The following is a 57,671-nucleotide window of genomic DNA, read 5'->3' as shown; positions in this document are numbered from 1 at the left end:
TTGCTTAAATGGAAGTTATTATGATTCATCACAAATTAAAAATAATATAAAGTGCTTTGAGTTAAAAGATAAAGTTTTAAGCAGTACATGGAATTTTAAAAAGACAGTGCAAAATAAAAAATACAGAATATATATTGAAGATCTTATAAATTATGCGCTTATAAGATATGAAAAGGAATTTGGAAGTAAATATTATGGAGTGCCTTTCTTTAATCTATATGAACAGTATCAAATGATAGATACAGCACTTTTATCAAATTATACGAAAACACACAGTTCTTTTAGAGGTAGTGGACTTATAACCAATGGAAAGGAATATTTTTTATTTATAGATCTGCATAAAGAAGAGAATATAAAGGAAAGTATAAATTATAAAGATAAATTCTTAGATAGACAGTATTTTCAGTGGCAAAGCCCTAATAGTACATCTCAGGGATCTGAAAGAGGAAAAAATATCATATTCAATAGGGATAGAGGGGTTAACTTACATATCTTTGTGAGAAAGTATAAACAAATAGATGGAATTGTTCAGCCTTATATTTATATAGGTAAGGGAGATGTTGAAGAGTATCATGGAGAAAAGCCTATAACGGTAAAAATGAAGCTTCAGAATATTGCACCAGTAAGTTTATATACAGAGTTTGTAGAAAAGGTATAGTGTTTTGCTAGGCCTTTTCTTCTGTGAGCTGCACATCACTAGGAATATTTGATTTTGGCATGTTTTGATATTATAAGGTTTTAGCTTATGCATACTTATATAAGTCGCTGAGGGAAGATTATAAAGTTATTGAGATAGATGAAATGACAAAAAGAATTTTTATAGATGAAAAAGATAAAGAAGAAATCAGAGAAGTGGCAAGAAAAGAAGAATTAATAAATACAGCAATAAAATTATTGACAAAGAAGTTTGGGACTTTGCCTGAAGCAATGAAGAAGGGAATAAAAAACGCAGATTTAGATTCTTTAGAAATAATAAGAGATAGCATATTTGATTTTAATGACTTAAAGGATGTTGAGAAATATTTATAAGATTAGATTATTTTCCATAATATAGCAAAAGTATGCACTGACATTAGAGTTCTGATGTCAGTGTTTTACTTTGGTGAAAAATAAAAAAAGATATAGCGGTTTTTGCTATATCTTTTCTTCTGTGAGCTGCATAACAGCAGGAACATCCGCAGGAGCCCATTTTAGAGAAAGTAAATTTTCTCTTTTAAGCCATATAAGTTTAGAATGTTCGTTAGCAGTAGGTTTGCCAGATACTAATTTACACTTCACGGTAATTAAGTTCACTATAAAAGTATCATATTCATGAGTATTATCATTAAAGACACCAGAATATTCAACATTACATCCTAACTCTTCTTTGATTTCTCTTTCGATAGCCTCTTTAAGATTTTCATCTTTTTCTACTTTTCCACCAGGAAATTCCCAGATGTTTGGAAGGGACATTTTTGGAGAACGAAGAGCGCATAGTATTTCATTATTTTCATTTTCTATAACAGCTCCAACGACTTTTATTAGTTTTTTCATTTTCGGTACACCTCTCTTCTAGACAAGTTTACCATATCTGGATGGGAGAGTGCAATTTTTGAGTTTTATTGCAAAGAGAAATTCTTTTGTCTTAGCTTATATTTTGATAAAAAAGTGAAAATAAGTTATAATGTGTATATATTACTCTAATTTGGGATTATTATTTAACATTTTATATTAGTAGGGGGATTTATAATTGAATAAGAGAATTATAACAAGTCTTTTAATAGGTTACTTATTAGTAGCTAATACCAGTGTATTAGCTAACTCAAGTAGTAAAGAGAGTACGCAATATAATAATGTCTTGGTCTATGTATCCGAGGATAATTCACAATTTACTGCTAATTTATATGAAGGAAAAAACTATGAGTTTGATAATAGTGATTCATTAAATTCAAAACAACTTTCAGCTGAATATGATATATATTCAACATTTGACTATGTTACATATGATAACAAAGGAAATGTTAAAGAATCTGCTTTAAATACTCAGCTTTATTATAAAACAATATTAATACCCTCAGGAGGAAAGGCAGTTGTAACTGTGAAAAAACTTTCATCTGGTAAAACCTCAATTAAGTTTAGTGGAGATAAAAGTATAAGTAGTAAAGAAATCAATGATGCAGCATTGTTCAACGTAAAGCTTATGGAAGGTGACAGCTATGAATTTGATAACAGTGATTTAAGCAACTCAAAGCAGCTAATGACTGGTTATGATATGAATTCAACCTTTGACTATGCTACTTATGATAGTAAGGGAAATCTTAAAGTAACGGGATTAAACGTACAGCTCTACATAAATAAGATAGTAGTTCCAGCAGGAGGAAAAGCGATAGTAACAGTAAAAAAAATATCTGGAAAAAACTATGAAGAGTTTGCAGGGGACAAGTGTATAAGTGGAAAAAAAGCTAGTGATACAGCATTGTTTAATGTAAAATTAATGGAAGGTGAAAGCTATGAATTTAATAATAGCGACTTAAGTAATTCAAAGCAGCTAATGACTGACTATGATATGAATTCAACCTTTGATTATGTTGCTTTTGACAGTAAAGGAAATATTAAAGATGAAGGATTAAACATACAGCTTTTTATCAATAAAATCACTGTACCAGCAGGAGGAAAAGCAGTAGTAACAGCAAAGAAGATTGCAAACAAAGACTCTGAGGAATTTGCAGGAGATAAAAGTATAACAGGAAAGCAAAGGAAAGATACAGCCCTTTTCAATGTAAAACTTATGGAGGGAGACAGCTATAAATTTGATAATGAGGATTCCCAAAATAATCTAACAGTATTAACCAATGCTGATTATTATTCAAGTTATAGTTTTGTAAGCTATAAAGAAGATGGAACAATATCTGTTCAGAAAGATAGCTGCTATGATAAATCAATAATAGTACCGCCAAAAGGGAAGGTCAATATAGTGGTAAATAAATTAGCATCAAACAGAGATAATATAGAATTTGCAGTATATAATAAAATAGTAGCAAGTAATGATGATGATTTTAGAAAAATTGATGATAAGATAGCAGATAAAAATAAAATGTGGACAGTAAATTTTACTTCGGAAGTTGGTTATGATGATACAACTAAGAAAAATGTTTTAGTAAAAGATAATAAAGGAAATTTAGTAGACGTGCCAATAGAGATTTCAGAAAATAGAAAAAGTATTTTAGTGTATCCACCACTGGGAGGATACATTGTAGGAGAAAAATATACTTTATATATATTGGATAATGCTCATTCAAAGAATAACAAAAATATTAAACGTAAAGTGAAGATGAATTTTACTATTAATAATTAATCAAAATAATTATGGAGATAAGTAGTTAATGTATAGATTTTTTGATATAGAAATCCATACTGTATACTAAATATCTCCATTTTTTTACTGTTAAAAATATCTATAATATTATACAATAGTGGTATAATTTGAAATTTTATGTCAAAGAAGTAATTAATATAAACATAATTAATATATTTTACAAGCAGGTGAAATTATGGAAGGCAGATCAGGTGGATGGATAGATATTAATGGAGAAAATATATTAGGCAGAAAGTTGGTAGATAAATCAACTTTTAAGTATGGCGTAACTATACCAAAGGGAGAAGCATACAAGTATTTAAATGCTATAGATAGACAGTATTTGGAAAGAGATGAAAGTGAAGTAGTTTCTATATATGTTGATGGAAAAGAGTTTAAAGCATTGTTTAGAAATGCAAAATCTGAAACAAGAGATGATACATATCAATTACTTTTTAGAAAAGAAATTAAGAATTATATAATAGAAAAACTACCGAAAAGTTATAAATACATATTTAAATACAACGAAGATTCGAATGTAGAAAAGCCACAAGAGTATATAGAATTTTATAGAACAGATAAATTAAATACTTTTAGGGTTGAGTTGATTATTGATGATAACTACGAATTTCATGAAGAAGAAAATGTAGTAAATGAACCCTTAGAAGAGAATAATAAGTCATTAAAAGAGGATTTTTTTGAATACATTGGAACTAGAGAAGAAAGTATAAATAGAAACTATCAAAAGTCTTATAAAATAGTTTTGCTAATAGCATTACTAGAACTTTCAGACTTTGAAGGCAAAGCTGTATATGAGGATGTTTGTTCTTATATAAAAGATATGTACATTAAAAGAAATAAACAAGGATTTCCAGTAGAAACTGATGATTCGGAAATTCAAAGGAATATAGATAGCTTAAGTTTAAAGATAATAAGAGATACAATGAATGGAAATTCTTATGAGGTTATAAGCAGAAATGGCTATATACTAAAAGAGTATGTAGAAGAAGTTGAATATTTAAGCTTTAACAAAGAGTTATGGAAGGAACTTACTGAGGAAGATAAAGAAGAGCTTATTGATATACTGAAATATAAGCTTAACAGATATTATTTAGAAAAAGGTCTTGGAGGAGATAAGAGTTCAAAACAACATTATCTTTATAATATCAGTCCTAAAAACCTAAAAGTATGGCAGTGTTGTTTAGAAAATGAATGTGCAGCTGTAAGTTATATACCTAATTTAGATAAGACAAATGTTATAAATCAAACCTTGAAGACAGCTAATGAAATTAAAATAGGTGACAAAATCTTAGCTTATGCTCCACCCAAACAAATAGTTGCAGTGGGAGAGGTAATTAAAGAATATTACATAGAAGAAGATAAAAATAAATTTGTTTATGATGGCGTGGATATAGATAAAGAAGATGGTACTAGAAGCTTTAGACAAAGGATAGGAGTTAACTGGACTAACATATTAAGCCATCCTCTATACATTGAAGACTTTGATACAAAAATAGAACAAAAATCTAATGTAGCAAAATCTATAAAAGCCTTTAGTGAGTTAACAGAAAAAGGTTTTAACAATGCAGAGGAGATTATTAAAAATATATTAGGATTCAGTTCTCCAAAATCTTCAGAGGTCATAGAAGAAATTGCAGCAGTAAAGACTGAGGAAACTGATATATTAGAAAGTGCAATATCAAATAAGCTTTCAAGACTAGAAGAAGCAGATTTTGAAAGCAAGGATATAGTTGACTATATTTATAAATACATAGTAGCAAAGGGATATGAATACAGTATTGATATGATAAAAAACTTATATTTATCTTTAAAAACTAAGCCCTTTGTTATTTTATATGGAATTTCTGGAACTGGAAAAAGTAAACTAGTGGAGTTGTTTGCAGAAGCTATAGGCGCTATTAGAGAAGATGGAACCTATAATTTAATACCAGTAAGACCGGATTGGTCTGATGCATCGGAGTTAATAGGATATAGAAATATAGAGAGTAAGTTTCAGCCTGGAATACTTACTAATATAATTAAAGAAGCTGTAAAGCACAAGGAAATACCTTATTTTGTTTGTCTGGATGAAATGAATTTAGCTAGAGTGGAATATTACTTTAGTGATATATTATCCATAATGGAAACAAGAGATAAAAAAGATGAAGAGGTAAAGACAGACAAGCTTATAAGAAGTGAGCTTTTTGGTGGAGACTTAGAAGCTATAAAAAGCTTTGGAGATTTATATATACCAGAAAATTTATATATAATTGGTACAGTAAATATGGATGAAACAACTTTTCCTTTTAGTAAGAAGGTATTGGACAGAGCAAATACCATAGAATTTAATGAAGTTAATTTAGACTATAACTTTGATGTAGAGGAAGAGGAATTACCTCCTAAGATTTATTCAAATATTCTTTTGCTTTCAGAATATACAAAAATGGCTCAGTGCAAAGAAAAGAAGAGCACAGCTAAATATGTAATAGAAGAACTTAAAGAAATAAATAAAATTTTAGGAAAATGTGATATGCAGTTTGCTTATAGAGTTAGAGATGAAGTGGTTTTCTATGCTATATATGCGGTACATGAAGAAATTATGGAATTAGATAATGCTTTAGATTATGCAATAAAACAAAAGATATTGCCTAGAATTGGAGGCAGCAGCGAAGAAATAGAAAAATCTTTGATACAACTATTTATATACTGCTCCAAAATAGATAAAAGTATCTTTGCTTCTGACTATATAGATGAAGATATTTTAAAGAAAATGGGCAGGTATTTAGAAGAAGATAAGAAAAAAACTGAAGAAGGTAGTGAAGAAAAGAGTAAATGCAAATATCCAATTTCCTCTGAAAAAATATTAAAGATGTTGTGGAGGTTTAATAAAGATGGATTTACAACCTTCTGGTAGAGGAAAAGAAGAGCTTTTATGTTTGGAAACGGATAAAATATACTTCACTATAAAGGGTAAAAACAGGAACTCAGAAATAAAAGATGAGGACACAGACAGCAAAGGCTTTAAAATAGCTTATGAAGAAGAAGATATTAATTTAATAATTGATACGGAAAAAGCCTATTTCTTTGAATATGAAAAATATGAATTAATCGTAGAGAAAAAAGATAAGGAAATAGAACTAGGCTTTTACCATGAAAACAAGGATATAAGAAATAAGATAACTAAAAACAGGAGCGGCAGCTTAAGCGGTATTGTAAGTTTTAAAGGAGACATAGGCTTATCAGATTTAGTAATAAAGGTTAATGGCAGAGAACACATTATTATAACAGTGGAAGTATTTCCTACAAAAATAGATTATAGAAAAGATTATATAAACCTTTTAAATGATGTAAATAAAGAGATTTATAATTTAGCCTTTGATTTTCTTAAAAGGACTTATTCCATAGGTGGACTAATCAAAAGTAATGGCACTACTTTAAGCGAATATTACAATATTTTAAGCTATATCTTTGAAAAACTTAAAAGAGCGTTAAATATTATAGTCGCAATGCCACACCATTCTCTTGTTAATGAAAGGCAGATAGCACCTTATCATAAGATAAAAAATGTAACTAACGAAACAATAAAGTGGCTGGAGAAAAAGCCGGAAAAGCTTATTAAAAAAGGAAACAAGCTGCTTCCTGTGGAAGCACTGCAGATTAACAAGAGAGCAACCGTTGATACTAATGAAAATAGGTTTTTAAAGTTCATTGTTAAAGGTATTTTATTTAAGCTGAAGGAGCTTAGAAAAAGATATTTGATGCTTGAAAGAGGTATAGATGACTTATTTGTAGTGCAGTTAGAAAGTTTTATAAAAGATATAAACAGATATCTAATATCTACCTTTCTAAAGGATGTAGGGGAATATGAGTTTAGGGAAAATTCATCTATGGTATTTAAAATGGCTTTAGGTTATAAGGATGTTTATAAATACTATTTGATGCTGCAAAAGGGGCTAACCTTAAAAGGAGAATTATTTAAGCTGAATATAAAGGATTTGCCTTTGTTGTATGAGTATTGGTGCTTTATAAAGATAAATGAGATACTTAGAAAAAATTACACCTTAATATCCAATGATACAGTAAAAGTAAAGAATAATGGGGTTTTTGTGGCTCTGAAAAAAGGTAAGGAATCCAGAGTCGTTTACGAAAATCCTGTAAATGGTGAAAGATTTGTGCTTTCTTATAATTTAAAGATGCATTCAGAAACTGTAGGACAAAAGCCTGATAACGTTTTAGCGATAGATAAGATTGGTGGAGAGGTGACTTATAATTACATATTTGATGCTAAGTATAAGATTGATAGACCTATAGAAGGCAGTGAGTATCAAAAGTATAAAACTCCAGGGCCTAAGGAAGAGGATATTAATACTATGCATAAGTATAGGGATGCTATTGTGTGTGAAAATAAGGAGAATGGAAGGTTTGACAGAAGTATACTGGGGGCTTTTGTGCTTTTTCCTTATGGGGATGAAGAGGAGTATTGTGAGCATCCGTTGTATAGGAGTATTGAGAAGGTGAGGATTGGGGGGATACCTTTTTTGCCGAGTGCTAGTAGGTTGATGGAGGAGTTTTTGGGGGAGATTATTGGGGAATCTTATTTGGATAGTTTTGAGAAAGTTTTGTAGTAGGTTGGAAGAAGAGATTATTCAATGTGTTAAAAAATATAACGCAATTCAATTTAAAGCCGAAGAAATGAACAGATATACATTTAGTTTAGGATTAGGTAAGTAATACATACAAAGATAAACATGATTTTAATGCAAAAAAATTTTGATTAATGACTGGAAGAAAATGAAAAGTTATAAAGTAAAAGAAGTTTACAATAGTAAAAATAAAATTAATAAAGAAAAACTTATAAATTGCATCTTAAATTTGAACATGCTAAAAGGAAAATAATTTTATCAAAAGAATAGTATTATGCTATTTTGAATAAATGATTTAATGTGTTTATACAGTAAAATTTTAAAATTAGTATGAAAGTAAATAAAAAAATATATTTTTTTATTTAGTAAAGTTATTATTGTTTAACTATAAGGTATTAGATAGGAGAGAAGTATGCTAGATTATACAATATTAAAAGACAAAAAATGTTGGATTATAACTACAGAGGATTATACATGTGGTTATAAGAAATATTTTGATGAAGGTAAAATTGTAATGGGATTAGGATCGGATTTTGATTTAAGTGAATATATAGATAGTAGAAAAGATATAAGCCATAAATTTAAATTAGATTTAGATAATTTTATTAAAATGTCTAAAAACGACTATGTTGCATGGAATTTAAATAGAGTTGCTGAAGAAGGAACTAAAATTTATCGAGAAAATAATTGTGTTATTGGACAGATTAAGGATGATTTGAAAAATATATATAAGTTTGAGCAGGGAAAAGGACATATATTACCAATTAATATTATAGAGCGAAGAACTAGATTATTTGAGAAATGTGATATAGTGGATTGTTATAAGATAAATAAGATTAATGATATGAAAGATTTTAAGTATTTAAAGGACTTTGAAAAGTTAAGTGATCAATATAACAACTTCTTTATTAGAATGAAGTACTTTGGTTTAGAAAATATTCAAGAAAATGATAGTAATGAAATAATAATTAATCTAAATAAATTAAAATATGGAAATAATGAGGTTCTCGAAGAAGTAAAGAATTTTTCAAAGGGAGATTTTTTACTTGGTGAGTTTATATCTAAAAGAGATAAATTTGAATGTAGAAGAGTAATATGTAAAGTAAAGGAGGTTTATCTGGATAATGACAAGAGGATAGTATTAGATTTAATATCTAGTAAATGTAATAACTATGAATATAGTGCACTCATAGATATATATGAGTATGAATATGGTGAAGATTTAATAAATAAGAACATAAGAACTCATAAAAATATAATATTTTATGGTCCACCAGGAACGGGAAAAACATATAATATAGACAATGAAGTTTTAAAAATTATTTCTATATCTAAATATGAAAAACTTAAAGAAAATAGAAAAGAATTACATAATGAATTAAGAAGGTTGCAAGTTGATAATAAAGTAAGATTTTGTACATTTCATCAATCTTATGGATATGAAGAATTTATTGAAGGTTTAAGACCAAATGATGAAGGGAATTTTACTTTAGAAGATGGTTTATTAAAGCAAATTGCTATAGATGCAATGTTTGAAGGTTTGACTTATGAATTGAAGGCGGATTTAATAGAAGAATTAAGTTGTGAAGCTAAAAATAATATATCTAATGAGCAGAAAAAGGAACTTGTATTAAGATATATTAATGATAGTAGTAAGTTTGATTTTTTAAATTGCGATCAATATGTTTTAGTTATAGATGAGATAAATAGAGGGAATATATCAAAAATATTTGGTGAGGCATTCACATTATTAGAGGAAGATAAGAGACTAGGAAGTGAAAATGAAGTTGTTTTAAAACTGCCATATTCTAAGGAAGATTTCACATTGCCTCCTAATTTACATTTTATTGGCACTATGAATTCTTCTGATAAATCAATAGCACCTATTGATATTGCTCTAAGGAGAAGGTTTAGGTTTAGAGAAATTATGCCAGATGAAAATATATTATCAGTAGTAGATGGGATAGATTTATGTGAACTACTTAAGAAAATTAATGATAGAATAGAGTATTTGTATGATAGAGACCATATGATAGGACATGCGTATTTTATAGGGTGTAGTTGTTTAGATGACATAGCTCGGGTTATTTTATATAAAATAATTCCATTGTTGCAGGAATATTTCTATGAGGAATGGGATAAAATTGGTTTAATCTTAGGTGGGGTAGGAAGTTCTAAAGATGGTGATTATATAATATACAAAGAGGAACTTAATCCCGAGTACTTATTTAAAAATAACGCTGAGTACGGATTTAATACACAGAATAGATATTATATTAAAGATGAAATAACAGCGGTAGAGTTGAGAAAAATCTATGAATAAATACATATGTGTAAAGGAAGCTTTTGAATATATTTATATCGGACATGGGCAAAAGAAGATAAGCTTAGATGAATTAAGAGATTTACAAGAATATTTAGAAAAAACTATACCTGCAAACAAAAATGCTTTAGATATAAAACATAACAAGTTTAGATTTATAAATTATGTAGGAATTATAAGTATAAACAACTTTACAATAGAAATTATACCTAAGATATCATTAAGTAATGATGAAAAGCAAGATAAAAAGATCTTATTAGATATGCTATCAAAATGCAGTGACATTGAACTAAGTATAGACAACTCTATAGACTCTAATATAGAAAAATGTAATTTAATAGAGTTAATAGCAAATAAATATCTAGATTCTTTAATTAAAGAACTCAATAAAGGAAATTTTCATGATTACATCAATAAAGAAGAAAACATAAAAGTAGTTAGAGGCAAGATAATGTTTAATAAGCATATTAAAAAAAATAACTTTAAAAAGGGAAAAATTTTCTGTAGCTATGATGAATACAGTGATGATAACTTATTGAATCAGACTTTTAAACTAGCTTGTATAAAGATATTAAATAAAGTTCAAGATATTAAGCTTAAAAATAAGACTAAGAAGTCATTAAGTATACTAGGTAATGTAAGTAATGAAAGTAAGAGTAATGAAATAATAAATAATATAAAGCTTAACAATCAGAATAAGAGATTTTCAAATGTGTTGCAATTAGCTAAGTTTATTTTATTAAATTTAGCTAATGAAAATAGTTCGGGAAGTAAAAATGGCTTTTCTATGCTATTTGAAATGAACGATTTGTTTGAGAAGTATATAGGAAAGATAGTACAAATGTTATGCTGTAAGAATAATAAGAAAGCCATAACTCAAGATAAAAGAAACTATTTATTGATAGACACAAAAAATAATAAAAAAAGCTTTAATTTAAAACCTGATATTGTTATAGAAGATAATAATATTCCTTTTATGATTATAGATACAAAATGGAAAGCAGTAGAATATAATTCAAAAAGTTCATACCAAGTTAGCGATATCTATCAGATGTATGCGTATGCTAATGCTTATAAACAAGTGAAGAAAGTCATATTATTATATCCTTCATTAGGAGAAGAAAAAGAGTATCCTAGTTGGAAGCTAATAAATGACGATAATAAATTTATTGAAGTAAAAACTGTAAGGTTGGACAGTTATAAAAATACTGTAAATGATTTGGAGAAAATTATTTATGATTAGTAAATTTTAAAAATTGTGTTTCATCGTCACTAAGATTCACAATATATGGGAAGTAAATTTAGAATAGCAAATTCGCTATGCTTATAAATATCCCCGGGGGACGCAAACAAATTGTTAACAATTTGTTTTGCTACAAATAAATATGAAATAATACACTAAAAATAGAAATAAATAATTGAAATTACATATTTTTCAAGTAGTGGATGATAAGTAATTTTTTGAAACACTTGAAATGTTAGGGGTTATCATATTTTGAGGCGATTTTGTTAAAATCAAAAATTATCGTAACTTATCATAAAATGGTGTAAATTTTTAAAGATTTGGTGTAGTAAATGGTGTAGTAGACAGGCGGGAACATAAACTAGATGAGAATATATGTTTACAAATTAAAGTTTAATATTTGTAAAATGATTAAAAATAGGACTTCCAACCGGAAGCCCTATTTTTGTATTAATCTTCTTTTGTGAGGTCATTGATTTTGCTTTGTAGCCAAGAAATGGCTGTGGTTTCATTCTGTTCAATAGCAATCTCAACAGCTTTTATAGCACATTTAAGAAGATGTTGTGATTTTTCTTTTAATGTAAAAGATTTATTTACGAGTTCTTCTATTGAACTCTGGACTGAATCTGAAATTACTGGAATTGGTATTTTGTCGATATCTTCACTATATATATTAATAATACCTGTGCTTCCAACTACATATCTATAAATGAGTTCTTGTCCTATTTTGGATTGGAGAAAAACTGCAAGTGTTTCAGGTTTTATGTTTGAATCAGGCTTTGCTCTAAAAATTTTTAGCGTAGAATCTGTTATGTACTTTTGGGTAGATTTATTCAAAAATATACATGTTCTACCTAGGGAACCAACTCCCATAGATGCAAACAAAACATCCCTGTTATTGATAGAGACTAGTGAATTATTATCTAAGTCTTTTTCATCAATATAACTTTCAACATCATCCGTTTGTATTCCTGTTACACGTAATTGCTTTGTTTTAATTACTCCAATTGTTCCGTCTTCTGAATAATTATTATAGGTATTATTTAGAATCCAAAAGTCGTTCGATATAGTTGTTGTATTTATGTCTTTAAAAATATTATTAATTTCTTCATACTTAGGTTGATAATACTCTGCATCAAGTCTGCCAGTATTTCCAAAGCTTTCGGAAAATGATTTAATAGTAATACCGCCGTTTGTGAGAATAGAACTATTTATTCCAATTTCTTTAATTAATAAATTTTCTGCATGTCTGTTCTTGGAGATTGAAAGTTCTGTAAGATTTTTTATTCCATAAATAGCATCCTGAAGTGTTTTTTGAAAGCTATTAGAAAAAGGCGGAATATATATCTGATCAAAATCTTCAAGTATCAGACCTGTTTGCGCTGCACCACGCTTAAACTTCTGAATCTGGTCTTGACCATATTTTGTTTTTATATATATCAATAAAGTTTCAGGCATTAATTTATCGGAATCACTTCGCATGATTGCTAATTTACAGCTACAAGTAGCACTTGCATTAGAACATACGATAGAACTATTGCCTACGATTGCGCCAACTATAGACATAAGTACATCGCCTTTTTTTAAATGAGAACGATGCATTAATGATTTATCAAAGGTATCTTTGTCTATGCATATAGGAGTAGCATTTTCGATAAAAAGATTATAAATATCTTGGCCTCTGTAATAAGGAATGCCTTCTTCAACAAAGTGCTCACTAATACTCATATGATTACCATCAGATATTTCCATATATTCTGTAATCGGCTTTGCAGAAAGATCACTTAAAATTTTAGAAATATCGAGAGACTTCTTTTTATAAAATTCTGCATCAAGCCTATTAGTTCGTTCTAATTTAGATAATAAAACTTCACTGCATTCGAGCCCATCCGTCAAAGCCTTATATTTAGCTTCATTGAAAGGTTCAGTGGATGGGCTTATTGAAAAAAACTTAAACCTTCCTTTTTAGCAAATTCAATAAAGGCCTCTGCAATACCATCCTGGCTGTATATATTGTTAGGATTAGAATTAACAAGGGCAGGATCGTGGTTAAACAGGTCATGTTTTACAAATATATGACCGTGAGTATCTTTGACACGTTCTGTCCTCTCTGATACTTCTTCTGCGACGAGATAATATTTCTGCACTGTCGTATCAAGAGCTTTATACTCGTCAAGAGAAATGAGGCTGTGAGGATTTGCTCCAAGAATATTAACTTCTTTGTAATGAGCTTGGTCACCTTCTGGTAGCTTGAGGTATTCTTCAATTGTTAGGGATTCATCGTAGGTACTAGAATCTTTCTTCTTGTTTTTTAGTACAAAGTAAACATTTTTTAGAATCCACTTTCTATGTGAATCTAAATCGCCATACTCGGTAATAAATAAATCCTTTACAAAATCAGCAGAACCATTTGCGGTATGATGCTCTTCAACTTCCTTTCGCGTACTTACTTTGACGCTATAATCTGATTTCTTTGCAGCATTATTGTATTCTTCTTCAGTAACTTCTTGCTTGTCGGCTTTTCTGACATAATGAGTTTCTGTAATATATCGATAACTGTTCCATGTGATATAATCTTCAGTTACATATATTTTGTCGCCAGAATTATCTTTGCTTGGCTCCTGCATAGTAGCAAAGAAGATTGGATAATCGATGTTTCCATTCTCATCAGGGGTAGGCTTAGGACAAATATTAGGGAAGCCACAGTTTTCATCGGTCCATTTCTGTACAAAAAGTACACTGGTCTTTGTTCCAGTATGAGGTTTAAAAACGTTCCCATGTAAACCAACAACTGCTAGAATACGGCATCTCTCCGCAATATAATCACGGATTAGTTTGTCTCCTGAATTGTTAAATCGTCCTTGTGGCAATACTACTGCCATACGTCCACCAGGTTTAAGAAATTTAAGATTTCGTTCAATAAATAGGATATCCCTTCCAATTTTATTTTGAAGTTTTCCTTTTGCATTATAGCCGAGGTCATAAATTTCAAGTTGTTCAGAATTATCAAGGTTACCTGCAAAAGGCGGATTTGCCATCAATATGTCAAAATTAAATGCCTCATATTTTTTCTTGTCTGAATGGGCTGATGGTGCAGCACTTAGGTTAGCGAGTTTTGCAAAACCATCATGATATTTTCCTTGCCATTTATCTACATTAAGAAAGTTCTTCTTCCAGTTAGGATAATCAAGAGAATTAAGGTATATAACATTAGTATGTCCATCCCCAGCGATAATATTGAGCATTCTTCCAACACGAACAGATTTTTCGCTAAAATCAATTCCAAACACATTATTTTTTACATAAGCAAGTTCTTCAGGCTTTCTTGCTCTTGTTGTGAAGAGATTGAAAGCTTCAGGATTAAGTTGTTTCCATACATGAAAAATGGCATGCATAGGGAAGCCACAGCTTCCGGCTGCGGTATCAATCATTTTTTCATTCGGCTTTGGGTTGAGCATTTTTACACACATATCGATGACATATCGAGGTGTAAAGTATTGTCCCATACCTTCTTTTTGATTCTGATTTACAAGATGCTCAAATGCATCATCTACTACTTCGAGATTTGAATTAAAAAGTTTTACATTTTGCAGTTCTTTAACGCAAGATTTTACTGTTGCTGCCTGCATATCTAAAACATCCTCAGCTACAAACACACCAGGCCACTTATTTTTGGCTTCATCGAATAAATCACTCATATTGCGGAATATATCATCCAAGGAGTCAGATTCTTTAATTCTGAATTTCATTACTCTAAACCCGGAATCATCTATATCTTTAAATGCTGTACCATGTTTCATTAAAATTGCAATTTCATCAGCATCCTGGCTTGATAAGACCTCATCATAAAGTTTTATAAAAATGAGCTTGAAGATTTCTTCAAAGGCCTTATCACTAGAATCATTTGCACTGAACCTCTGCTCAACATTAAGAATAATGTCTTTTAATGTTTCGGTTTGAAGTCTGTCCTCTTGAATTAGTTGCTTTAATGTAAATCTACGATTATTTTTCCATTCCTCAATATCTTCGCCATTACTAGGAAATTTATCAATAACAAGAGCTTCGTCAAAAGCTGGAGCTTCGTAAAATTTTAGAAGATTATCGCCATTTGCGATAACACCTATTTGAGGTTGCTTTAATCGACAGTAAGACTGCATCTGCTGAAATGGAGTAGATGATTCACCGTCAGCGGCATTATTCTCATCTTTAATTTCTGGACGTTTTACTTCGATGATCATATCAATTTTTGATTTATCATCTTTGTTAAAAACGGCAATATCTATACGTTTATCTTTTATAACTTCCTTGCCAGCATAGACAGCTGGAAGTTCAAAACCTATCTGTTCTTTAGAATATCCGTAGATTTCCATAAGCTTATATGCATAATACTGACGAACAATTTCTTCTGGTGTCAGCTTGAAATAGTCACCATCGTCATTTTTTCCACGTACAACACATTCAACTCCTGGTTCACCGTCAGCTCTATCATGAATGTGACTATTTATCCAGTCTTTATCTTCTTGAGTGAACTGTGCTATATGAGAAGCCTCTTCTGGTTTTAATATTTGGTCAATTTTCTTTGGCATTTCATTATTCTCCTTTATCGGTATCTTTCGCAGAACTGTCTAGTAACTGCTTATTTATTTCTCTTAACAAATCAGATTGCTTCCAGTCGTCCTTTTGTTCATCTGGATAGATAAGTTGCTGTGGCAAAGGAACGACAGTTTCAGATTCTGAAAAAGTATTTTCTTTATTGCTATCATAGAAATTCTTGATTTCTCTTTCTATCCATAGCTCGCGAACATCTTCAGGCATATAGCGGTCGCTTTTTGCCTTGGCAGTTCTGACAAGATAATCAAAATATACTTTGTCTATGCTAAGGACAGGATAATCAATATTTTCATTTCCGCTAGAATAATGAATATATTTCAGAAAAATATATTTTTCTAGCAATGCGAGAATAGAGTCGTTATCTTTTCCTGTGCAAATATAGTCATGCGACACATTGAAGTGTTCAGCAATACTACATTGATTTTCAAGAGTAAGCTGGGTTTCGCCTTTTTCTATTTTTGAAATAGAATTTTGTGAAAGACCGATTGCTTCTCCAAGCTTTTCTTGCGATTCACCCTTTTTTTCACGAAGATATTTTATTCGTTCCCCGACTGTTTTTGGCTCAAAATTGTTATCCATAGTACCCCCATTTCTAAAATACTTATTCATTAGTAATTATAATACTAATGAAAATAGCTATCAAGAATAATATTGGGTCGAAAACAGAAAAAACAGAAGCGATATTAGTAATTCTACTACTGAAAAGCTACTTAGACATTCCTGAAAATACTATATATACTATACTTAACGGAAGCGCAACCGAATAAAGCTGAAGCTGATATGGGCAGAAGCGGAAAGGAGCATTAGCAAGCTCAAGATAAATCTTTCGCAATGGGGTTAGACCCCCTTTGCAGAAACTGGAAGTTTTTGCGTGATAAATACTTAAAAACAAAATAAATATGTAAAATATTTACGAAATATGGTACAATTTGCTTATATCATACGTGAGGTGAGCAGTCGAATGGGCTTATTTAATAGAATGAAAGAACCGGTTTTTCTTAAGGAAGGCAGTGATGCAGAAGTACAATTAGAAAAGCTTAAAGCATTAGAACCATTACTTAATGCAGAAGGAAAAAATATAATAAAACAAGATATAAAATGTCTTGAATATGGAATTGCAGGAGAAAAGAGTATTACATTTGAATTAAAGAATAGTCATATGCCTATGTATATTTTGCATGATATCTATCTTAAGGATGGAGATTTGAGCGCCCAGATAGATTATCTTGTGTTTACAAAGAAGATTTGTTTTGTTATCGAATGTAAAAATCTTTATGGGGATATTGAAATTAATAGTATGGGTGACTTTATTCGTACCATAGAATTTGGTGGTAGGAAGAAGCAAGCTCAGACAGCAAGCATGTCCTCGCTAGGGTGTCAGGCACCACTCGAAATTTGTAAATATTTGGCGTAGCTTGAGCAGCAAATATTAATTATTATCTCAAGAGCGGTAACAGAAACTGATTGTAATTTGTATTTAATGCATTAAGTAAGGATAACAATTTTAAAAATGAATTGGAAATAAGGTTTTTAGAGTTTAAACCTTATTTCTATTTTTTTACTGTAAAAAATAATTTATGTGTAATAAAATGGTAGTATCATTTGAAATTTTATGTCAAATAAGTTATTAATATGAATAACATATAGAACGACAAAAATGAGAGGTAGTAATTTTGAATATTGAAAAGAACCTTATTCTTATAAAGAATGAAGATAAAACAGAAGAGGTTACATATTGTAAAAGGTCTAATCAAAAGTGTTGCATTACTTTTAAAAATAATAAAACTTATACATATAGCAATTACAATGTTGTATGGAGTACCAATTTTATAGAAATTGATACACAAGCAGTTATTGTCTACGAAGATAAAATTCCAATATTAGGGATAATTAAGATTATTAAATTCCAAGAGCATAATTATATTAGATTAATATTTAAAACTGGATATCATAAGTTATATCATATATCAGAGTTAACTATAGAAAAGAATGCTTTAAAAAATTCAACCTCTAAGAATTGTTTTACATACCTAAAGGAGCTTGCAAGTAATATCGATTTTGAAAACGATAATGATTTTATTAGCAAACAGTTTGAGGCTATGACTGCCATTAGTCCAAGTAGTGTTTTAGCTAACTATTTAAACCAAAAAACAATAAGACATTTAAAAAATAATAAACAAATAATATTTCCTTTCGGATTTAATATAAGTCAAAAGGAAGCTGCAGAAAAAGCTTTGAGTAATCAAATTAGTATTATTGAAGGGCCACCAGGAACTGGCAAAACTCAGACTATACTAAACATTATTGCAAATGCTATTATAGATAACAAAACTGTGGCAGTTGTTTCAAATAATAATTCTGCTACTTTGAATGTTTTTGAAAAACTTAAGAAATATAATGTTGACTTTATAGCAGCATATTTAGGTAATAATGAGAATAGAAAAAGTTTTTTTCAATCTCAAAATAATCAATATCCTAATATGGGCAATTATAGATTAGATAACGAAAATTTAGAAAAAATAAAAGCGGATTTGATGAATTCTCAAAAAATGTTGGAAGAAATGCTAGAGAAAAAGAATAAATTAGCTGCTTTAAAAATCGAAAAATCAAATTTAATTACTGAAGAAGAATATTTTAAAATCTACAGTAATGATGACAAAATTCAATTATCACGTTCGCTGCTAAGATTGAGTTCAGAAAAAATAATATCATTATTATTTCAATATAATATGATTTTAGAAAAGCATCAGTACATAAAACTCATATATAAGGTTAAATTTTTATTTACTCATAGGATTTGGAATTTTAGGTTTTATAATAATTCCCCAGAAATCATAGAAAAATATCTTAAAGAATTGTACTATAAATTAAAATTGGAAGAATTAAATAAAGAAATTCAAACCTTAGAAAGAGTCTTAGATAAATATAGTTTTGATGGTGAAATGAAAAAATTCAGTGAAAACTCTATGGCTTTGTTAAAGCATACATTATATAAAAGATTTAATAAAAGCAAAAATAGAACGATTTTTGATGAAAATGTATTGTGGAAGAATTTTGGTGATTTCATTAACGAATATCCTATAATACTTAGTACAACTCATTCTTTAAGAAAATGTGCAAGTAAGAATTATTTGTTTGACTATGTTATCATAGACGAAGCTTCTCAGGTTGATATAGTTACTGGAGCTTTGGCTTTTTCTTGTGCTAAAAATGTTGTTATTGTAGGAGATTTAAAACAATTACCTAATGTAGTTACTAAAGAGAATAAAGATATTAGTAACAGTATTTATGAGAGATATAAGTTAAATGAAGGCTATAAATATTCAGAGAATAGTCTGTTAGCTTCAATAAGCATGCTGTATAGTGAGGTACCAAAGACATTACTTAGGGAGCATTATAGGTGTCATCCTAAAATAATAGATTTTTGTAATAAAAAGTTTTATGATAATCAACTGATTATTTTAACGGATGAAAGTTCCTGTGATAAACCTTTAGAAGTGTATAAGACAGTAAAAGGTAATCATGAAAGAAACCATTATAATCAGAGGCAGATAGATGTAATATTAAAAGAAATAATCCCAAAATTAAAAGGAAATAAATCTGTAGGAATAGCGTCACCTTATAGAAATCAGATAAAGGAATTAAAAGATGTAATTAGTAATGAAAATATCGAAATTGATACAGTACATAAATATCAAGGAAGAGAAAAGAAAATTATTATCCTTTCAACGGTTTCAAATGAAGCAAATGATTTTATGGATAATGCTAATCTTTTAAATGTAGCTATATCAAGAGCGGAGAACAAATTAATTATCGTTGTTTCTGACAATGAAGAATTGCTGAATAGCAGTAATATTGGAGATTTAATCAGATATATACAATATAACAACCTGGAAATCATAAATAGCAGTATATATTCTATATTTGACTTGCTATATAGTTCATATTCTGAACAATTGCTGGAGTTTATTAAAAAGAATAAAAAAGTTTCTAAATATAATTCTGAAAATTTAATGAATTCGTTAATAGAAAAAGTATTAGCTTATGAAGAATTCAAGTCATTAGGTAAGGTTTTACATTACCAACTTAATATGCTTATTCGTGATACTTCGAAATTAGATGAAAAAGAATTAAAATATGTAACAAGTCCATTAACTCATACTGACTTTTTCATATTTCGAAAAATAGACAAAATGCCTGTTTTAGTAGTAGAAGTAGATGGATATGCCTTTCATTTAAATAATCCAGAGCAATTAGAACGAGATAAGATGAAAGATAGAATTTTAGCGAAATATAATATACCAATATTAAGATTACCCACTAATGGAAGTGAGGAAGAAAAGAAGCTTAAAGATAAATTGATTGAGGTATTGAATATTTAATTACAGCAGGTTCACATCAGTCTTTTCAGTATAAATATGATCTGAAGGGACTTTTATTTTCATCAGTGAAAATGTTGTAATGATTTGTAGTATTTATGAATAATATTATATTGATATCAATAATATTAGAGATGGTAAAAATAAGTAATAATTTAATTTCTATGGAGCCATATAAAGATATTTTCATTAGCATACTGACAAGGGATATCGATTTTAAAGATGCAATTTTAGATTTAGTGAATAATTCCATTGATGCTGCTAAGAAAAATAGAAAGACAAATGATTTAACAAATTTTGAAATTAAAATAACAATTGATAAAAGCAAATTTATAATAAGTGATAACTGTGGGGGCATTAGCATAGATACTGCTACTAAATCTGCATTTAGATTTGGCAATGATAAGACAAGCAGTTATGATGATGAGTCAGTAGGAAGATTCGGTATTGGTATGAAAAGAGCTATTTTTAAAATAGGGAATATGATAACAGTTGAGTCAGCGACAGAAAAGGAATATTTTAAGGTAATAATTGATGTGGTTGATTGGCAAAGACAGAGAGATTGGGATATTAAGTTTAAGCAGATAATAGAGAATAAAAACAAAACAGTTGGGACAACCATTAAAGTAACCAATCTTAAAGAAGATACAATAAGGAGATTTGCCCAAGGTACTTTTATAGTATCTCTTGAAGAAGTAATAAGTGAAAAGCATAGTGATGCATTAGAGAATGGTATAAGAATTATATTAAATAATTTTGTTATCGATCCATTACCTAAGGAAAAGCAGGTGAAAGTTATTGAACTACAAGTAAAAGAAAAAGGATTCAATGGTTCGGTTTCTGTATATAAAGCAGAATGTAATAAAAAATTGGCTGGATGGTATATAAAATTTAACAATCGTGTAATTATAAAAGCTGATAAGTCACAACTAACAGGTTGGGGGCTTTCGAAGATAAGAGATAAAATTAAGACTATAGAATTTGAAGAAAGGTTCTCTTCTTTTAGAGGCTATGTAGACTTAAAGGATACTAAGTTTAGAATGTTACCTTTTAATACAACAAAGAATTCAGTTAACACGGATTCTGAGGAGTATGAGAAAATACTAGGCTATATGGTTGAGGCTATGAATAAATCTATGCAGCATTTTGGTGATTTCGGATTAAAATGTATTTCATACAAGAGACCTATTGAGCAGGTTACAAAACTTATGAAATTATTAAATTTAAAATATGCTAAGGATGTTGGAGAGTATACTTACGATCAGTACATAAAAAACAATAATATCAAATAAGAACAAATGTTTGCATATTGTCTGGTAAAATAGACCATACTATATCTATAAGCATTGGAGGGATATAATATGGTCTATTCATGTGTTAAAGAAGAAGATCCTATAACTTTGATAAAAGAAGAAAAGCAAAGTTATGGAAGTAAAAAGAGAAAAAAACATATTCAGATGGATAAAATTTTAAAGAGGATATTTACTCTAAAAAACTCTAAACCAATAAATAGACTTTCTTAATTCAGCTTATAAAGACAACATATCTTATGAAGCAAAGTTATATTATGCTGATAGGGAAATCAATAACTTTGAAAAGAAAAGTAGCAGATATTTAAATTAAGAAAAAGAATGTATAAAATAAATATTAGCAATTTATCTTTTGAAGAAAAGAAAGATAAGATGATACATGTATATAATGATTTGAAAATAGTTATAAAAGATACTTTAAAAGCTATAGATTTATCGTATAATAATAGTAAGATAACATTGGAAGATTATGATGAAATGACATCTGTTATAGAAAACATTAATTCATATTTTTTAAGCATGTACGGAAAATATAAGGATTTTGATGAGGAGGTTAAAGATATGGTGAAGAGTTTTTACGATCCTAAGGTTGAAGAAAGAGGAATAGAAAAAGGAAAGATAGAAATAGCATCAGAAATGATAAAAGAAGGAGAGCCTATAGAAAAGATCAAGAAGTACACAAAACTAGATGAAAATAAGATTTTAGAATTAATGAAACAAATAGGAAGTGAAAAAGTTCAGTAAAATGTGGTGAGGTTTACCACATTTTTATTTTACAGAGAAATTACTAAAGGTAGCAAGTAAGGATTGTTAATAAATTGTTTTGTAAAATATAGAAAGAGGTTCTGCAAGTATACACTTCTTGGAGAATCTCTTTCTATAGGGAGGCGAGCTAAATGCAATTAAAGGATTTTACTGTTGATGGAATTGTATAAATATGTTATTATGCTTTTTTAAAGTGGAGTTTATACAACTAACTACGTTCAAATTATACAGGGAATACAACGCTTCCAAGAAAGATTGGTTGAGTACTAAGCATATAATAATCCCAGAGACTTGCCCTTATGATTTGATTATTCTCATAAGTTTTAAAATAATATTCGCATGTATTAGTGTTTATAAAAGCAATATATTTCGTATAATCAGCGGTTCCTTTATCAGTTAAGACAATACCCTTAGGAATAAAAACGCTGTTCATAATATGGAAGCATGTCATAATTGCTTCGGACCGGTTTTTCGGAACTGTCACATGTGTTTTTAGAAATGCTGTGCGAACGAAACGCTCAGGAGAGGTAAAGCCTCCTGGGAGATGTATGGTTCCTGCACCCTGACCAAAAGGGGTTAATGATACATTTCCCCAATAAACTTTCTTTTGTTGATTAATTGATACATCCATATAATTTCTTAGATTGGTCATATGCCAGTTAAAATCAGGACTATTGGCCATGACACCTATGGGATTATCAATTATTTCAAGACCTGTCTTAGTTTGTTCAATAACAACACATTTGCCACTTTTATCAGTAGCAATCCAATGTAAAGGAGCAGCTGTTTTGGTAACTGGATCTTGTATACCTACGATACGGATGTTTTCTAATAAAGACTTTAAATCATCCACAGAACCACAACGTCCTAAAATATAATGTAGAAAATCTAGTGAAGCAATCTGCTCCTTATCCTTTATAGGTAAATCATAATAAGCATAACCTGCAAAGTATAAGACTGCGGCAGCAAATCCTCGTTCATTTACACCATCGAAAAAACCTAACATGCCTTCGGTTTCTTGACCAATACAGATAAAGCTATAGTTATCAATGTATTTTTCCGTTGTTATAAGGCTATGCCATTTGTAATTTTTAGGTATTACATAAACCCCAGGTTCAATGGGATGGGAAAAGTCCATGGTTCTTCCAAAAAAGTTCTCACCTTGCATAGATTGTAATGTAATAGCTGTACACATACCATAAGACCTCCAATGTTATAAATGTCATTATTATAATGTATGCTTCCATAGTAAATAAGGTGCAACTTCCTCAATCAAGCCGCCAAAGTTTTTATAATTGGCGGCTTATTTCATTTTAGATGAATTAATAATCCCAGCAGATAGAAAATATAAAAGACCTATAGTTGACAATTGCTTAATTATGTTAACTAAAATGAAAGGTAAACTTCTTTATAACTTTTTTAAAAATTCTGCTTCCTACATTTCCTCGAACTGTATATATATTAAGTGAAGGGAGTTGATAAATATGGCTGCAACAGCAACAAAACTGCAAACTACATTAATTATCAAATATAAGGATGGTGTAGATGCCAAGGGTAAAGAGAAAATAAAATCTCAGAATTTCAAAAAGGTAAAGACTACAGCAGCAGAGCAGGATCTTTATGATGTATCTATTGAAATTGGTAAGCTTCTTGGAAAAACTTTAGATGAAGTTGTAAGAGAAGATCAAAGTGGAATAATGAATGCTTAAGGGGGTAGAGTAGATGAGTAAAACATTAGTTATGAATTTTTTAAATGAGTCAGGTAAAAAGACAGCTGTAAGAGTGAGTAATGTTAAGGAAGACATTACTGAAGCAGAGGTAAAGAATGCTATGGATGTGATACTAGCTAAAAACATATTCACAACCAGCGGTGGAGATTTAAAATCGAAAGATTCTGCAGAACTTACTGATAAAAGTAGCTCTAAGCTTGAAGTTAAATAAGTATTGTTGGAGTTAGCTTATGAGTAATGATCTTGTAAACATGATAGGTAACCTGGGATTTCCTATAGCAGTTTCTGTATATCTGCTGGTGAGACTAGAGGGCAAGCTTGAAGTGTTAACACAGAGCATAAATAATCTTTCGAAAGTTATTGATAAGTCTAGTGAAGATTAGAAGCTGGGTACAAGAATAAAATAATTCTTGTACCTGCTTTTTTTATATATTTCATACAGAATAAGTTAAAAATTTCTGATCATTATAATATGTTATTTTATGTTTTTTGTAAATTATAATTTACAAAAAACATAATTTACAAAAATTTGCAATTTACTGAGAAAAAATGTATAATATAAATAGAAATTTTTACCAAATAACGCCGGCATTTTTACAAGAAAACTGAATAGGTAAATGATTAAATTTTTAGAAAATAATACAAAATGAAATATTTAAATCTTATATAAATATACAAAAGTTAATTATGATCAATAATCTGGTTGAAGAGATAAGAATAATAAGTAAAGAAAAAAATTAAAGGTATTGAAGATAGTTTGTACAAACAAAAGGTTATTTTTATAATCTAAAGAACAGGGGGATTTAAACATGAGCGAAGACATAAATGAAATGATTTTAAAAGCAAAAAAAGGAGATAAAATAGCTACCCAAAAAATAATAGAAAAGTACACGCCTTTTGCTATTAAGACTGCTAGAAGTGTTTATATAAAGGGCTATGATATTGAAGATTTTATTGCTGTTGGACAAGCGGCAGTAATTAAAGCGATAAATATCTATGATACTCATAAAAGCAGTGCTTTTACAACTTATGTGTTTAACACTATTAAAACAGAAGTGTATCAGGTTCTAAGAAAGAATAAAAAAGAAGCAAGCTGCTGTAGTCTTCATAGTTTAAATAAAGATGGCTTCGAGTTTATAAATACTTTAGTTTCTGATTTTAATATAGAAGAGGATAGTATAAAAAGGGAAGAGAAAACTATTTTACGGGCAGCTTTAAAAAAGCTTAATGAAGAAGAAAAGGAAATTATTTATTGGTATTTTTATCATAATAGGACTTTAAAGGATTATGGAAAATTCAAAGGTATAAGTTACAGATCAGCAATAGAGAGAAAGAAAAAAGCTGTTGCAAAATTAAAGAAATATTTAAAAAAGTTGAAATTCTTTTAATATAAAATAGTTATATTGATAACTAGGTCGATTTTACATGGTGGTTATCTGTAATAAGGGGCTGTAGTTCTTTATAAGTGCTACAACCCCTTATTAAATTTCTATTCAACCATAAAATCCACATCTATATTATTTTCTTTAAGCTTGTCCACATATAGAACCGCAGCTCTAAAAGTCTTTTTAGTACCATTAAAAGTATTAGTAACATGAAAAGAAGTAGGTTTGTTATAAGCTTTACAATAGTTCATTTTACTTATCTGCTTTTTAAAGCCTCCAAGGGTGAGCACTTCTATGTCAAGATTATGGTCTTTGCAGTATTTGAGGAGCCTATCATAGAATACAGTGTAATTTAGTCTAAGTACCTTGTCACCATCAAAGTCCTTTGTACAGTTATAATCAGCACCCTGTACAAGTTCACCATTTGCGGCCATTCTATTAAGAGTCTCAAGGGTAATATCCACAACACTTTTGCTTTTAGCGTTATCTTCTAAAAGTTCCTTTACAACAGAAGTTTTAAGGGCAGTTTCTATATCCTTAGAGGAGTAGCCGGTAGCTTCTTTAAAATTAAGCCCTAAGTCTGCAAACACTTCTAAAAGAAGGGATAGTCCTAAAAGAGCATTTGTTATAGATTCTTTTATTCTCTCACTATGTATATTGTCGCCGGAAAATTTTTTGTAAAACATATTATAGGCAGTTTTTAGGTTTTCTTCACTCATTTTTAATCCTCCCATTAATAGACTGTTTCCAAGCTTGGATAACAGTTCACTGTTTTCTTTAAGATTAACAAAATTCTTTTTAGTGTCTTTAGTAAGGTTAGAGGTAGATAAGAAGATTTTAAGACTTCTTTCAATATTGGCAGTTTCTGTAATGCCCATTTCACCACAGAGTATTACAGAAGAACGAGGGATAAATTCAATATTTTTCCCCAGGTTTTGAGTTCCTTTTATAGTTTTGTGGGCATCATAGGAGTTTCTCATTATGTTTGAAATTAGGTTAACTCTATAAGTACCAATTTTTTTGGGTTTATATTCATCAATAATTAAAGGAAGAAAGTTGCTGCTGCTTGCAAGTTTTGTAAAAGCAAAGTTGGTACAGGTGCTGGCATCTAGAATATTTCCATTATATCCAAGGAGGGGAGCGGCTATATTCTCTAGAGTCTGGCTTTTTCCACTGCCGCTCTGACCTTCTATTAGAAGATGGTTGTATTTTATTCCAATATGCTCAAGCTTACCTTTTAGAAACAAGCCGCAGAGATATGGAATTAAAGTAGCAGTTACAGATAGAGCATTAAAGTTAAAAAGTGACGGTGCTATTTTTCGTAATTCCTCCTTTGTGATACAGGGAAATTCCAATAAATTGCTGTGAGCTTCTCTAAAATCTTCAAGGACTAGAGCTGAAGAATTAAAATAAAGCTTTTCACTTACAGCATTATCGTTATCAACAAAAAACCATTGTTTATTTATTTTATGCAAGCCTTCATAGGTAACTCCAGTTATAATATTGGTTGTATTTTCAGATACTGCTGCTTTTATATGCTGAAGATCTGAAGTGGAGCCATTAAAAATCATAGAAAAGCTGTTAACAGCCTTTTTAAAGGATAGTGCATCGTTAAAATCCTGTGGAGTAAAAATTCTCTCCTCAACACGATTGCTATTACACTGCTTTAATTCACATTTTATGAGGTCTTCATAAGGAGATATAATTATATGTTTAGGTTCGATTATAAAATTTGTGATAAAGACTTTTTTGCCCTTATAGTACTTGTAATAGCAGCCATCTTCCACATGTATAGGAAAATTGTAATTTGTAGTTTTACTGATTACCTCTGGGCCGTTTATTAGCTCTTCCAGTTGTTTTTTTGTTACACCTTCATTAATCCAGTTTGCAATACTCATATTTTCCCTGAGGTCAGGAAGATCTATAATTCCTATGCTTTTACAGCAGTTTTTAAAAGTCTTACATACAGCTTTAGAATACTCTTTGCTGCGATTACTATTATGTGGGAAGATTATAATGTCAGCTCTTTTTATTTGTTCACTATATTTTTTACTGAACTTGTTAAAGCTTTTAAGACCGCCAAAATTTGTAGTTGCAATGAAACCCATGTTCATTAGCGCGTCGGCGGATTTTTCATCTTCCACATATATAATAGTTTCATTATTTTTTATACCCTTTATTACAGATGGGAGCGCATAAAGCACTGGTTCAATATTTTTAAAATCTGAAATCCATTCTTCGCTTTTATCTTTACTGTAGCAGCGAAAGCTTTTTTTTAGGATTCCATTTTGAAACCATTCACTGCTTTCAACCTTGTAAAGTATAATGCCATCCTCATTTCTGTAATAATGCTCTGTTATATTTTTGTTGTTTACCATGGTAATTCACTCTCCAAGCAGCTTTAATTTAGCTTACAACTAATATATATACAGAGGGTAGTAAAGCAGGAAGATAAAAAATGTTAACAAACTGTAAACGTTACAGGATTACAACTTTTAAAAAATAGGTAGAGTAGTAATTTTTATTTTTAGAAATTTGACTTTTTTATTATGAAATATATATTTTTGTTTTTTTGTAATAATTATATTTAATTAGTGTGGAAGCTTTATTTTTAAGGGATGGGAGAGTTACATGTTGTTGTAAGTGTGGTGAAATTAAAGTAACTATAGATTTATGGAAAGAGAAACAATAAATTAAAACAAAGCCAAGAATACTTACCAATAAAAATAAGTTTTGAAGGTATAGGAGATTTGGTTTTTGAAAAGGAATTAGTGGAATTGAAATAAGCAATAAAATATTTGAAGAAATAATTTACAATTATATGCTTTCAAAATCAAGAACAACCTACAAAGATATGAGTAAATATAATTTTAAAGACAAGTTTATAACTAATGAAGGTGGTCTGTGTATCGAAAAAATATTACTTAAGTTTCAGCAATTTATAAAAGAACAATATAGCCATATAGATGCTGCATTTATAGAAAGGGAAGGAAGACTTTTATTTCTTGCCTTTATTAAACCTATAATTAATGGTGTGGGATTTGATTTTAAAGAAGTTCAAATTTCAGAAGAAAAGCAGAGAACCCAAAATCTATGATTTGGTGTGAATCGCTTTCACAGAGTGCAAGAGATTAGATATAGTTATAACTTACAATAATTTTAAGTATATAATTGAACTTAAAGTGTGGAGAGGGGAAAAATATCATAAAAAAGGGGTAGTACAGCTTAGTGATTATTTGGATATTCATGGTATGAATGAAGGGTTCTTACTTGTATTTAATTTTAACGAAAATAAAGAATATAAAAAGGAAGTTATTATTGAAAATAACAAGGAAATATTTACTGTACATGTATAAATTATAAAAAGGAAAGATGGAAGAAAAAATAGAAACAGCATCAGAGATGATAAAAGAAGGTGAACCTTTAGAAAAGATTAAGAAGTACACAAAATTAGATGAAAATAAAATTTTGGAATTAATAAAGAAAATTGGAAACGAAAAAGTTCAGTAAAATGTGGTGAGATTCACCACACTTTTATTGACTGATAGAATATATTTAAGGAAAAAGTGCTAATCTTGTGAGGATGGAGCACTTTTTTCTTTGCTATTGATTTCCAAGTGAAGGTCTTTATAAAATAACACCAAAGAAACTCTGTAAGCTATATGAGATATGGTGTTATATGAAACTTCATAGAATATTAAATGAAATGGGTTTTGTAACTATTAAATTCCACTAAAATTCATTATATATAAAGTTAACTTTAGTAACAGTAAGATAGATAAAAATAAATATTAATGCAATCATTATTGATGAATAAAACACAATCATATAAACTATATTATTTTTAATTTTCGTGATAATATTGATCAATTGCTTTATTAACATAAATCCACCCTTTCCAGCCTAAATGTGAGCCATCCTTTAAAAAATAATCATCATATTCATGATTTGAAAAATCGGCTACTTGAAAACCATATGACTTAACAATTTTATTTATTTTATTATAATAAGCTTTCCTATCCGCCTTATTAAAACCACAATAGTCATACCATTTTCCATTCACAGGTATATTTAAAATTAAAGGTCTTATACCCTCTTCCTTGCAAACATCTAGAAGTAGCTTAAAATCATCATATTCAGGTGATACCTTATAAGAGGAGTTCTTCATAGACCCATTTTTTAACCCTTTCTTTGTCATATTTTTATAAGAACTATCATCCATACCAAATTTATTATGGCTTCTCTTTTTAGCATTATCTACTGCGTTTTTTAGTTCAGAGTTCCAATTAATATTCTTAGGTATTTCTTTTTCGTATTTAGACATTTTTTTATTTGACTTTAAGAGTTTATCACTATTTATTTCATCTTTTATTGATAAAAGTTCATATCTTATCCAATAGTAGGGAGTCATACTATATTGCAACGCTCTATTGTATAAGTCATCATTAGAGTATAGCTCACAGTAGTTTCTCATAATCTGAAAATCTTTGTTAGACTTTTTTTTACTGATTTGAAGTATTCTCTTAGCTAAAGTAATCTTTAGCTTTCTATCTATACTAGGATTTAATAAAAAACCGTACACTTGATATTCAGAAGAATTAGCTTCGAAGGTATTTTCAGATATACCACCCTTAGTAAACCATTGGGGTGATAACACAAATACCACCTTTTGATTTTTCAATTCCTTACCCAATGCCCCAAAGTCTACTGCATGGACTAAAGACTGATATCCAGCTCTTCCAATTAGGTCCACCTGAAACCCAGCTTTCTTATTATTAAAGAAATTATAAGGATGTGTAGCATAGTCTCTGCTAACTTCAAACTCAGAGGAACCAAACATCAAAAGATTATCCCCGCTTTTAACTCCTTCTTTTTGTAATATAAGACTCTTAAATTTGTTATCTGTTAACATTTCTGCTGCCTTATCATAATATTCATCATGTATTTTATTAGCATAATATTCTTTCATTCCAAATATAAATAAAAAACAAAACAGTATTGAAAAAAGAAAAGCTATGAGTTTTTTCATATTTTATACTACCTCTGTTTCCTAGCGTTGATATAGTTTATTAGGTGTTTCTATCTTCTCTATTTAAATAAATATCCTGAGAATATTAAAAAACCAAAACATGTCAAATTAAACGTAACGACAATTGATGCGATCTTCCAATATAAATTGTTCTTAATTCTTTTATAAAACCTTTGTCTCTGGAAATAATCAGTGAGTATTATTAAACCTCCATGATATAACCCATATACTATGTAGAAGCTTTGTGTACCGTGCCAAAGTCCCATCATGACCATAGTAATCATATATCCTATATATGAAGCAGTATATTTGCTTTTAAACCATTTGTTTTTTAGACTAGTCATAACAAATCTTGTATATATAAAATCTCTGAACCAAAAGGATAAAGACATATGCCATCTATTCCAGAATTCTTTTATATCCTTACTTATAAAAGGCATATTGAAATTTTCTGGTGTTTTTACACCTAAGATATAACTAACTCCTATAGCTATAAGGCTATATCCTGCAAAATCAAAGAAAAGATAAAAGCTATAAGCATACATGTATTTTAGACCTAGTTTAAGGGTATGATGCTTTAATGGTATTTTGCTAAGCCAATGACTATTAATATAATAAGCAATTAAAAATTTATACCCTAGACCCTCAAATATCTTCCACAATCCTTCTCCTAAGTTTTCTATATATTCTTTCCTATTTAATGGTTTATTGATCTCCTCTATAAACCTTCTTGATCGATCAATAGGGCCTGAGCTTATAGTTGGAAAGAATAGTATAAAATAAGAGAAGTCTACAATGTTCACATTATCTATTAGTCCATCATATATTTCTATAATCATCTGTACTGCCTTAAAAGTTAAATATGATATTCCTAAAAACCCCATAGATCTAAAGTGTATCATCTTTCCAAACTTGGTATATAAAAGTGGAACTAATGAGAGAATAACTATAATCCATAATATCCACTTGTAATCAAATTTCTTTCTTATTAAATAATAGACTTTAATCAGCAAAAGCTCAGCTAAATAAAAAAATGTCAAATACCCGGCTTCCTGCATGGAGTTACCAAATATCAAAAATAAAACTATAAAATTTACAAATATTCCATACCATTTGATTTTTTTACCTATCATACCTAAAATAATTGCAGGTAAAAGAAGTAGTAAAAGAATGTAGAAAAAATAAGAATCACTATAAGGAATCATCTAAAATTCCTCCGCTAGAAGTTTTCTGTTTACTTTCCCATATGCTATGTTCTTGTTCAATGCCAATATTTTGCTTTATACCTTTTTTATTTTTAGTACTGTAAATTTTACTTACTAATGTCCTATAGTATAGACCTCTCATGGTCAACTTTTTATGAAGCCTTAACTTTACTTTACATACCCTAGAAATTTTACCAACATTCTTCATTATAAATCACCCTTTCCTTAACAAAGCATATGTAGTGAATATACAAGTATTTAAGAATGGAGCATTAATCTCCTCACATTTCTTATATGTGCTCATATGAAAAATTGTTATGTATTAAAAAGTAATCTTAATAAAAATACCGTCTAACTTACTAAGGTTTTAGACGGTATTCATTTAACTATTAAATTTATTGTGTTGATATTGCTGAAGAAGTTGTGGTATTTGAGTTTCCACCAGGGGTGGATAGCAATGTTTCAACTTTCTGAACTGTTGCATCTGATATAGCACCTGTTCCGCCTAAAACACATATGTTATTTACGGAATTGGCTTCAGATGTTATAAAATCTTTTGTTACTTGTGGCATATTACTGTCCACGAATATAACTGGTGAGGAGGTAGTCGCAGCTAAAGCTGAACCTGATAATGCGTCAGCAAAGGCTTTTCCTGATGCCAAGTATACTTTTGAAAAATCTAAATCATTGCTAAACATTTTTATTATATTTATGTTTCTTTCATATGGATTAGCCCCTGTTATTCTAATAGGATTAGGGAAAATAGAATTATCAGCTACTCCGTCATCATCAGTAATACCATCCGCTTTTCCTAAAACATAAGTCTGTGTAATGTTATTCTGTTTTATATAATTTACTACAGTATCTGGAGCTTCTTTTCTATCTGTTAAAATAATTGGCATTCCTTTTTTAGCAGCTATAGGAGATATAGATAAAGCTTCATATGGATTATAGCCGTTTGTAATTACTATAGAACCTGATGTACCTACTTGGTTTGCTACTGCAATTGAAGTTTGAAATCTATCTTGTCCATATAGTCTTTGTACATCTATTCCTTTTGCCTCTATCTGAGCTTCCACATTATGTGAAACAACTCCACTCCCACCTACTATAAATACATGCTTCACCTGCAAATTACTAAGTTCAGAACTAGTTTCATCTGTTAGTCCTTCTTTATTAGTTAATAGAATAGGTGCGCTATACTTGTATGCTAGCGGTGCTGAACATACTGCATCAGGAAAATCCCAAGCATTTGCTATTATAGCATAGTCAGATTTAGTCCACCCTGAATTGGCAACCGACACAGAAGTTTTAATTCTATCCTGTCCAAATACTCTGTTAGTTAACGCTTGGGCATTAACATTTAAAGTTGCCATACCTAAAGTAGTTATTGCACCTAAAAGACTTAAAATAAATTTTTTACTTTTCAACATTTTCATCTCTCCTATTAAATTTCAATTTAGATGATTAATTACCTCATATTTACTTAATCGGTATTTTTATAATACACTTACTATATCATAGATGTATAACAAGTTTGTAAGAAACCTATGGGAAATTTATGTGAAATTATGTGAATTACATGGTAAATAAATTCTAATTATAGTTATTTTATTTTAGGCTTCTCTAATAGTGTAATATTTGAAGGAAGCAACTCAAAGCCTTTAGAATTATTTGAGAAAAAAGTTAATCCAAAATTATAGCAGAGCTTGAAAAACAGTTGGGTGAAAACTCTGGACTTGATGACTTATGGGATGCTTTCCGAAATGCTATGGGGCCGAACGGCGAAGTACCTCCCAAGATGATTGAAATGATGGAACAACATTATAAAAAGCAGCGTCGTAAATGATTTTAGTCAAATAAAAATAAATATTGGAGGTATAATATGACTGCAACAGAAAAAGGAAATATGATGATTAGCCCAAACCAGCCAGGTACAGTACTGAAGATGCGCGCGAAGGCCGGAAAAGGAGACGCTCTGTTTGAACTTACGAATTAAGCCAGAGCAAATCAAGGATACTGAACTTGAAGCTATTTTGGAAGACGGAACATATGCACCTTCAGCATCAAATCAACAGTCATGACATTTCACGGTGATTCAAATTGACAACTATATAAAATAAGTGTATAGTTTATATAGTTAATACATAAGGAGGTAAGTATAGTGGCATATTCTACAGAGTTTTCGCGTGCAATTACGATTTGTCTCTTGATAAATCAAAAAATGGATGAATATGGATTTGAGTTTGTATCAGCAAATACAATTTCTGAATTTCTTAAAATACCAGCGCCGACAGTAGTTAGAATTTTGAGAAGTCTGAATGCGGCTGGACTTACTGCAACAAAAGAAGGGGCAAAGGGCGGAGTACTTTTGGCAAAACCAATTGCCGAAATAACTTTGTTGGACATATTTTTATCGGTTGAACATGGTTCTTTATTTAAAATGGATATTGATTTTCTAATTGAAGATTCAAGAATTGATAATTTAAAGTCTCTTATAGCAGGTTATATGGAGGATGCCGAAAACGCAATGAAAGAATCTCTTAAAAAAACAACTTTAACTGATATAGCTAAATCACTATAAAGTGATTGTATTAGCTTGAATAATAACTGGCAGCGGCTGTCAGTTAAAATTTTACACATAACTATATAAAAAAGATATTTAGTTTATATAATTAATATTATAGGAGGTAGATTAAATTGAAAAGTGTAGTCTATTATTTTACAGGAACAGGAAATAACTTACAGGTAGCTAAACAAATTGCTGAGGCATTGCCAAATTGCGAGCTAATATCAATGGGGAAAGGAAGACATGACAGTACTATGGTATATGATTATATAGGTTTTGTTTATCCGACATATGCCTTTAATTTGCCTCGGAGAGTAACACAATTTATAAGAGAAATGTCGCTTGAAAAAAGTAAAAACGCATATTTTTTTGCTGTGACTGGCTGTGGAAATATTAGTGGTGTTGCGTTAACTGTCCCTGCCAAAATTTTAGCCCAAAAAGGTGTGACACTTAATTTTGCAGAGAAAATTATTATGGTTGGAAATTATGTTGCGATGTATAAAATGAACGAGAGAAACCCGGAGAAATATCAGACTGCTACTGATCAGATACCTGCTTTGGTACGAAAGATAGTTTCAAAAACACAGCAACCAGCAGGCAAAGTAAATGAGGCTCTGAATTTATCAACGGCTTTTGGACAAAAAGTAATATATGCCAGAAAAGACAAAGGCTTTAATGTTTCCGATGATTGTATTGGATGCGGAATTTGTGAGAAAGTTTGTCCGGTTAGCAATATTAAAATGCAAAATAATAAGCCAAGTTTCCATCACAATTGCGAACAATGCATGGCATGTGTGCAGTGGTGCCCGAAAGAAGCTATTAACTATAAGAATAAGACACAAAACAGAGGACGTTATACTAATCCTAGTATTAGTGTGAAAGAATTAATAGAAGGCAATAAGAACATTTAACATCCACTAGCACGCCGGACTTGAATTCTACTATACTAAATGGGCACCACCTAGAAGCCAGGAGGTCGTAAACAAAATGGATGCTATGTTATATGACAAACTAGCATCATTTATTAAAAAATAAATTAATGTTAATGCCTGAACAGTTACAAATGTTAAGTATAAAAATTTAATTGTATCATAGTTTACATTCTTCATTAAAGTTTTATGTAATAATATAATAAATAAATTTATGGAGGTAACAAATTATGAAATGGAATAGTGATTTATATGATAATAAACATTCTTTTGTAGCGGAGTATGGCAAATCCCTGATTGAGTTTGTAAATGTCGAAAAAAACCAAAAAATTTTGGATTTAGGTTGTGGTACTGGGAGACTAACAAATGAGTTGGTAAAAAACGGGGCAACTGTTATTGGAATAGATTCATCAGCAGATATGATTAAAAAGGCAAAATTAAATTACCCAAACTTAAACTTTCAAGTGGCAGATGCAACAAATTTAGATTTTAAAAATTATTTTGATACTGTTTTTTCTAATGCTGTTTTTCATTGGATACCAAATCAAGAAAAATTATTGTATTCTATTTATAATTCATTAAAAGATAATGGAAAATTGATTTGTGAATTTGGAGCAAAAAATAACGTGTATCAAATTCAAACTGGATTTGAAAAAGCACTAAAGCAAAATGGATATTCATATTATTCAGAATTTTTTCTTCCTTCAAAAGAGGAATATAAATTATTACTAGAAAAAGCTGGTTTTGAAATAGAACATATAATTGAATATGATAGACCAACGCCACTTGCTGATGGTGAAAAAGGATTACGTAATTGGATTTGTCAATTTTTTGCAAGCTATTTATCAAATATTCCATATGAAGAAATGGAACAAATCTTATGTGAAACAGAAAAATTTTGCAAAAATAGTATATGGAAAGAGAATCAATGGATAGCTGATTATAGGCGTATTCAAATTATTGCAGTAAAAAATAAAGGTTAACAAGGAAAGCAATTTTAAATTTGTGTTTAAACAAAGTCTGTATATGATAGAATAGTAACGTAGGATGGTGAGGAGTATGGAAAAAATTCAATGTAACTAATGAAGGTGGTCTGTGTATTGAAATAAAGTGTGAAGAGGGGAAAATATCATAAATGATATATTAGAAAAATATCCAGAAGTAAATGTTGAAAAATATAATAATATATCAGATAATATAGTTATAGATAAGTTAAAATAATAAACAAAAGATGATATGTAAAGTCTAAATTTTTTTAAGGTGGATTAGTTTATATGAAGGATAAAACTTCGCTTTCAACACAAGAAGTTGCTGAAATTTTAAATATTTCGAAAAATACGGTTTATCAATTAATAAAGAGAAGAGAACTACCTTCTTATCGTGTGGGAAGAAAGGTTCGTATAGATCTGCAAGATGTAGAGTATTATAAAAACAAAAGTAGAACAGTTAGCGAGAGTGTATCACAAGGGATTCTACAAAGGCAAAGAGTAGATACGTTACCATTAAAAGCTGAAATGAGATATTTTGATAGTCAATCGAAGGACAATAAAGCTTTTATAATATGTGGGCAGGATGTAATTCTTGATACTTTAACTAGATACTTAGAACGTCATCCTAATGGGTGTAAGTCGCTAAGATACTATACTGGAAGTTATAATGGATTAATAGAACTTTATAGAGGTAATGCAACGGTTGCATCTTGTCATTTATGGAATGGTGACACAGGTGAGTATAATATATCTTATGTACGCAGTTTATTGCCTGGTACTCCTTGTGTAATTATTCATCTTGCTTGCCGTATGCAGGGGTTTTATGTTGCAAAGGGAAATCCTAAGAATATAACAAACTGGGAAGATTTAGCCAGATCAGATGTACTTATGGTGAATAGAGAAAAAGGTTGCGGTGTGCGTGTATTAATTGATGAACACTTAAGAAAGTTAAATATATCACATAAAACTGTTAATGGCTATACGGTTGAAGACTTTTCTCACCTAGCAGTAGCTAGCACAGTAGCAAGGGGAGATGTTGATGTAGCTGTAGGTAATGAAAAAACTGCACTACAAGTACAAGGTGTTGATTTTATTCCTATACAAAAGGAAAAATATGATTTAGTAATTAAAAAAGAAGATGTTAATAAACCAGAATTTCAAGCAATAATAGATATTATAAATTCAAAAGAATTTCATAAGGAATTGCTAGGTATAGGCGGATATGATATTAGTGAGACAGGAAAAATAGTAGGAGAAACATAATAAACAGAGTTCTTGGCATCAGATAAAAGCCATTCTTTTATTATATAGTTACTTTAAAGAGAGGATTTTAAATAACCTCTCTTTTTATTTATTTTAAAATATTTTAGACGAAATGGTGCTAAAAAGTATGAAAAATTATGAATTGCATTTACAATATAATGAATTTTAAACAAATCCAGCAGAAATAAGAATGATAATGTTTACAATATTTTAGCGATTTATCAATAAAACAACATAAAAATTGATAAATTAACAATATAATTATACCAAAAATTTAAAATTATTAAAAATATTATTGCAATTTACTTTTTTGTACTTTATAATATAAATCAATACATAACAGTGTTGTGTTAAAACTCGTTTCAATCATTTTCGTATAAGTTGGTCTATTTGAGATAACTAAAGTCAAGTAGTTAATGAAAACTATGCTTATTATCCTTTCTTTTTTATATTACATAATAAATTTAAATAAGAAAGGAAAATATAAAGTCTAACTGTTAAAAGTTAGATAAACTAATATAATGCTTACAGAAGACTGTAAGTAATCAAAATTTATTTTTAGGGAGGATTATTAAAATGAGACAAGTGGCTATTTATGGAAAAGGTGGAATTGGAAAATCCACTACAACTCAAAACTTGACGGCAGGACTTGCAACAATGGGTAAGCATATAATGGTAGTAGGTTGTGACCCTAAGGCAGATTCAACAAGATTATTGCTAAATGGATTAGCTCAAAAATCAGTATTGGATACATTAAGAGAAGAAGGAGAGGATGTAGATTTAACTGCAATACTAAAATCAGGTTTTGGTGGAATTAAATGCGTTGAATCCGGTGGACCAGAGCCAGGTGTTGGATGTGCTGGTAGAGGTATAATAACTTCAATAAATATGCTTGAACAATTAGGAGCTTACACTGAGGATTTAGATTATGTATTTTACGATGTATTAGGAGACGTTGTTTGTGGTGGTTTCGCTATGCCAATCCGTGAAGGAAAAGCTCAGGAAATATATATAGTCGCAAGTGGAGAGATGATGGCATTGTATGCTGCAAACAATATATCAAAGGGTATTCAAAAGTATGCAAACAGTGGTGGAGTTAGATTAGGTGGTATAATTTGTAACAGTAGAAAAGTGGACAATGAATATGAATTACTTGATGCTTTTGCTAAGGAATTAGGGAGTCAATTAATTCATTTTGTACCAAGAAGTCCAATGGTTACAAAAGCAGAAATAAACAAAAAATCCGTTATAGACTTTGATCCAACAGCTGAGCAGGCAGATGAATACAGAGAATTGGCAAGAAAGATAGATGAAAATAAAATGTTTGTTATACCAAAACCAATGACACAGGAGAGATTAGAAGAAATACTAATGCAGTATGGTCTTAATGATTAGTATATTAAGAAAGGTAAGTGTTATTTGGTGATGAGCGAAAAACAAAAAACAAAGATATATCCCTCATTTTGCGAGAATGAGAGACATACCAAGTACAAAAATATAAAATATTTAAGTAAAAACATTATAACATATCTAAATAAGGAGGTCAAATCATGTTAATGATAAAAGCAATTATAAGACCAGATAAGGTTACGAGTGTACTATCAGAATTGTATGATGCAGGTTTTCCTGCTGTTACCAAATATGATGTAGTAGGTAGAGGTAAACAAAGAGGAGTAAAAGTAGGGGAAATTTATTATGATGAAATACCTAAGGAAATTCTTATGTTAGTTGTAAATGATGAAGATAAAGATGATGTTATAAGAGTTATTATAAAAAATGCAAAGACAGGAGAAAAAGGCGCTTTTGGAGATGGAAAAATATTTGTTACTCCAGTAGAAGAAGCGTATACGATAAGTTCAAGCACTAAAGGATTATAAAAAGGAGGATTCATTATAAATGAAAGAAGTAGTTGCAATCATAAGGATGAATATGGTTAACAAAACGAAGGCTGCTCTCCTTGAAGCTGGATTCCCTTTTTTCACTTGTAGAAAAGTAATGGGACGTGGAAAGAAAAAAGTGGATTTTGTAATGATTGAGGATGCACTTATAGGAGAAATTGTAGATAAAGGTGTTGCCGAACAAGCTTCAGAGGCATATAGATTAATTTCCAAGAGAATGATAATACTTTTAGTTAAAGATGAAGATGTTGATAAAGTAGTAAATGAAATAATTAAAGTTAATAGTACTGGAAATCCAGGGGATGGAAAAATTTTTATAACTAATGTTATAGATGTTGCTAGGATAAGAACAGGTGAAAGAGGAGAGGCAGCAATTTAATAGCTAGAATAAAAAAATAGGAGGTATAGAAATGCCATTAAAGTTATTTAAATGCGATGAAACTATTCCAGAACGTGAAAGACATTGTTATATAAAGCAGCCAGGAGAGAGTTTAACTGAATATTTACCAGCCTCAAATGTAAATACTATTCCAGGTTCTTTGTCTGAAAGAGGTTGTAGCTATTGCGGTGCAAAATTAGTTATTGGTGGCGTACTTAAGGATACAATTCAGTTGATTCATGGACCTATTGGTTGTTCTTATAATACTTGGCACACAAAGCGTTATCCAAGTGATAATGATAATTTTCAGTTAAAATATGCTTGGTCCTCTGATATGAAGGAACAGCATGTTGTATTTGGCGGAATGAAAAAATTGAAACAAACTATGCTAGAAGCTTTTAGAGAGTTTCCTGATATTAAGAGAATGATGGTTTACACTACTTGTGCTACTGCATTAATTGGAGATGATATGAAGTCAGTAGTTAGAGAGGTTGAGACAGAACTTGCAGGTGAAGTAGATATATTCTGCATAGAATGTCCAGGTTTTGCAGGAGTAAGTCAATCAAAAGGTCATCACGTGTTCAATATAGCTTGGATGGATGAAAAGGTAGGAACACTGGAGCCAGAAATTACAAGTCCTTATACAATTAATGTAATTGGTGATTATAATATTCAAGGTGATGCTGATGTTTTCCAAAAGTACATGGATAAAATGGGAGTTCAGATTATAGCTCATTTTACTGGAAATGGTACTTATGATTCATTAAGAGGAATGCACAGAGCAAAACTTAATGTTACAAATTGTGCCAGATCAGCAGGGTATATAGCTAATGAATTAAAGAAAAAATATGGTATTCCTAGAATTGATGTGGATACTTGGGGATTTGATTATGCAAAAGAGGGATTGAGAAAGATTGGTGTATTCTTTGGTTTAGAAGATAAAGCAGAAAAAATAATTGCTGAAGAAGTAGAAAAGTATCAAGAAAAACTAGATTGGTACAAAGAGAAGCTAAAAGGTAAAAAGATATGTATATGGACTGGTGGACCAAGACTATGGCACTGGACCAAGGCTTTAGAGGATGATTTAGGTATGGAAGTAGTAGCAATGTCATCTAAGTTCGGTCATCAAGAGGACTTTGAAAAAGTAATTTCAAGAGGTAGAGAAGGAACGATTTATATAGATGATGGAAATGAACTTGAATTCTTTGAAGTTTTAGATATGGTAAAACCAGACCTTATTCTTACAGGACCTAGAGTAGGTGAAATGGTAAAGAAGCTGCAGATACCATATGTTAACGGACATGCATACCACAATGGTCCGTACATGGGATTTGAAGGGGCTGTAAATATGGCAAGAGATATGTATAATGGCATTTATTCACCACTTTGGAAATTATCTTCGGAAGATATAAGGGAGGGTGTATAGATTATGGAAGAAAAGGCTAAAGAAATATTTTCATTTATCCAAGAGCGCTGTTTATGGCAGTTCCATTCAAGAACATGGGATAGAGAACAAAACATAAAGGGTGTTATGGTTAAGGCCACAGATATTTTAGCAGGAAAAGAAATAAGTATTGGAAAGATAGAAACATCACAAGAAAAATGTAATTTTGCAGATGCAAAAATTCTTGTTGCTGAGCTTAGGGATAAATTTTCTTGGATAGATGATATGGACGTAAATGCAAAGAAAGAATTAATGAATTTAGTTAAAGAAAAGCTTATTTATACAACTATAACTAAATCACTAAATGGAGAATTGAATGTTCCTTTTTATTAACAGGATTTAAAGTATAGAGTTAATTAGACTAATAAAAGTAATAAGATACGAGTCATAAATTATTTGAGAGGTGATAACATGTCTTTAGAAATAAAACAAAAAGAACGTGCTGGTGTAATAAACCCTATCTTTACTTGTCAGCCTTGTGGTGCGCAGTTTGCCAGTATAGGCATAAAAGATTGCATAGCTTTAGTACATGGTGGACAAGGCTGTTGTACTTTTGTAAGATTACTATTTGCTCAACATCTAAAGGAAAATTTTGACATTGCATCTTCTTCTTTACATGAAGATGCTGCTGTATTTGGTGGGACTACGAGAATAGAAGAGGGTGTAATAACACTTATACAAAGATATCCAGATGTAAAAATTATCCCTATTATTACTACTTGTTCAACGGAAACTATAGGTGATGATATTGAAGGAACAGTGGGAAAGATAAATAGAAAATTAAAGAAAGAATATCCAGATAGAAAAGTTATTTTGCTTCCTATGCATACACCAAGCTACAACGGAAGTCAGGTAAGTGGATATAATATAGCAATGCAGTCTCTTGTTTCTGCTTTAGCAAAGAAAGGAGAACCTAATGGTAAGTTAAATATTATTACTGGATGGGTTAATCCTGGTGATGTAACTGAAGTAAAACATCTTTTAAAAGAAATGGAGGTTGAAGGTAATATATTAGTAGATACGGAAACCTTTGATGCTCCTATAATGCCAGATAAATCAGGTTTTGCTTATGGAAATACTACTATAGAAGATATAAAAGATAGTGCTAATTCTGTTGGTACAATAGCTTTGTGTAAATATGAAGGTGGCAGTTCAGCTCAATTTTTACAGGATGAATTTAATGTTCCAGCAGTAATTGGACCAACTCCAATTGGAATAAAGAATACAGATAAATTCCTGCAAAATATAGCTAAGCTTACTGGCAAAAAAATATCTGAGTCTTTAGTTAAGGAACGTGGAAAAGCTATTGATGCTATGGCAGATCTTGCTCATATGTTCTTTGCTGATAAGAAAGTAGCTATTTATGGAGACCCAGATTTAGTAATAGGACTTGCTCAGTTCTGTTTAGAATGTGAACTACAGCCAGTACTACTTCTATTGGGAGATGATAATAAAACTTATAAAAGAGATCCAAGATTTGAAGAAATAAAAAAACAAGCTAATTGTGATATTGAAGTAATATGTAATGCGGATTTATGGGAATTAGAAAGCAGAATAAAAAACAAATCAATAGAGTTAGATTTAATTATGGGACATTCAAAGGGCAGATATGTTGCTATTGACAACAATATACCTATGGTTAGAGTAGGATTTCCTACTTTCGATAGAGCTGGTTTGTGGAAACATCCTGTAATTGGTTATAAAGGAGCAGAATTATTAGCAGAAACTATTGCTAATACATTATTTGCTGATATGGAGCACAATCATAAAAAAGAATGGTTATTAAATGTATGGTAATTTCAGCTGCCAATAGTTAAAAGAAACAAATTAATTATGGTTTAAAAGATCTAGAAAAATAGTCAAGTCCTAAAGTATAAAAAGTAGTTTTTACGTAAGAAACTAAGTTTATGATTATAGGACTTGACTATGTTAATAAGTGAAATCAACGCTTGTATCCTTATACAGTCGATTAATATATAGATTATAAATAATAAAGCCGCAGAAAAAGCAAAGGGCTTTAGCAAGTACTACTAAAGAAGGGAATGAAAAAATTAAAGTTATGAATATAAATATAAAAAATAGTAATATGGAAAAAACTTTTACCCATCCCTGTTATAACAAAGGAGCTCATGAATTTGCAAGGATGCATATACCTGTAGCTCCCAAATGTAATATAAGTTGTAATTACTGCAGCAGAAAGTTTGATTGCCCAAATGAAAGTAGACCTGGCGTAACTAGTGAGGTACTTACACCAGAAGCTGCTTTATATAAGTTTAAAGAGGTAAAAAATAAAATACCCAATCTGAAAGTATTAGGTATAGCAGGTCCTGGAGATGCACTTGCTAATTTCGAAGAAACTAAAAGATCTATAGAACTTATAAAGCAAGAAGATCCAGATATAACATTTTGTCTATCTACAAATGGTTTAATGCTTCCTTTCTATGCAGATAAACTAATATCTCTTGGTGTTTCACATATTACAGTAACTATTAATTCAGTTGACAAAAAAATTGGAGCACAAATTTATAAAGAAATAAACTATTTGGGAACAAAGTATACAGGTGAGGAAGCTGCAGAAATGCTTATGAATAATCAATTGACAGGTCTTAAGTATTTAACTTCTAAAGGTGTAATATGTAAGGTTAACACTGTAATGATAAAAGGTGTGAATGATAAGCATATTGTTGAAGTTATAAAGAAGATAAAAGATTTAGGAGTTTATATAACTAATATAATGCAGTTAATACCAGTTGAAGACAGTGTTTTTCAAGATAAACCTTTAGTTAGTAATATTGAATTAAATGAAATGAGAAAAGAATGTGAGAAGTATGTAAAGCAAATGTATCATTGTAAACAATGTAGAGCGGATGCTATTGGTACTTTATCTCTTGATAGATCTATAGATTTTAGAAATTTGCAAAGCTGCTTTGCTGGATGTAGTAATAAAAAAGAATCTGCTCAAATAGAGGATAGTGGAAAAAGTAATGAGTATTATAAATTTGCCATAGCTACAAAAACTGGTGTAAATATAGATCAACACTTTGGACATGCAGAAGAGTTTCTTATTTATACTTATTCTGGAGGAAATATAGAATTCTTAGAAAAGAGAAGCGTTAATAAATATTGTACAGGAGTAGAAGACTGTGATGATCATGAAGATAAGATTGATAAAATTATTAGAACTATAGGTGATTGTAATGTTGTACTAGCACTTAGAGCTGGAGATCAACCAGTAAAACGACTTGAGGAAAAAGGGATAAAGTTTATTCAAACCTATGAAGGTATAAAGAAAGGCATTAAAAAAGCAGTGGAGCAGCTATTAGCATAGCAGAAAATGCAATTAAATAGGAGGGGTAGTATGTCTAATAGTATTGATAATAGTATAGAATTTTACGGAAAATTAAGTGAACTATATGATTTGGCGAAACAAGGAAAAATAAAAACTAATTTGCAAGGTAGTCATACTCGTCCCTGTAAGTTTTGGACTGCTACTAAGGTGTTAAGTGGAATTAAAAATTCAGTAATTATTACCCATGGTCCAAGTGGTTGTGCTTATGGAGTAAAGCATTCCTATAAATTAACAAATAGTCGTAACAGCGGTTCAAAATATGAACCTGTGGTAAGCAGTAATATAGGTGAAAAAAATGTTATTTATGGTGGAGAAAAAGAATTAATAGGTGCTATTAGAGAAGTTGATAAAAAATATGAGCCAGATATAATTTTTGTGGCAACTAGCTGTGCTACTGGAATCATTGGTGACAATGTGGATGAAATTATAAACAATCTTAAGAAGGATATAAAAGCTGAGGTAATGAGTATACATTGTGAAGGTTTTTCAGGGGAGTATCGCAGTGGATTTGATTTAGTATTTAAACAAATAGTTAAGTTCATGGACCCACCAAATGCAGAACTCAAAAAGGAGTTATCAAAATCAGTAAATATTGTAGGCGGAAAGATGGGACCAGAGAGAACAGAGGTGGATACTGATGTGAAAGAATTAATAAGACTGATAGAAGATATGGGAGCAAAGGTCAATGCAGTTATTGCAGGTAACTGTAGTCTATCAGAGCTTAGAAAGGCACCTAGTGCAGCTGTTAATTGTGCATTATGTTCCGATATTGGTTACGCAATTGGCAAGGAAATGCAAACTGAGTTCGATATTCCACTTAATTCTACTATTCTTCCCTATGGGAAAAGTGCTACTGAAAAATGGATTAAAGGTGCGGCAAAATATTTAGATATGGAAGCTGAGGCAGAAGCCTTAATGGAGAGAGAATATAATTCTATTAAGAAGGAATATGAAGAAACAAAAAAACATTTGGAAGGTAAAATGGCTATTATTGAAGGACATGATGCTGTAAAATCATTGTCTATTGCACATATGTTGGATCGTGATTTTGGAATGAATGTAGTTATTTATAATTTTCATCCTTGGAGCACGGAGGCAAGAGAAACCAGTATAGATTATTTACTGGAAACAGGTTTAGACCCTAAAATACTTATTACAAAAGGTACTCTTGCTTTTGGTAAATATGAATCTATGAAACAGACGGAAGAAGAACTTTTAGCTTTTATTGGTGAATTAGATTCAAAATCTGTAGTGTATTTTGGCTCATCTTTAAGTTTTCCTAGTATTCCTTTAGTGGATTTAAATGCTATATTAAATCGGCCTAGATTTGGTTATAGAGGAGCTTTAAAGGTGGCAAAATGTATTAAAACTGCATTGGATTACTCTTTTAGGCCAAGAAGCTTTTTATCTAAAAGATTAGTATTTCCAAAGGGTTCAGGTTTAGTATCTGCTCAATCTTTAACTTCAAAATTAGGCCAAGACTTACCAGACTGTACTGTTTATGCACATAGGAGGCGAGGAAAATGTATGATGAGTTAAAATTCGAAAACTGTAATCACAGTAAGGATCCTATATTAGGTTGTGCGCTTGAGGGAGTTGCCAGTGTAGCTGCAGGAATAAAGGATGCTAGTATTGTTATACATTCACCACAAGGTTGTGCATCTACTGTGGGAGCAGCTTATGATACGCATGAGGTGGATTTCACTAGAAGAAAAATAGCCTGCACCAGACTTTTTGAAACAGATGTTATCATGGGTGCTTCAGATAAATTGAAAGATATGATAAAAGAAGCAGATAAAACTTTTAGAGCTAAGACTATGTTTGTTATTGGTACCTGTGCTGCAGATATTATTGGAGAAGATATAAAAGGAATATGCAGAAAGATGCAGTCAGAGGTAAATGCAAAGCTTATTCCAATACTAGCAGGTGGTTTTAGAGGAAATAGTAATGATGGATTAAATTTAGGTTTGGAAGCATTATTACCCTTTATAAAGGAAGTGGACAGAATCCCTAATAGCGTAAATATTATTGCTCCTCAGGCAAATATAAATCCTACTTGGTGGGCTGATTTAAAATGGGTAAAAGATATACTAAACTTTTTAGGAATAACGGTAGTTTCTGTATTACCCTATGACATCTCTCTTTCTGATTTGGAAAATGCAGGCGGCGCCTGTGCTAATATTTTATTGAGTCATGATGTAGGTTATGAATTTGCCTATAAAATGCAAGAAAAGTATGAAATACCTTTAATTCTTAGTGATATACCTTTACCTATAGGTTTAAAAAATACAGCTCGATGGATAAGGGCTTTAGCAGAATATTTTTATGTGGGGGAAAAAGCGGAAGAATTAATATTAAAAGGTGAAGAAATGGTAGCTGACATACTTCGCAAGCGAGCATTAATGATAATTCCACGTTATCGTAATTGTAGAGTTTCAGTATCAGCAGATGCTACTATGGGCATTAGTATCCTAAGAATGCTTTTTGAGGAATTAGAAATGATTCCAGAAGTAATATTATTAAGATCAGAAACAATATCAGCTAGAAACATTCTAGAGAAGGAGTTAGAAGATCTTCATATTCATCCTAAGCTTGCATTTTCAGTGGATGGATATCAAATAAAGCAAGCACTTACGAATATAGATGTGGATGTAGTTATTGGTTCAGCATGGGAAAAATATATGGCTGAGGAAGTTGGAATAAAAGTGGCTTTCGATGTATTTAATCCTACAAATAGAGATGTGTATGTAGATAGAGCTTACTTTGGATATGAGGGAATGCTTAATATATTAGAGGTTTTTGGTAATGATTGGGAAAGATCTTTCCGGTCAAAAGAGATAAATTTTGAGCAATATATATAGGCAATTTGATTAACTTATCGGTAAATAACCTAATATTCTGATACATGCTATAAGGAGGTAGAAAGTGTGGGACAGATGATTGAACTTATTGATCAAACTGTAGATGAAGGGCTAAACCTGGGATTAGCAGCTCAAAATATAAAGTCTACATTACAAATTATAAAAAAATATTCAGTAGAGACTGTAGAGATATCTTTGTGTAATTTGGAAAAAAGTAGTATAGACTTTCCGAGGGATACAATAAAAAATTTGTTAAGATGTAAAGTTAATGCTTCAGCTCAAGAAATAGTTAAGGCTAAACAAATAGGCTTCTCAAAGATAACAGTAAATTGGTCTCACAGTTATGAGGAGTCTTCTTTGTTAAATCTAAAGAATGTTTTATGTGAGGCCAAAAATGCTTTTCAAGAAGTTTATATTTATATCCAAAATGCTTCCAGTTTTACATTAGAAGAATTAAGCTGTTATTTTGAAATTATACTTTCATATAAAATAAAAGGGTTTATTTATGGAGATGAAGATAGTAGCTTGGAACCATTAAAAGTCTACACAAATATGAAGACATTGAAAAGATTAATACCTTGCATGTTAGAGTTCCACGGACATAATGGTTATGGATTAGCTACAGCTAATAGTTTGGCTGCATTAAAAGCAGGAATTGTAAATGTAAGTACATCGGTAAGCGGTATTGGATTCCATGGACATGCTGCAATGGAAGAGGTTTTGATGGCAGCTAAGCATTTGTGGAAATGGTATCAGGTACCATCAGGAAAATCAATAGCACCAGACTTTGCGAAGCTTTTAGCTTATATGGGAATTAGTTTACCAGGGGATAAAGCTATTATTGGCAATAATGTATTTGCCCATGAATCTGGAATTCATGTAGATGGAGTATTTAAAAATTCACTATTATATGAAGTTATTAAACCTGAGGAGGTAGGATTAACACGAAAATTAGTTATTGGAAAACATTCTGGAATAGCTTCAGTTAAGGCTAAATTCCTCCAGTGGAACATAAATTTAGACGAAGAAAAAGCTGTAGAAATGTTGAATAATATAAAAGAAATTGCAGTAGCACAAAAAGGTGCTTTATCTGATGAGCAATTGCATAAGTTATATGCAAGCTAAATAAATACTATTTTCTTTGGTAAATAGAGGAGAGAAGGAGGATATATATTATGAGTGGTAAGGCAGAATTTCAAATTGTTGATACAACTTTACGGGATGGTGAACAGTCTGCTGGAATTGTTTTTTCAGAAGAAGAGAAGATAAACATGGCAACTAACCTTGATAGAGCAGGTGTTAGGTGGATTGAAGCGGGAACTCCAGCTATGGGAAAGAAGGAACAGAAAACAATGAAGTTGCTTTTGAAATTGCCCTTGCAGGCTACTTTAATTGCCTGGAATAGAGCACAGCTAGAGGATATTCAAAAGTCTATTGCTTGTGGTTTTTCTTGCATTCATGTATCTCTTCCTATATCAGATTTAAATATATCCTATAAGTTTAAAAAAGATAGGGAATGGGTTATTCAAAAACTTAAGACAGCATTACAACTAATTAAAAGTTATGGTTGCTCTATTATTGTTGGTGCAGAAGATGCTTCTAGAGCAGATCCAGAATTTTTCCTACGCTTTGCGGATACGGCTGCAGAATTTGGAGCTATGAGGATACGATTTTCTGATACAGTTGGGTGCTTAGATCCATTTGTGACCTTTGATAGTCTAAAAGATTTAGTAAATAGATGCTCAATACCAATAGAATTTCATGGACACAATGATTTTGGAATGGCCACAGCTAATACTTTATCTGCATTTCAAGCTGGAGCTAAATTTGCTAGTACTACTTTATCTGGTATTGGAGAAAGAGCTGGTAATGCTTCACTGGAAGAGGTGGCAGCTGCCCTTGAAAATCTTTACAATCACAGCTCTGAAATTAATCTTAAGGATTTACCATTATTGAATAACTTAGTTATGCAGGCTAGTAATAGAAAGCCATTTCCTTACAAGCCTATAGTAGGAGGAATAAATAAAGAAATATACTATAAAAATGATTTAAATAGGAATAATCTTCAAAATGTTATTAAATTGGATAGGGATATGCTTTGTTGTTCATAATTGATATGTTTAAGTTGCGGTAGAAAGGTACTGATGAATATTATAAATTTAATGTAGAAGGTTATCAACTATTATTTAGAAGGGTGTGACAATGTAATGTATATGAATGTGGAGAGCTTTTCCAACAATGTTGGACAAAGCTGGGACATACATTCACATATTTTTAGAGATTTTATATTTGTAAATATAAGCATTGGACTAGTAAGAACTGAAGAAATGAGGAAGGAGGTAGATAGATTATATCTTCTTGATAAATTAAAATACTATAATGCAACTATAAATTCCACTTGTATTGAGCATATAATAATGCTTCAAGGTTCACTGGAACAGGAGATCTATGCTAGAAAATTATTAGGAGTATTGTTAGTTGCAGAAGAAGATTATTTTTTAAGAAATAAGGTAATTAAATTACTCAGAAAACATTATCCTATAGTCTATCGGTCAGTAAAAAAAATAAACAATAAAGAATTAATGATCAAATATTTAAAAATGGATGAAGCTACACAAAGGACAGAAAGAAGATTAGATGCTGCTGTGTATTTATATCTATTTATACATTGCTCATCTAACCAGGTAGATCAAGCATATATCCTCTCTATTATTAATGATATAAAAAATTATGAATCTAATAGTCCAATGACAACAAATATAGATAAAGAGCTGGAGAAAAATAAAAATAGAATACAAGAAATTAAAGCTCTAGTAGAAAAAGAATATGGTAAAGTGCAGGATTATAAAGATGTTTTAAACACCCATAATGAAAATGTTGATGATATAGGTGCTATACTGGAAAATCTTTTTATGATTAATAAAATTGATATTAATCAAATTTTCGATAATTCAGACCCTGTAAATATTGATAAGATAATTTTAGCTTATATTAAAGCAGGGTACAGGAAAAAAGAAAAAAATCTTATTCTTCAAGCCATTGTTAATGGAATTTTTATACAATACATGATTAATGAATATAAAAAATTAAAAAAATTATATTTTGAAAATAATCAAGAAACAATGTATTTTAAGACACATTCACTAGAACAAAGGATTAGTAGTCTTGAAAATGAAAATGCAGATATGAAAAAAAACTTGGAATTATTTTATGAGCAAAAAGCATCCTTTGATGAAACTCTTAAAAATCAAATCAATAAGTTAAACAAATCTCACAAAGCAGAAGTAATTCAAATGGCAAAAACTAATGAAAAGTTAAGAAAACAACTAGAGGAAGAAGAAAAATACAGAAGCGAGTTAAATATCTTAAGAGAATATATGTTTGAAGTAAAAAATAATTATACTCCTAGTGACCCTGATAAAACATTAGAGAATTATATTGCTAATAAGAAAATCTTGATAATAGGAGGAGCTAAAGCTTGGAGAAGAAAAGTTAAGGAAAGGTATGCTGAAATATCAACACTTAATGGATTTAATGATAATTTTGAAATTAATGCTTTAAGTAGTGTTGACTATATATTTTTTTATACAGGTTTTATGAGTCATTCTACCTATAACAGAGCTATGAGTTACATTAGAACAAATGGACTTAAGTTCGGCTATATTGGAAAGACAAATATAGATCTTGTAGAAGAAGAGCTTGTTGAAGAGTTGCAAAAATTAGAAATTGGAAGGAGGTTGAATTTATCAGATTAGAAATAATTTCTGATAAATGAGAATTGTTATGAAAATTGCTGTATTTATGGGCGATGATGGTAAGACAATATCCTTTAATGAAACTGGTGTTGTTAAGGTGTTCTTAAGAAGTCAGGGAGAATGGGATGTAATAAAAGAAATACCTTTTGGAATTAATAAATTAGCTGACCCAAAAACAGTCCATGAAAAAATTAGAACCATGATAGAGGACTTGGAGGATTGTAGAGTTTTTGTGGCAGTTGAAGTTAAAGGAATTCCTTATGCAATTCTAGAAGGAATGAAATTTAACATTTGGAAGGTAGAGGGGACTCCTGAAGGTTTTTTAGAATATATATTTGAAAAAGAGGAGCAGGAAAAAAATAATAAGTTCAAAGTTGAGACTATAGAAGTACCAACGCCAATAGAGAATGGAAAACCGGGTAATTACTATATTAATATAATAGAGCTTATGGAAAGTAGTCAAAGGATTACTTCTAAGCAAGTACTGCTGCCTTTTCTCAATAATAATACTTTTAATGAGCTAGAAATTGATTGCAGCCATGTTCCCCATTGGTTTGAAAAAGAGTTTAAAAGATTAAATTTAAAATCAGAGAGTGAAGCTATTTATGGAGGAGGAGTTAAAGTAAAAGTTTATTCATCAGTATAAAGCACACTTTAAAATAAATGCTAGGGATTCCAATGCAATAGTTGAGCTTGGAATCCTTATTAATAAATTTCGATAAATAGTTTTTATAAATACATTGAGTGGATAAAAATTATTATTTTTAGAGGGGGATTATTATAATGAATAAAAAAATGAAATTATTAATATTTTCAATGGTCATTATTCTAATGTTTGTTACTGCTTGTAGTAATAGTACTGTAACTAATAAAAAAGCCACAGCAACAAATCAGACTGAAAAAACAACTCGTGAAATTATCGACATGACAGGAAGAAAGGTAACTATTCCTGCAAAGGTAAATAAAGTGATTTCTCTTAGTAATAACACTACAGTTGATGTATTCACATTGGCGCCAGATAAGCTTTTAGGCTGGAGTTTTGCTCCAAAACCTGAGGCTAAGAAATTTATTACAGATAAATATTTTAATCTTCCTTTACTTGGAGCAACTACAGAAAAAAGCGACAATTTTGAAAACATACTTAAACTAAAGCCAGATTTGATTATTGCTTCAAATGAAGATGAAGTTTATCCAGCAGATAATATTCAAAAACAACTTAAAATACCAGTGGTGGTAGTAGATACTGCAGTTGATGCTACTGATAAAGTATATACCTTTTTAGGAGACTGTCTTGGTGAAGAAAAGAGGGCTAAGGAGCTTGCTGATTATTCTAGAAAAGTTCTTGATAATATAAAGGAATTAGTTAAGAAGGTTCCTGCAGATAAAAAGGCAAAGGTATACTATGCGGAGGGGACAAACTGGCTTCAAACTGACATTTCTGGAAATGTGCATACTGAAGTATTGGACTTTTCAGGAGGTAAAAATGTAGCTGATATATCTGAAGCAAAGGTTGGTTCTATGGCAAATGTATCTATGGAACAGGTAATGAACTGGAATCCAGATGTTATTTTAGTAGGTGCAACAGCAATGAAGGGTGATTTTTATTCTAAGGTGTACAAGGATACAAAGTGGGGAAATATTAAAGCTGTAAAAGATAAAAATATATATATGATTCCTTCACTTCCTTTTAACTGGTTCGATAGACCACCTTCAGCAGTTAGAGTGCTTGGCGTAGAATGGCTAGCAAATTTATTATATCCAGAGTATGTGAACATAGATATAAATAAGGAAATAAAAAATTTTTATTCTACTTTTTATAACTACAATTTGACAGATGATGAATTAAAAGATTTATTAAAGAATGCAACTTTAAAATAAAGATTTTTATTAAAAGAATATTTGTCTGACAAAATCCTATGTACAAATAAATGAGTAAGTAAAATATTTTGAAAGAAGGAGGGGCTATCATGAATATTACAGAAAAACAGCATATAAAAATGCTTGAATATAAACAAAGCATATCAGAAAAAAAAAATAGAGCAAAGATGATTTCTGTAACAGGTATTTTGATATTACTTCTTATAATTGCACTTATAATATCCATCAGCACTGGTCGTTATGCAATATCTCCAGTACAAATGTTCACTATTATTTTTGGTAAGCTCTTTGGGCTGGAACAAACCTGGCCTGAAACCTTGGAAACAGTTCTTTTTAGTGTACGTATCCCAAGAATTTTAGTTTCACTTATGGTAGGTTCAGCTTTGTCAATGGCCGGGGCTACTTATCAAGGGCTATTTAAAAATCCTATGGTATCGCCAGATATTTTAGGAGCATCAGCAGGTGCTGGCTTTGGTGCTGCAATAGCTATACTCTTTTCTTTTAGTGGATTTGGAATTCAAGTATCAGCTTTTATTATGGGAATTGTAGCTGTTGGATTGAGTTACTTTTTAAGTATTATAATTGGTCGCAGAAATAATGCAGTTTTAATATTGGTCTTAACAGGAATGGTAGTTCAAAGTTTATTTTCCTCCTTTATTTCTATAACAAAATATGTTGCAGATCCTGATAGTAAGCTTCCAGCTATAACCTTTTGGCTTATGGGAGGATTAAATTCTGTAACCTGGAATGAAGTGATCGATATGGTTGTTCCGCTTATTGTTGCTACAATTCCATTATTTCTTATTCGCTACAAGATTAATGTTCTTTCCTTTGGGGAAGAAGAAGCACAGGCAATGGGGATTGATACAAAAAAAATTCGTTTAATAATTATTATTTGTGCAACTTTACTTACAGCATCTGCTGTTTCAGTTAGTGGAATGATTGGATGGATAGGATTAATTATACCCCATATTGCAAGGCTTATTGTAGGTCCAAATTACAAAATATTGTTACCTACATCATTGCTTGTAGGTTCCATATTTATTCTTATTGTAGATGATCTTGCAAGAAGTCTTTTTGCAACTGAGATACCTCTTGGTATTTTAACTGCAATAATTGGAGCACCATTCTTTTTATATTTACTTGTAAGAGAAAGGAGTAGTGAAGCATGATATTAGAAATTGACAAAGTATCCTGTGGATATGGTTTAAAAACTATAGTAAAAGATATATCTGTTAAGGTGCAATCAGGAGAAGTTTTAACACTACTAGGACCAAATGGAGTTGGAAAGACAACATTTTTCAAAACAATTCTAGGATTTTTAAAACTTCATGGGGGAGAGATTAAATTAGATGGACAAAATATAAAGTATTGGAAGAAAAGTAAATTGGCTAAGGCTATTGGCTATGTTCCACAGGCGCATATACCACCCTTTCCTTTTACAGTATTGGATGTTGTAGTTATGGGGCGTACTGCTCATTTAGGGATTTTTGCATCACCATCTAGAAAAGATATTCGAATTGCTGAAGAGGCCTTAGAAGCTCTTGATGTGGCTTATCTTAAGGAGAAAACATATACGGAAATAAGCGGAGGGGAAAGGCAAATGGTTTTAGTTGCACGAGCATTAACCCAGGAGCCAGAAATTTTAGTTATGGATGAACCTACTTCTAATTTGGATTTTGGAAATCAGGTCAAGGTTTTAAAGCAGATTAATAGGCTCTCAAAAAATGGCTTAGGAATTATAATGACTTCACATTTTCCAGATCATGCATTCCTTTGTTCTACAAAAGTGGCACTACTTGAAAAAAATAATATATTTACTGTAGGCAGTGTTGATGAAGTAATTACTGAAGATAAACTAAGAGCAGCCTATGGTGTTAATGTAAAAATTATAAGCAGCATAAATAATGAAAATATTTTAATAAAATCGTGTGTTCCAGTGTTAGATTGAAGCTAATAAGAGCAAAAAGCGAGGAGTGATAGTATGAAAAATAAATTAAGCATAGTAATGCTAAATGTAGTATTAATTATTGTATTACTTATTGGTTGTGGAAAAGCTTCTAATTCTAATACCAAAGAAGTTAATGCTGAGAAAAAAACAGATAAAGTAACCATTACTGATTCAAGTGGAACTAAGGTGGAAGTTCCTAGAAATATTAATCGCATTGCTGATGCTTGGGGAGCTCATAACGCTATTGTAGCTATGTTAGGGTCAGGAGATAAAATAGTTGCAACTACTCTTACTGAAAAAACAAAGCCTTGGTTATTTAAAGTTACTCCAGGAATGAGCAAAGCAGTTGTAGCCTTTAATGTTGATGCAACTGATATAAGCATAGAAGAACTTGTTAAAAACAAGCCTGATATTTTATTTATATCTGAGGGAAATAAAAACGTAAGTAAAATATCAAAATTAGGAATTCCAGTTGCTGAGGTAAGTTTTAAAGATTTTGACAGTTTAAAAAAATGTATAAAATTAACGGCAGATGCTCTTGGTGAAAAAAGTAAAAAAAGAGCTGAACAATATATTTCTTATTTAGATGATAAACTAAAAATTATAACGGATGTAACATCTAAAATACCTCAGGGTCAAAAACCTAAAGTACTTCATTTAGCAGATCTTTCACCACTTAAGGTAGATGGAAAAAACACTATAATTGATTCATGGATACAAGCAGCAGGCGGTGTAAATGCAGCAGACTTTAGTGGTATGAAAGAAGTGTCAATAGAGCAGATATTAAAGTGGAATCCTGATGTTATAGTAGTGAGCAGTACGGTAGGTAGTACGGATAGAAAAAAAAGTGCTGCTGAAATACTTAATAATGAAACTTGGAAGAAAGTAAAGGCTGTTAGTAGCGGAAAAGTATATATAAATCCGGATGGAGCCTTCTCGTGGGATAGATATAGTTCTGAAGAAGCATTGCAGATTCAATGGGCTGCAAAAATTATATATCCAGAGAAATTTAAAGATATAGATGTTGAAAAGGAAACTAAGTGGTTCTATAAAACATTTTTCAATTATGAGCTTTCAGAGGATGAAGTTCAGAAAATTTTAAATGCAGAGCCTCCAGCAAAATAATATAGAGGATTTAGAGGAAATTGTTGAATCACACTTTAAGGAGCATAAAATAGTTGATAGGCTCTTATTAAGATAGAATTTATCTATATGAAATATGACAATATTTATGATAATTACAACAAGAAAGGAAGATAATATGAAAAAAATAAATTCTATACGGATTAGAGCAGCTTGTGCTGAGGATGAATCAATTTGGAGGGATATGTGGGAAAGTTATAATGTTTTTTATGGTGCAAAAGTACCAGAAGATATTACTACATCAACTTGGAGTGCTTTAATTGATCCCAAAAGTTCAATTAAAGCACTCCTTGTACTTGATGGTAGTGGAGTTATAGGTTTTGCTAACTATGTACTCCATTCCTATACTTGGAGCAGTAGTTTAGCTTGTCTTATGGATGATTTATTTGTTGTTCCTGAGGCAAGAGGTAAAGGTGCAGGAAAATTATTACTACAGAGAATAATTGATATGGCAAAAGAAAACGGGTGGACAAGAGTTTATTGGATGACAAGAGAAGGTAATGATACAGCAAGGTCACTCTATAATAAGTTTTGTAAAGTAGATGGGTTTGTAAGATACACAATAAATCTTGATGGTATTTATCCATCAGGAGGTAATAGTAAATAGGCTTTAAAGGGAAAAAGTATATTTCTATTTACTAAGATATCTAAGAAATATACTATAATAGCAAGTTAAAAGTAATGAGGTGAGGAATTAAATTTATTCGTATCAAGTAGGTTAAGGATATGAACTAAGGAGATATGAATATGGATGAATTATGTGAAAAATATGGAAGTGTATTTTATAAAATGTACAATGAGACATTTAATTTCATGAGCATCTATGATTTATGCATCTTGTATAAATTATTACGAAGAAAATATACATTATGTAAATAGAATTAAAAATTTCCATTTGCTATAATATGAATATATCAAATAGTTGATATATTGCAACATTTTCTGCTGGTTCTTTTGTTACTTGTACAATAAGTCAGGAGAATTAGAGATCATGGCATATACTTTCAATTGATGCAACAGATACATATCCTAACTAGGGTCAATTAGATGTTGTGAACAGCTGAGGGGGTACACTCCTCTAATGTAAAGGTTTAATATAACTTTTTTCGGTGTAGGATGATAAAAATATTACTATGAAATAATAAGGAGGAAAAAAATAATGGCTAAAATTGAAGAAGTAAAAGCTAATGTAGAGAAAGGTAAAACTAAACTTATAAAAGGATTGGTACAGGAAGCACTAGATGAAGGAAGTAAAGCAGAAGATATACTTCAAGCTATGATTGATTCAATGGGTGTTGTAGGTGAT

53 protein-coding genes and 2 pseudogenes (1 of these 55 running past the window's edge) are annotated in these 57,671 nt (G+C 30.5%); 43 read left to right on the top strand and 12 right to left on the bottom strand.

Annotated elements, in window-relative coordinates:
- Both I6U48_RS12660 and I6U48_RS12655 read left to right on the top strand, forming a co-directional pair.
- A protein-coding gene (locus tag I6U48_RS12660; protein ID WP_218320829.1) for a DEAD/DEAH box helicase crosses the window boundary here: on the top strand, positions 1-658 show its 3' portion. It extends 2,240 nt beyond the left edge of the window; only the last 658 of its 2,898 coding nucleotides appear in the window; its start codon lies off the left edge, out of view; its stop codon occupies positions 656-658.
- Positions 659-801: 143 nt separating this feature from the next.
- Positions 802-1,029, top strand: a complete 228-nt coding sequence (locus I6U48_RS12655) for a DUF4351 domain-containing protein (RefSeq protein ID WP_218320828.1) — start codon at positions 802-804, stop codon at positions 1,027-1,029.
- 105 nt (positions 1,030-1,134) lie between these two features.
- On the opposite strand, the gene I6U48_RS12650 is transcribed toward I6U48_RS12655, so the two are convergent.
- Complete coding sequence (locus I6U48_RS12650) at positions 1,135-1,533, bottom strand: (deoxy)nucleoside triphosphate pyrophosphohydrolase (RefSeq protein WP_218320827.1); 399 nt, start codon at positions 1,531-1,533, stop codon at positions 1,135-1,137.
- Positions 1,534-1,729: 196 nt separating this feature from the next.
- Here I6U48_RS12650 and I6U48_RS12645 point away from each other — a divergent pair, with 196 nt between their 5' ends.
- The 5 genes from I6U48_RS12645 (at position 1,730) to I6U48_RS12625 (ending at position 11,543) form a co-directional block, all read left to right on the top strand.
- Entirely contained in the window at positions 1,730-3,334 is a 1,605-nt protein-coding gene (locus tag I6U48_RS12645; RefSeq protein ID WP_218320826.1) for a hypothetical protein, read from the top strand.
- Between the two features lie 196 nt (positions 3,335-3,530).
- Positions 3,531-6,248 carry an McrB family protein gene (locus I6U48_RS12640; RefSeq protein WP_218320825.1) on the top strand — a complete coding sequence of 906 codons (2,718 nt, stop codon included), beginning with the start codon at positions 3,531-3,533 and terminating at the stop codon, positions 6,246-6,248.
- Positions 6,226-7,959 (top strand): restriction endonuclease-like protein, encoded by a 1,734-nt coding sequence (locus tag I6U48_RS12635; RefSeq protein WP_218320824.1) that lies wholly within the window; start codon positions 6,226-6,228, stop codon positions 7,957-7,959. The genes I6U48_RS12640 and I6U48_RS12635 overlap by 23 nt, the downstream gene beginning before the upstream one ends.
- 430 nt (positions 7,960-8,389) lie before the next feature.
- Entirely contained in the window at positions 8,390-10,300 is a 1,911-nt protein-coding gene (locus tag I6U48_RS12630; RefSeq protein WP_218320823.1) for an McrB family protein, read from the top strand.
- Positions 10,293-11,543: an McrC family protein gene (locus I6U48_RS12625; protein WP_218320822.1), complete on the top strand. Its 1,251-nt coding sequence runs from the start codon at positions 10,293-10,295 to the stop codon at positions 11,541-11,543. The genes I6U48_RS12630 and I6U48_RS12625 overlap by 8 nt, the downstream gene beginning before the upstream one ends.
- A 450-nt stretch (positions 11,544-11,993) precedes the next feature.
- Here the strand turns inward: I6U48_RS12625 and I6U48_RS12620 are convergent, their stop codons facing one another.
- From I6U48_RS12620 to I6U48_RS30100, 4 genes are all read right to left on the bottom strand, one after another.
- Positions 11,994-13,439 (bottom strand): restriction endonuclease subunit S domain-containing protein, encoded by a 1,446-nt coding sequence (locus I6U48_RS12620; RefSeq protein WP_218320821.1) that lies wholly within the window; start codon positions 13,437-13,439, stop codon positions 11,994-11,996.
- Positions 13,440-13,480: 41 nt separating this feature from the next.
- A complete protein-coding gene (locus I6U48_RS12615) occupies positions 13,481-16,129 on the bottom strand; it encodes an N-6 DNA methylase (protein ID WP_218320820.1) in 2,649 nt (882 codons plus the stop codon).
- Between the two features lie 4 nt (positions 16,130-16,133).
- Positions 16,134-16,733 (bottom strand): helix-turn-helix domain-containing protein, encoded by a 600-nt coding sequence (locus I6U48_RS12610; protein ID WP_218320819.1) that lies wholly within the window; start codon positions 16,731-16,733, stop codon positions 16,134-16,136.
- Positions 16,734-16,860: 127 nt separating this feature from the next.
- On the bottom strand, positions 16,861-16,986 hold the full coding sequence (locus I6U48_RS30100; protein WP_281421818.1) for a hypothetical protein: 126 nt from the start codon (positions 16,984-16,986) through the stop codon (positions 16,861-16,863).
- 129 nt (positions 16,987-17,115) lie between these two features.
- On the opposite strand from I6U48_RS30100, the gene I6U48_RS12605 reads away from it, so the two are divergent.
- The 5 genes from I6U48_RS12605 to I6U48_RS12585 all read left to right on the top strand — a co-directional run bounded on the left by I6U48_RS12605 (position 17,116) and on the right by I6U48_RS12585 (position 22,587).
- Positions 17,116-17,568 (top strand): nuclease-related domain-containing protein, encoded by a 453-nt coding sequence (locus I6U48_RS12605; protein WP_246615320.1) that lies wholly within the window; start codon positions 17,116-17,118, stop codon positions 17,566-17,568.
- Between the two features lie 259 nt (positions 17,569-17,827).
- Positions 17,828-20,536, top strand: coding sequence for an AAA domain-containing protein (locus I6U48_RS12600; RefSeq protein WP_218320818.1), 2,709 nt, complete (start codon positions 17,828-17,830; stop codon positions 20,534-20,536).
- A 95-nt stretch (positions 20,537-20,631) separates the two neighbouring features.
- Positions 20,632-21,825 (top strand): ATP-binding protein, encoded by a 1,194-nt coding sequence (locus I6U48_RS12595; RefSeq protein ID WP_218320817.1) that lies wholly within the window; start codon positions 20,632-20,634, stop codon positions 21,823-21,825.
- 69 nt (positions 21,826-21,894) lie between these two features.
- Positions 21,895-22,056 (top strand): hypothetical protein, encoded by a 162-nt coding sequence (locus I6U48_RS12590; protein WP_218320816.1) that lies wholly within the window; start codon positions 21,895-21,897, stop codon positions 22,054-22,056.
- A gap of 108 nt (positions 22,057-22,164) precedes the next feature.
- Positions 22,165-22,587: a hypothetical protein gene (locus I6U48_RS12585; protein WP_246615319.1), complete on the top strand. Its 423-nt coding sequence runs from the start codon at positions 22,165-22,167 to the stop codon at positions 22,585-22,587.
- A 244-nt stretch (positions 22,588-22,831) separates the two neighbouring features.
- Here the strand turns inward: I6U48_RS12585 and I6U48_RS12580 are convergent, their stop codons facing one another.
- Positions 22,832-23,803, bottom strand: a complete 972-nt coding sequence (locus I6U48_RS12580; protein ID WP_218320815.1) for a choloylglycine hydrolase family protein — start codon at positions 23,801-23,803, stop codon at positions 22,832-22,834.
- A 289-nt stretch (positions 23,804-24,092) separates the two neighbouring features.
- On the opposite strand from I6U48_RS12580, the gene I6U48_RS12575 reads away from it, so the two are divergent.
- The 4 genes from I6U48_RS12575 to I6U48_RS12560 all read left to right on the top strand — a co-directional run bounded on the left by I6U48_RS12575 (position 24,093) and on the right by I6U48_RS12560 (position 25,726).
- A complete protein-coding gene (locus tag I6U48_RS12575; protein ID WP_218320814.1) occupies positions 24,093-24,317 on the top strand; it encodes a DUF1659 domain-containing protein in 225 nt (74 codons plus the stop codon).
- Positions 24,318-24,330: 13 nt separating this feature from the next.
- Entirely contained in the window at positions 24,331-24,549 is a 219-nt protein-coding gene (locus I6U48_RS12570; protein WP_218320813.1) for a DUF2922 domain-containing protein, read from the top strand.
- Positions 24,550-24,568: 19 nt separating this feature from the next.
- Positions 24,569-24,721, top strand: a complete 153-nt coding sequence (locus tag I6U48_RS12565; protein WP_218320812.1) for a YvrJ family protein — start codon at positions 24,569-24,571, stop codon at positions 24,719-24,721.
- A gap of 426 nt (positions 24,722-25,147) precedes the next feature.
- Entirely contained in the window at positions 25,148-25,726 is a 579-nt protein-coding gene (locus I6U48_RS12560; protein WP_218320811.1) for a sigma-70 family RNA polymerase sigma factor, read from the top strand.
- Positions 25,727-25,827: 101 nt separating this feature from the next.
- Here the strand turns inward: I6U48_RS12560 and I6U48_RS12555 are convergent, their stop codons facing one another.
- Positions 25,828-28,101, bottom strand: a complete 2,274-nt coding sequence (locus I6U48_RS12555) for a hypothetical protein (RefSeq protein ID WP_218320810.1) — start codon at positions 28,099-28,101, stop codon at positions 25,828-25,830.
- 443 nt (positions 28,102-28,544) lie between these two features.
- Here I6U48_RS12555 and I6U48_RS29675 point away from each other — a divergent pair, with 443 nt between their 5' ends.
- From I6U48_RS29675 to I6U48_RS30480, 4 genes and pseudogenes are all read left to right on the top strand, one after another.
- Positions 28,545-28,820 (top strand): hypothetical protein, encoded by a 276-nt coding sequence (locus I6U48_RS29675; RefSeq protein WP_246615318.1) that lies wholly within the window; start codon positions 28,545-28,547, stop codon positions 28,818-28,820.
- Between the two features lie 10 nt (positions 28,821-28,830).
- Positions 28,831-28,968: pseudogene (locus I6U48_RS30665) on the top strand (hypothetical protein); the annotation flags it as partial.
- 127 nt (positions 28,969-29,095) lie between these two features.
- Complete coding sequence (locus I6U48_RS12545) at positions 29,096-29,233, top strand: hypothetical protein (protein WP_218320809.1); 138 nt, start codon at positions 29,096-29,098, stop codon at positions 29,231-29,233.
- Positions 29,234-29,357: 124 nt separating this feature from the next.
- Entirely contained in the window at positions 29,358-29,459 is a 102-nt protein-coding gene (locus I6U48_RS30480) for a nuclease domain-containing protein (RefSeq protein WP_218320839.1), read from the top strand.
- Here I6U48_RS30480 and dltX read toward each other — a convergent pair.
- The 5 genes from dltX to I6U48_RS12515 all read right to left on the bottom strand — a co-directional run bounded on the left by dltX (position 29,456) and on the right by I6U48_RS12515 (position 33,390).
- A complete protein-coding gene (gene dltX, locus I6U48_RS30475) occupies positions 29,456-29,551 on the bottom strand; it encodes a teichoic acid D-Ala incorporation-associated protein DltX (protein WP_376774552.1) in 96 nt (31 codons plus the stop codon). The two genes, I6U48_RS30480 and dltX, sit on opposite strands and share 4 nt — an antisense overlap.
- A gap of 16 nt (positions 29,552-29,567) precedes the next feature.
- Positions 29,568-30,752: a D-alanyl-lipoteichoic acid biosynthesis protein DltD gene (dltD, locus tag I6U48_RS12530; protein WP_218320807.1), complete on the bottom strand. Its 1,185-nt coding sequence runs from the start codon at positions 30,750-30,752 to the stop codon at positions 29,568-29,570.
- Between the two features lie 59 nt (positions 30,753-30,811).
- Entirely contained in the window at positions 30,812-31,957 is a 1,146-nt protein-coding gene (gene dltB, locus I6U48_RS12525; protein WP_218320806.1) for a D-alanyl-lipoteichoic acid biosynthesis protein DltB, read from the bottom strand.
- Positions 31,944-32,165, bottom strand: coding sequence for a hypothetical protein (locus I6U48_RS12520; protein ID WP_218320805.1), 222 nt, complete (start codon positions 32,163-32,165; stop codon positions 31,944-31,946). The genes dltB and I6U48_RS12520 overlap by 14 nt, the downstream gene beginning before the upstream one ends.
- Before the next feature lie 187 nt (positions 32,166-32,352).
- Entirely contained in the window at positions 32,353-33,390 is a 1,038-nt protein-coding gene (locus I6U48_RS12515) for a cell wall-binding repeat-containing protein (protein WP_218320804.1), read from the bottom strand.
- A gap of 731 nt (positions 33,391-34,121) precedes the next feature.
- On the opposite strand from I6U48_RS12515, the gene I6U48_RS12510 reads away from it, so the two are divergent.
- From I6U48_RS12510 to I6U48_RS12400, 23 genes and pseudogenes are all read left to right on the top strand, one after another.
- Positions 34,122-34,541: an RrF2 family transcriptional regulator gene (locus tag I6U48_RS12510; RefSeq protein WP_218320803.1), complete on the top strand. Its 420-nt coding sequence runs from the start codon at positions 34,122-34,124 to the stop codon at positions 34,539-34,541.
- 116 nt (positions 34,542-34,657) lie between these two features.
- Complete coding sequence (locus tag I6U48_RS12505; protein WP_218320802.1) at positions 34,658-35,437, top strand: EFR1 family ferrodoxin; 780 nt, start codon at positions 34,658-34,660, stop codon at positions 35,435-35,437.
- A 248-nt stretch (positions 35,438-35,685) separates the two neighbouring features.
- Entirely contained in the window at positions 35,686-36,438 is a 753-nt protein-coding gene (locus I6U48_RS12500; RefSeq protein ID WP_218320801.1) for a class I SAM-dependent methyltransferase, read from the top strand.
- Positions 36,439-36,729: 291 nt separating this feature from the next.
- Positions 36,730-37,707, top strand: coding sequence for a substrate-binding domain-containing protein (locus I6U48_RS12495; protein ID WP_218320800.1), 978 nt, complete (start codon positions 36,730-36,732; stop codon positions 37,705-37,707).
- 576 nt (positions 37,708-38,283) lie between these two features.
- Positions 38,284-39,102, top strand: a complete 819-nt coding sequence (gene nifH / locus I6U48_RS12490; RefSeq protein ID WP_218320799.1) for a nitrogenase iron protein — start codon at positions 38,284-38,286, stop codon at positions 39,100-39,102.
- A gap of 155 nt (positions 39,103-39,257) precedes the next feature.
- Positions 39,258-39,584, top strand: a complete 327-nt coding sequence (locus I6U48_RS12485) for a P-II family nitrogen regulator (protein WP_218320798.1) — start codon at positions 39,258-39,260, stop codon at positions 39,582-39,584.
- 19 nt (positions 39,585-39,603) lie between these two features.
- Positions 39,604-39,984, top strand: a complete 381-nt coding sequence (locus tag I6U48_RS12480) for a P-II family nitrogen regulator (RefSeq protein WP_218320797.1) — start codon at positions 39,604-39,606, stop codon at positions 39,982-39,984.
- A 31-nt stretch (positions 39,985-40,015) separates the two neighbouring features.
- On the top strand, positions 40,016-41,410 hold the full coding sequence (vnfD, locus tag I6U48_RS12475; protein WP_218320796.1) for a nitrogenase vanadium-iron protein, alpha chain: 1,395 nt from the start codon (positions 40,016-40,018) through the stop codon (positions 41,408-41,410).
- 3 nt (positions 41,411-41,413) lie between these two features.
- Entirely contained in the window at positions 41,414-41,761 is a 348-nt protein-coding gene (locus I6U48_RS12470) for a Fe-only/vanadium nitrogenase subunit delta (protein ID WP_218320795.1), read from the top strand.
- 78 nt (positions 41,762-41,839) lie between these two features.
- The gene (locus I6U48_RS12465) at positions 41,840-43,225 is read left to right on the top strand and encodes a nitrogenase component 1 (RefSeq protein WP_218320794.1); all 1,386 of its coding nucleotides are present in this window, start codon (positions 41,840-41,842) and stop codon (positions 43,223-43,225) included.
- Positions 43,226-43,508: 283 nt separating this feature from the next.
- Positions 43,509-44,756, top strand: a pseudogene (nifB, locus tag I6U48_RS12460) (nitrogenase cofactor biosynthesis protein NifB); the annotation flags it as partial.
- Positions 44,757-44,786: 30 nt separating this feature from the next.
- Positions 44,787-46,316, top strand: coding sequence for a nitrogenase component 1 (locus I6U48_RS12455; RefSeq protein WP_218320792.1), 1,530 nt, complete (start codon positions 44,787-44,789; stop codon positions 46,314-46,316).
- A complete protein-coding gene (locus I6U48_RS12450) occupies positions 46,301-47,638 on the top strand; it encodes a nitrogenase component 1 (protein ID WP_218320791.1) in 1,338 nt (445 codons plus the stop codon). The genes I6U48_RS12455 and I6U48_RS12450 overlap by 16 nt, the downstream gene beginning before the upstream one ends.
- A gap of 75 nt (positions 47,639-47,713) precedes the next feature.
- Entirely contained in the window at positions 47,714-48,763 is a 1,050-nt protein-coding gene (locus I6U48_RS12445; protein ID WP_246615321.1) for a homocitrate synthase/isopropylmalate synthase family protein, read from the top strand.
- Between the two features lie 50 nt (positions 48,764-48,813).
- Entirely contained in the window at positions 48,814-49,749 is a 936-nt protein-coding gene (locus I6U48_RS12440; RefSeq protein WP_218320789.1) for a hydroxymethylglutaryl-CoA lyase-like TIM-barrel protein, read from the top strand.
- Between the two features lie 96 nt (positions 49,750-49,845).
- A complete protein-coding gene (locus I6U48_RS12435) occupies positions 49,846-51,393 on the top strand; it encodes a hypothetical protein (RefSeq protein ID WP_218320788.1) in 1,548 nt (515 codons plus the stop codon).
- 28 nt (positions 51,394-51,421) lie between these two features.
- Positions 51,422-52,039 carry a Fe-only nitrogenase accessory protein AnfO gene (gene anfO / locus I6U48_RS12430; protein WP_218320787.1) on the top strand — a complete coding sequence of 206 codons (618 nt, stop codon included), beginning with the start codon at positions 51,422-51,424 and terminating at the stop codon, positions 52,037-52,039.
- A 137-nt stretch (positions 52,040-52,176) separates the two neighbouring features.
- Positions 52,177-53,271, top strand: a complete 1,095-nt coding sequence (locus I6U48_RS12425; protein ID WP_218320786.1) for an ABC transporter substrate-binding protein — start codon at positions 52,177-52,179, stop codon at positions 53,269-53,271.
- Between the two features lie 89 nt (positions 53,272-53,360).
- Positions 53,361-54,443: a FecCD family ABC transporter permease gene (locus tag I6U48_RS12420; RefSeq protein ID WP_218320785.1), complete on the top strand. Its 1,083-nt coding sequence runs from the start codon at positions 53,361-53,363 to the stop codon at positions 54,441-54,443.
- Positions 54,440-55,222 carry an ABC transporter ATP-binding protein gene (locus tag I6U48_RS12415; protein ID WP_218320784.1) on the top strand — a complete coding sequence of 261 codons (783 nt, stop codon included), beginning with the start codon at positions 54,440-54,442 and terminating at the stop codon, positions 55,220-55,222. The genes I6U48_RS12420 and I6U48_RS12415 overlap by 4 nt, the downstream gene beginning before the upstream one ends.
- Before the next feature lie 33 nt (positions 55,223-55,255).
- A complete protein-coding gene (locus tag I6U48_RS12410) occupies positions 55,256-56,347 on the top strand; it encodes an ABC transporter substrate-binding protein (RefSeq protein ID WP_218320783.1) in 1,092 nt (363 codons plus the stop codon).
- A gap of 136 nt (positions 56,348-56,483) precedes the next feature.
- Complete coding sequence (locus I6U48_RS12405) at positions 56,484-56,972, top strand: GNAT family N-acetyltransferase (protein ID WP_218320782.1); 489 nt, start codon at positions 56,484-56,486, stop codon at positions 56,970-56,972.
- Positions 56,973-57,524: 552 nt separating this feature from the next.
- The coding region (locus tag I6U48_RS12400) for a B12-binding domain-containing protein (RefSeq protein WP_218320838.1) at positions 57,525-57,671 on the top strand (147 nt) is incomplete at its 3' end.

Source organism: Clostridium thailandense, from assembly GCF_019207025.1.
Taxonomy (GTDB): Bacteria; Bacillota; Clostridia; order Clostridiales; family Clostridiaceae; genus Clostridium_AM; species Clostridium_AM thailandense.
Note: the sequence above shows the minus strand (reverse complement) of the source record. Positions and strands in the feature narration are given on the sequence as shown.

Excerpts from the sequence above, each read along its gene's own strand:
- I6U48_RS12655 (WP_218320828.1), top strand. The coding sequence starts at position 802 with ATGACAAAAAGAATTTTTATAGATGAAAAAGATAAAGAAGAAATCAGA.
- I6U48_RS12650 (WP_218320827.1), bottom strand. The coding sequence starts at position 1,533 with ATGAAAAAACTAATAAAAGTCGTTGGAGCTGTTATAGAAAATGAAAAT.
- I6U48_RS12640 (WP_218320825.1), top strand. The coding sequence starts at position 3,531 with ATGGAAGGCAGATCAGGTGGATGGATAGATATTAATGGAGAAAATATA.
- I6U48_RS12635 (WP_218320824.1), top strand. The coding sequence starts at position 6,226 with ATGGATTTACAACCTTCTGGTAGAGGAAAAGAAGAGCTTTTATGTTTG.
- I6U48_RS12630 (WP_218320823.1), top strand. The coding sequence starts at position 8,390 with ATGCTAGATTATACAATATTAAAAGACAAAAAATGTTGGATTATAACT.
- I6U48_RS12625 (WP_218320822.1), top strand. The coding sequence starts at position 10,293 with ATGAATAAATACATATGTGTAAAGGAAGCTTTTGAATATATTTATATC.
- I6U48_RS12615 (WP_218320820.1), bottom strand. The coding sequence starts at position 16,129 with ATGCCAAAGAAAATTGACCAAATATTAAAACCAGAAGAGGCTTCTCAT.
- I6U48_RS12610 (WP_218320819.1), bottom strand. The coding sequence starts at position 16,733 with ATGGATAACAATTTTGAGCCAAAAACAGTCGGGGAACGAATAAAATAT.
- I6U48_RS12605 (WP_246615320.1), top strand. The coding sequence starts at position 17,116 with ATGGGCTTATTTAATAGAATGAAAGAACCGGTTTTTCTTAAGGAAGGC.
- I6U48_RS12595 (WP_218320817.1), top strand. The coding sequence starts at position 20,632 with ATGAATAATATTATATTGATATCAATAATATTAGAGATGGTAAAAATA.
- I6U48_RS12590 (WP_218320816.1), top strand. The coding sequence starts at position 21,895 with ATGGTCTATTCATGTGTTAAAGAAGAAGATCCTATAACTTTGATAAAA.
- I6U48_RS12585 (WP_246615319.1), top strand. The coding sequence starts at position 22,165 with ATGTATAAAATAAATATTAGCAATTTATCTTTTGAAGAAAAGAAAGAT.
- I6U48_RS12580 (WP_218320815.1), bottom strand. The coding sequence starts at position 23,803 with ATGTGTACAGCTATTACATTACAATCTATGCAAGGTGAGAACTTTTTT.
- I6U48_RS12575 (WP_218320814.1), top strand. The coding sequence starts at position 24,093 with ATGGCTGCAACAGCAACAAAACTGCAAACTACATTAATTATCAAATAT.
- I6U48_RS12570 (WP_218320813.1), top strand. The coding sequence starts at position 24,331 with ATGAGTAAAACATTAGTTATGAATTTTTTAAATGAGTCAGGTAAAAAG.
- I6U48_RS12565 (WP_218320812.1), top strand. The coding sequence starts at position 24,569 with ATGAGTAATGATCTTGTAAACATGATAGGTAACCTGGGATTTCCTATA.
- I6U48_RS12560 (WP_218320811.1), top strand. The coding sequence starts at position 25,148 with ATGAGCGAAGACATAAATGAAATGATTTTAAAAGCAAAAAAAGGAGAT.
- I6U48_RS12555 (WP_218320810.1), bottom strand. The coding sequence starts at position 28,101 with ATGGTAAACAACAAAAATATAACAGAGCATTATTACAGAAATGAGGAT.
- I6U48_RS29675 (WP_246615318.1), top strand. The coding sequence starts at position 28,545 with ATGCTTTCAAAATCAAGAACAACCTACAAAGATATGAGTAAATATAAT.
- I6U48_RS12545 (WP_218320809.1), top strand. The coding sequence starts at position 29,096 with ATGGAAGAAAAAATAGAAACAGCATCAGAGATGATAAAAGAAGGTGAA.
- dltX (WP_376774552.1), bottom strand. The coding sequence starts at position 29,551 with ATGATTGTGTTTTATTCATCAATAATGATTGCATTAATATTTATTTTT.
- dltD (WP_218320807.1), bottom strand. The coding sequence starts at position 30,752 with ATGAAAAAACTCATAGCTTTTCTTTTTTCAATACTGTTTTGTTTTTTA.
- dltB (WP_218320806.1), bottom strand. The coding sequence starts at position 31,957 with ATGATTCCTTATAGTGATTCTTATTTTTTCTACATTCTTTTACTACTT.
- I6U48_RS12520 (WP_218320805.1), bottom strand. The coding sequence starts at position 32,165 with ATGAAGAATGTTGGTAAAATTTCTAGGGTATGTAAAGTAAAGTTAAGG.
- I6U48_RS12515 (WP_218320804.1), bottom strand. The coding sequence starts at position 33,390 with ATGTTGAAAAGTAAAAAATTTATTTTAAGTCTTTTAGGTGCAATAACT.
- I6U48_RS12500 (WP_218320801.1), top strand. The coding sequence starts at position 35,686 with ATGAAATGGAATAGTGATTTATATGATAATAAACATTCTTTTGTAGCG.
- I6U48_RS12495 (WP_218320800.1), top strand. The coding sequence starts at position 36,730 with ATGAAGGATAAAACTTCGCTTTCAACACAAGAAGTTGCTGAAATTTTA.
- nifH (WP_218320799.1), top strand. The coding sequence starts at position 38,284 with ATGAGACAAGTGGCTATTTATGGAAAAGGTGGAATTGGAAAATCCACT.
- I6U48_RS12485 (WP_218320798.1), top strand. The coding sequence starts at position 39,258 with ATGTTAATGATAAAAGCAATTATAAGACCAGATAAGGTTACGAGTGTA.
- I6U48_RS12480 (WP_218320797.1), top strand. The coding sequence starts at position 39,604 with ATGAAAGAAGTAGTTGCAATCATAAGGATGAATATGGTTAACAAAACG.
- vnfD (WP_218320796.1), top strand. The coding sequence starts at position 40,016 with ATGCCATTAAAGTTATTTAAATGCGATGAAACTATTCCAGAACGTGAA.
- I6U48_RS12470 (WP_218320795.1), top strand. The coding sequence starts at position 41,414 with ATGGAAGAAAAGGCTAAAGAAATATTTTCATTTATCCAAGAGCGCTGT.
- I6U48_RS12465 (WP_218320794.1), top strand. The coding sequence starts at position 41,840 with ATGTCTTTAGAAATAAAACAAAAAGAACGTGCTGGTGTAATAAACCCT.
- I6U48_RS12455 (WP_218320792.1), top strand. The coding sequence starts at position 44,787 with ATGTCTAATAGTATTGATAATAGTATAGAATTTTACGGAAAATTAAGT.
- I6U48_RS12450 (WP_218320791.1), top strand. The coding sequence starts at position 46,301 with ATGTATGATGAGTTAAAATTCGAAAACTGTAATCACAGTAAGGATCCT.
- I6U48_RS12445 (WP_246615321.1), top strand. The coding sequence starts at position 47,714 with ATGATTGAACTTATTGATCAAACTGTAGATGAAGGGCTAAACCTGGGA.
- I6U48_RS12440 (WP_218320789.1), top strand. The coding sequence starts at position 48,814 with ATGAGTGGTAAGGCAGAATTTCAAATTGTTGATACAACTTTACGGGAT.
- I6U48_RS12435 (WP_218320788.1), top strand. The coding sequence starts at position 49,846 with ATGTATATGAATGTGGAGAGCTTTTCCAACAATGTTGGACAAAGCTGG.
- anfO (WP_218320787.1), top strand. The coding sequence starts at position 51,422 with ATGAAAATTGCTGTATTTATGGGCGATGATGGTAAGACAATATCCTTT.
- I6U48_RS12425 (WP_218320786.1), top strand. The coding sequence starts at position 52,177 with ATGAATAAAAAAATGAAATTATTAATATTTTCAATGGTCATTATTCTA.
- I6U48_RS12420 (WP_218320785.1), top strand. The coding sequence starts at position 53,361 with ATGAATATTACAGAAAAACAGCATATAAAAATGCTTGAATATAAACAA.
- I6U48_RS12415 (WP_218320784.1), top strand. The coding sequence starts at position 54,440 with ATGATATTAGAAATTGACAAAGTATCCTGTGGATATGGTTTAAAAACT.
- I6U48_RS12410 (WP_218320783.1), top strand. The coding sequence starts at position 55,256 with ATGAAAAATAAATTAAGCATAGTAATGCTAAATGTAGTATTAATTATT.
- I6U48_RS12405 (WP_218320782.1), top strand. The coding sequence starts at position 56,484 with ATGAAAAAAATAAATTCTATACGGATTAGAGCAGCTTGTGCTGAGGAT.